Origin of the sequence: Nisaea acidiphila, from assembly GCF_024662015.1 — a bacterium.
Lineage (GTDB): Bacteria > Pseudomonadota > Alphaproteobacteria > Thalassobaculales > Thalassobaculaceae > Nisaea > Nisaea acidiphila.
On the sequence record NZ_CP102480.1, the window covers coordinates 2,837,279 to 2,894,949 of the forward strand.

The following is a 57,671-nucleotide window of genomic DNA, read 5'->3' on the forward strand; positions in this document are numbered from 1 at the left end:
TGGGTGGAGGAGGCCGGCTTTCGACAGGAGGCGCCGCCGAACCTGGTGAGCGCGGGGACGACATGGCTTGCACCGGCGGCAGGCGAAGGCTGGGCTGCTATCGGAGACGCCGCCGCTGCCTTCGATCCTCTTTCCTCGCATGGGATGACGACGGCGCTCTGGTCCGGGATTCGTGGTGCCGAAGCCGCGGCGGGTTCTCTCGGCGGAGACAGCGCAGCGCTTACTGTCTATGCGGAGAAGGTGGCCCAAGGTGTTCAGCAATTCCTCGACAGCCGGGCCGCCGTGTACGGCTCCGAGCGGCGGTTTGACGGCACCGCTTTCTGGAAGCGGCGGTTGGCTCCAGAAATTGTTCCGGAGAAGATCCATGCCTAGAGCCTGAGATTTCTGGACGGATCTGACTTTCGGCCAATCCCCTGCCTGATGTATCGTCCGGCGTCCGGACGCGGACGATGAAAGTCTCGCGGCCAAGGTTCAATGGGGACAGGTATGACGGGTCCGGTTCTGGTGACTGGCGCCGATGGCTTCATCGGCTCGCATCTGGTTGAGACTTTGCTGGAGCAGGGGCGTGAGGTGCGCGCACTCGCGCTCTACAATTCCTTCGGCTCGACCGGATGGCTCGAGACGATCCCCAAGGAATTGCGGGGCGGGCTGGAAATCGTGCTCGGCGATATCCGGGACCGGAGCTGCGTCGTCGGCGCCGCGAAGGGAACCTCCGCCATCCTGCATCTCGCCGCGCTGATCGCGATTCCCTATTCCTATCGGGCGCCCGAAAGCTACATAGACACGAACGTGACCGGCACGCTCAACGTGCTGGAGGCGGCGCGTCTCTGGGAGACGGAGCGCGTCGTCTGCACCTCGACCAGCGAGATCTACGGCACCGCCCAGTTCGTGCCGATCACCGAGGAACATCCGGTCAACCCGCAGAGCCCCTACGCCGCATCCAAGGCGGCGGCGGACCATCTCGCGCTATCCTACGAAAAAAGCTTCAGCATGCCGGTGGCCGTGCTCCGGCCGTTCAATACCTACGGTCCACGACAATCGGCTCGCGCCGTGATTCCGACGATCATCACCCAGCTCGCCCGCGGGGCGAAGGAGATCCGTCTCGGTGCCACCTCGCCGACCAGGGATTTCACCTTCGTGCGCGATACCGCGAACGGTTTCGTCGCGGCGATGGGGGCGGATGCGGCGATCGGGCGGGTGACCAATATCGGCAGCGGTTTCGAGATCTCTGTCGGCGAGACCGCGGCGGCGATCGGCCGGGTCATGGGCCGCAACGTCGAGATCGTCTCCGACGAGGTGCGCATGCGGCCCGACGCGAGCGAGGTGGAGCGGCTCTTCGCCGGTGTATCGGCGGCGGAGGATATTCTCGGCTGGGCGCCGGAACATGGCGGCCGCGAGGGCTTCGATAGGGGCCTTGAGAAGACGATTGAGTGGTTCACCGATCCGGGGAACCTTGCGCGCTATCCCGAGGGATACCAGGTCTGATGACAGCGGTTCTGAAAAACAGCGGGTACGATCAGGCGGCGCTCGTCGCCGCGGTGAAATCCGTCCTGCCGGAAACCCGGCCGCTTCCCTTGCACGAGCCGGAATTCATCGGCCGTGAGCAGGAATATGTAAAGGACTGCATCGAGACCGGCTGGGTTTCCTCCGTCGGTGCCTATGTCGATAAGTTCGAAGAACTCGTCGCGGAGAAATCCGGCACCCGGTTCGCGGTCGCCTGCATGAACGGCACCGCCGCTCTGCATATTGCGCTGGTCGTGGCCGGGGTCGGACGCGACGACGAGGTGCTGGTGCAGGACCTGACCTTCGTCGCCTCGGCCAATGCGGTCCATCACGCGGGTGCGATCCCGCATTTCGTCGATAGCGAGCGAGAAACTCTCGGCCTCGATCCGGACGCACTCGACGCACATCTTTCGGAGGTCGCGGAGCTGCGGGACGGCGGCGCGTTTAATCGGGCGACCGGCCGCAGGATCGCGGCAGTCGTACCGATGCACGTCTTTGGCCATCCGGTGCGCATGGAACGGCTCGCGGAAGTTGCCGCACGCTGGAACATTCCCGTGGTCGAGGACGCTGCAGAGAGCCTCGGCTCGACCCGGAACGGCCGACTCATGGGAAGCTACGGGATGCTGGCCTCGGTCAGCTTCAACGGAAACAAGACCATCACAACGGGTGGTGGCGGCGCGGTGGTCACTGACGACGAATCCCTGGCAAGGCGGTTGAAGCATCTGACCACGACGGCAAAACTTCCGCATCGATGGGCCTTCGACCACGACGAGATCGCCTATAACTACCGGCTGCCGAACCTCAATGCCGCTCTCGGCTGTGCCCAGATGGAAATGCTCGACCGGTTTCTTGCCGAAAAGCGCGCGCTTGCCGCTCTGTACCGGGACGCGGTCGCAGACATCCCCGAAGTGGAGTTCTTCGACGAGCCGGAGGGCTGCGAAAGCAATTTCTGGCTGAACGCGGTGCTGGTGCCGGACCGCGCGGCGCGGGATGCGCTCCTGGAAACGCTGAACGCGGACGGCATACAGGCCCGCCCATGCTGGACACTGATGCACGAACTTCCCTTCAACCGGGACTGTCCGCGCGCGCGGCTTGATGTGACCGGGGAGCTTGTCGACCGGATCGTCAATCTGCCGAGCAGTGCGAAACTCGGTCGGCGGAGCTGACGGGGTGAAGGAACAGCTGATAGCGGGCGTTACCGGTAGCAGAGCCGATTTCGGCATTCAGCGTCCGGTTCTGGAAGCGATCCGGGCGGAGCCTGATTTCGCCCTCGACCTCTATGTGACCGGGATGCATCTCTCGTCACGCTTCGGTAGCACTGTGACCGAGGTGGAGGAGGCCGGTTTCGAGATTGCCGGACGGATCGATTGCGAAGTAACCGGTGGCAATCATCTGGACATTGCGCTTTCAACAAGTGCTGCCATGGCCGGCTTCGCCGAAGTCTGGACGGGGCGACGCCCTGATCTGGTTCTGTTGCTCGGCGACCGGTTCGAGACCTTTGCGGCGGCGTCCGCGGCCTATCTGTTGAACATTCCAATCGCGCATATCGCCGGCGGCGACGTGACCTCGGGCTCGTTGGATGACGGGCTGCGTCATGCCATTTCAAAATTCTCGAATATCCATTTCGCGACGAACGAGCTGGCGCGTGAGCGCCTGATTCGGATGGGTGAAGAGCCTGCTTCCGTCTTCACAACGGGCACCCCCGCGCTCGACGCGATCCTGTCTCTGGATCTGTTGAGCCGGGCGGAGGTGGAGCATAGGGTAGGTGCTCCTGTCGGCGGCCGGTTAATCGTCATCACATTTCATCCGGCAACGGCCGACAAGGGAACTCCGGGCGCTCAGTTTAGAGAACTCCTCGCTGCTTTGGACGAGTTGCCGGACGATTGCGTCGTACTGATAACCTATGCGAACGCCGACTCGGGCGGCGCTGAATTGAACCTTTTACTCGAGGCGGCAGCCAAGAACTCCGGCCGAATCATCGCCAGGGAGTCTCTCGGCCAGCTGCTCTATCTCTCTGTCCTGCGGCAGGCCGCGATGGTCGTCGGCAACTCTTCCAGCGGGCTCTACGAGGCACCGTCGTTCGCGATCCCGACGGTCAATATCGGCAGCCGGCAGGATGGGAGGCTTCGGGCGTCCTCGGTGATTGATTGCCCTCCCGAAAAGGACGCCATTCTTGAGGCCATGAGCCGTGGCTTCGAATTGGATTGCAGGGGAACCGTGAATCCCTACGGCGACGGCCGCGCTACCGCGCGGATTGTCGACGCCCTGAGATCCGCCGCGCCATTCTCCGGGCTTGGAATGAAACGCTTCTATGATGCCTGAGCCCGGTTTCGGAATCGGTTCATGACTCAGATCGCCTATCTGACTGTCTCGAATCTCACCAAACCCGTCGGCGGCATCATGGTTCAGGCTGCCCACGTCGCAGCACTGGCAAGGGAAGGTTATGACGCAAAGCTCTGTACGACCTTTTCCGGCGATAGGCCTGACTGGATCGATCCGAATGCGCCGCTCGTGAATTCCAACCGGGCCGCGGTCGGGCCCGGTGACGTGCTGGTTCTCCACGACTCCGTTCCGAGGACGATGTTCGACCGGTTCATGTCAATGCCGCTGCGGCGGGTTTTTTTCTGTCAGAACCACTATTTCATCGATCAGACCCTGAGTCCGGAAGAACGCCTTGCAGACTTCCCGATCGATGCCTTCATCTGCGCTTCAGAGCCGATAGCGGCCTATCTGCGCGATTTCCACGGTGTAGCGGATCCGGTGGTAATCCGTCCGGGGATCATGCAGCCGCAGGTAGAGTCGGTGGAAAAGAGACTGCGGGTCTGTTTTATGCCCCGTAAGCGGCTGATCGAGTCGGGAGCGGTCATTCACCGCCTCCGCAATCTTCATCCCGAGCTTGCGGATGTGGCATTCGTCAGCATTCACGGCCAGCATCCGGCGAAAGTCGCCGAAGTGATGGCGGAGTGCGCTGTCTTCCTGTCATTGAGCGTGAATGAGGGGTTGGGGTTGCCGCCGCTTGAAGCCATGCAGTCCGGATGCCTTGTCGTCGGGTATCATGGCGGAGGAGGTCTGGATTATGCGACGGAAGAAAGCGGACTTTGGTATGACAGCGCGACACCCGACGATCTTGTCGCACTTCTTGCAGATGCGCTGAAACGACTAAAGGAACAGCCGAAGGCATTTGATCGGATGTTGGAGGCAGGAAAACGAACTGCTGAGGGTTACCGTCTCGACGCTATGGAGAGGGAACTCCTCCGGTTCTGGGAGAACTTCCTGTGACCGCTTCTGAAATTTGCTTTCTTCTCGCCAAACGCGAGACAGAGCGCGTGGAGAAGAGGTGTTTTTTTGAAGCGCAATCCCGCTTACTCAATGAAGCGGGTGTTCCTGCACGAGTTTTGCCGTCGACGGCCGAGCTGTCTCCGGCTGAATCGGATGGGCGGATTCTCGTGGCCGATCTTGCGAGTCGGGATCGGATTTCCGCAGCCGGCGAGTCGGCGAAAATGGCACCGATTGTTTGGAATCCCTATGCGTTGTTCGAACGGCAGATCGCCTGGATCAGGGACGAGCCGCGAGTTGTCGCACTCCTCGCGACGGGCATTCGCGAAGCGGAGATTTTCAGACGGTTTCCGATCGGCAAACCAGTTTTCCCGCTCCGGATTGGCATGGACTATGCGGATATAGCTCATCGCGAGGCCAGGCCTTTGAACGACGGCTCGGTCGTGATCGGATATCTCGGTCATAAGAATGCTCCGCTCGACTTCATGCGTGGAATGCTGGCCCGGCGTCGGACGCTCTCCCGGCGGATCGAGTGGGTGCCGTTGGATTTCGAGGACCGCGACGCTTGGGTGAGAGACTTGCCGCGCTGCGATCTCTTGCTCGCGATGAGACCGCTTTCCGGCTCGGCACTGCCGCTTTTGGAAGCGATGGCCGCGGGTGTTCCGATTTGCGCCGATCATGGCGGCGCGCTTTCCGGAGGCGCGTCGCCATCTAACGGCACCTGGCTGGAGAGCGCGACACTCGAAATCAATGCGAAGATAGCGGGCGAGTTTCTTGAGCGGCTCTGTTCCGACGGGTCTGCCATGGCGCGGATATGCGCGGATGCCGCTCTTTTCGCGGGTCAGTCGAGCGCTTCGGCGACATTTCTCGAAAATCAGAAAACCTGGCGGGCATTGTTGTCCCTGGGAGCGCCATCCTAATCCTTGAGAAGGCTGGCGGCCTTTTCCGCGGCGCTGTCCCAGCTGAAATTCTGGATTACGTGCCTCGATCCGCGCAACCCGCGGGCGGCGGCATCGCTACGGGTCTCGTATACCTCCCGCATCAATGCGATCAGGTGATCCCGATCCGGTTCCGCCCATTGCCCATACTCCTCGGATGCGGACTCGAAATAGGGCTGGCGGATATCTGTCATAGTGAAATCGATCCGATAGGCATCAGGGCCCAGAAACTCGGTTGGCCCACTGTAACCGGTTGCTATGACGGGGAGGCCGCAGGCCATCGCCTCGATCAGCGGCAGTCCCCATCCCTCAGCCCGGAAAGGAGCAACAAACGCGTCGCAGGCGCGATAAACTCCAGCGAGCAGGGTGTGCGTGCTGACAGGCGGGATGAAGGCGAGCTTTTCCGGGTGGCGCAGATTCAGCTCGCGCAGGATTCGCCCGATGTCGAATTCGGGATCGTGATGATTGTCGCATGCGAGAATGAGGAAGGCATCGTCCTGTCTCGAGAACGCCTTGTCGAAGCACTCGATGAGAAGTCGCGTTCCTTTCCGATCCTCGTAACGGCCGATATTGAGGAACCTGAAACCGCGGAACCCGTTCAAGGCGTCGGACGGCGGGATCTGCGGGTTGAATGTCTGCGGGTCGACGCCTTCCGGAACGACCTGGATTCGATTTGCCGGAAAGCCGTTCTGAAGCAGGACGGAGCGGCCCCACTCGGTCGGAATCCATATCTCGTCCGCTATTGCGAGAGGGGCGTGCCAGTCGTCGGGAACACGCGTGGATTCCCATACTGTATAGGCTATCCGGCGGCCGGGGGCGCCTTCCAACACCTGCATATGGCTGCCGTAGAGCAGTGCGATCGTCGCCCGTGGGGTAAGCGACGGAACGTTTCGGAGGATAGTCCGGTCGGCGCACCATGGACCCTCGAGCCCGAGCATCGGCGATGCGACAACCGGGATGCGGCGCGACAGGTAGTCAAAAAAATTTCTGGTATGCGTATTGTAACCGAAGCGGCCCTCGAACCAGCCGATGGCGTGTACCGGTGCGTCAGGCGAAGCCGGATCAGACGCCATACTTCTGAAGCCCCTGCAGGAGACGGCCGATCTGTTTGTCCCATGTGAAGGACTGCATGTGGCGTGCGCCTGCCTCTGCGATCTCACCAGCGCGTTCGCCGTTCGCATAAACGAATTCCAGATGCGCCAGGATCTCTCCGATCGAGGATTCTCCCCAACCGGTCGTGTCGTGCCAATTTCCTGGGATATGCACCTGGCGTTGCTCCATCAGCGGGAGGCAAGCACTTTCCGCGACGATATCCAAGTGCCCGGTATTGGCCGAAAGAATGGTGGGAACTCCACAGGCCATCGTTTCCATGGCAACCAAATTGGTGCCGCCTTCGCATCGATTTGGGAAGAGGGCGACATCTGCTTCGCGAATCAGCAAAGGCATCTGTTCGTGCGGAAAATGGTTGAACGCGACGACTTGCCGTTCATTGAGACCAAAGGCGGCGAACCATGGCGGCAAATCGACTCGCTTGTCGGGTCCGGGAGGTAGCGGAGCCGCAATATACGGTGAGTGATCGAACAGCTTGTAGCCGAGCGTGTCGCCCCAACGATTGCCCCAGACGCAGAGAAGCAGGACATCGTCATGCCTCCTCGCGAATTCCGAAACGGCGCGCAGGACGATGTCCTGCCCCTTTCTGAATTCCATCTTCCCGCCAGAGAAGATGACAAAGCGTCCGGGAAAGAGACCGCGCGTGGATGCAGGGTGGAAACGGGACGGGTCTACTCCTTGAAAGCAGACCTCGACGTTCCGTACACCGTGTTCGCGCAGCAGATTCCCGTTCCAAGTAGAGCCGGCTGTTACGCTGTTGAAGCGATTGTAAATCTCTCGTTCCCGATCCTTCAAACCCGCGCATTCGAAAAACGTAAGCGCATGGTTCGATTCCCCGACGATGCCGTTTGATCGTTCCGAGAATGCGGACACCGCGCCTTCACCGCGTGCATGCAGAACTGGCAGAGAGATTGGCCGGTTCTCCCGCAGGCAGGTCTCGATGACGTCAGGAGAGTCCTTGAGTAGCTCTATCAGCCCGTTTTTAACCCGCGCTTTTTCGAGCGGATCGTCAGTCCCTCCATCCCAGTCTTCAAGGAGAACTGGACGGTAGTCTGGATGCAGACTCATGTATCGCGCGATTTGATAACCGTAAACGCCCCAGCCGGAATGAGAATTCAGGCTCCAGGCGATGCCGACATTTCGCATAGGTCGATGCATGGAGTGCGTGCTGCGCGTGACTCAGTTCTCCTCGCGGCGGAGGACGAACCTGTAAACCTTGTTTTTGTAATAGCTGACGGCGCTCAGCCTAATGGTATCGGCGCCTTCTTCATGAAACACCGTCAGTGCGCGATTTTCATCCTTGAAATGCACTAACGTGCGGCCTGTATTTGGCAAATATTCTGCGGGCCGGACCGTGTCGTTCATACTTATCGATCCGGGTTCGAACACGACTACAAATTTATCGTTCGGCAGCTGGCCTTCGATATTCAATTCTGCCCGAGCTTCGGGAGTGATGGTTCCAACCCAGCGGCCGTCTATTTCTTCTTCTTCTGAAGTACATGCGGCGAGGCTCGCACAGAGCATCAGCAGAAAGAGCAACTTTTTCATTCGAACAACCTTCGAGGAGCGGCGTGGGAGCGCGACATGCGGCATGCTTTCCCTAACCGGAAATGTCGGATTCCTTAGTTGATGCGGGAGCGGCGTTCAAGCATCGTCTCGACCCCAAGTCGTTCGCTTTCGCGCTCCGCAACCCTAGCATCAAGCTAATTATCAGAATCTTGGACGTAGAGCTGCGACAATTCTTCCGCCAGCGACAATTTCGCGCGTTCTTTCAGCCGCTCCATGGCGGCGCCGATCCGCTCGCTTTGGGCCTTCAATTCCTCCGTCTCCGCTTCATTGATGTTGCGAAGCAGGTCGAGGGTTTCCGGATCGAGGACCGGAAATATACGGTCGCGTCTGATCTCCGTTGGATCGGATTCCGATCGCGTTGTAATCAGGAAGAGTGAGAATTCCCGGCCTCTGGCGACCAAGTGGGACAAGGCTCTCATCCAGTGCATAGAGTCCCGGCAAAAGTTCGACGGATAACTCAAGGCGCCGATTGTGTTCGGCCCGGGGAATTCACGAATTGCATTCGGGTTCAGTTGCGCGAACCGAGCGGCCGGCTCCAGGAATAACAAGTCGGCTTCGATAACCCATTTCGTGGGCATTTTTCCTCGTTCGTCCTTTCGTCTCGGCATGCCTATTTCCGAACTGTCGGCAGGGCCGAAGGCTGTGTTATGTAGCAGTTTATCGATTTTTGGGGGGCGGATATCAATAATGACAGCTGATATGGATGCGGGAAAAGCGAGGGGCGTTGCGGTCGTAACCGGCGGCGGTGGTTTCATCGGCAGCCATATGGTGGACCTTCTACTCGCCGAGAAATACGAGGTTCGGGTCGTTGACAATTTCTCGGGCGGACACCGGACCAATCTTCGCCATCACTCACGCGAGCCCGGTCTCAAGATCTTTGAAGCTGACATTCGCGACATTGAATCGATCCGTCCGGCATTCGACGGGGCGCAGCTCGTTTTTCATTTCGCGGGCATTGGGGACATTGTGCCGTCGATCGAACGGCCGATCGATTATATGGCGACCAATGTTCAAGGCACGGTGCATGTTCTGGAATGCGCGCGTAGCGCAGGCGTGCAGAAGTTCGTCTATGCGGCATCGTCTTCCTGTTACGGTCTCGCGTCGACACCGACTCTGGAAACCCACCTGATCCAGCCCCAATACCCCTACGCTCTCAGTAAGTACCAGGGCGAGGAAGCCGTAATGCACTGGCATCAGGTCTATGGCCTGCCGGCGAATTCCGTTCGGATATTCAATGCCTACGGCACACGCGTTCGCACGACCGGTGCTTACGGTGCCGTATTTGGGGTGTTCCTCCGCCAGAAGCTGGCGGGTAAGCCATTTACTGTTGTTGGCGACGGAAACCAGCGGCGCGATTTTATCTATGCCTCTGACCTTGCGAAGGCGTTTCTGGCAGCAGCGCGCACCGAGAAGAGCGGCGAGATTTACAATGCCGGCGGCGGAAATCCGCAGTCGATTAACCGGCTTGTCGAACTGCTCGGGGGAGAGGTCGTCTATGTCCCGAAACGGCCGGGCGAACCGGACGAGACGTGGGCCGACATAACGAAGATCCAGAGCGAGTTGGGCTGGGCGCCCGAGATTTCCTTTGAGGATGGGGTCGGCCGTATGCTGGCGGATATCGAACACTGGAAAGACGCGCCGCTATGGGATCCGGACTCGATCGCGGATGCCACAAAGACCTGGTTCACCTATCTCAGCGACGACGCTAAAGGCTGACGTCCATAATGTTCCAGCAAAGGATAAAGGCGCCGTGAGGCGCCTTTTCCATGTTAGCCCATACCAAGCCGTTTGATCCGCCGGACGTTGTAGTAGAAGTCGTCCGTCATCGGTTCCGGCAGCTTGTCCGCCTTGAAGGCTTTGACCAGATCCCGCACAGCATCCTCGATCGAATGCTGAGGACGGAAGCCGAGTTTCTCGGCGATCTTGTCCGAATTGATATGGTAGGAGCGGTTATCGTCGCTCGGTGTGGTGACGATCTCGATATCGCCGAGTTCCGGCATTTCTTCTTCGATCACCTTCTTCACGATATTCGCGATGCTCATGATCGACTGGTTCTGATAGCCGGCATTGAAGGTCTCGCCGGCGATTTTCTCGTCCTCGACCTCGAGCAGGAGCTTGTAAAGGTTGCACATGTCCTGAATGTGCAGGTTCGGACGCAGCTGCTCCCCGCCGAAGACCGTGATCTTGCCGTTGTTGATGGCATGGTTGGTCAGGATGTTGACCGAAAGATCGAGGCGCTGGCGCGGGCCGTAGCCGCACACCGTGGCGGGGCGGATGGTGACGCAGACGAAATCGTCGCTTTGGTGCTTGAACAGCAGCGGTTCGCACATGCCTTTGAATTTGTTGTAGAGGGTCAACGGCAGTAGCGGATGATCCTCTTTCACGTCGGGCTGATCGGAAACGCCGTAAACCGAGGAGGAGGAGGCGTAGATGAAACGCTTCACACCGCCTTCCTTGGCTGCGATCACCATCGGCTCGAAAGCGTCGAGATTGATCGTCTCACTCAACGCCTCGTCGAGCTCGAAGCTGGCGTCGTTCGAGATGCAGGCAAGGTTGATTACCGCGTCAACCCCCGTCAGTGCCTTCTTCAGGGCTTCGGTATCACGGATATCGCCTTTTACCGATGTCAGTTTAGGGTGGTCCTTTGGCAGGAAATCGTCGCCGAAGAACTGAATGTCATAGGACACGATCTCATAGCCCAGATCCAGAAGCTGCGGGATCAGAAGGCTACCCACATATCCCGCACCGCCTGTGATCAGGACTTTATCGAAACGCCGCGACAAGGCCTTACTCCCCAATATCGATCGATGTGGAATCGGCTTTCTGGGCCGATTCTCGAACAAACCGTTTTCTAATTAGCGATATCCGTGCCATTTAGCGAGACATTGTCGCTAGGTCTTTGGCGGTGCTTGAATTAACGGATGGGTAGAGGTTGCAATGAATACGGCGAGGGCGAATCGGGCCCGGATCGGGGTTCTGGGATGTGGCCGGGTTTCGGCACGGTACCGGGAAGTTTTTCGAGACGAACTGACCGACATTGCGGATGTTATCGCCGTTACGGATATTGATCCCGGTAAATCGGGTTCCTTTTCCGCCGATGTGGGCGGTAGCCCGACTGTTGCGGATCTGAATGCGCTGATCGAGGCGAAGCCTGATCTCATTTGCATCCTGACCGAGTCAGGCAACCATTTTGAGCATGCCAAGAAAGTGCTCGAAGCGGGTATCAATGTCATTGTCGAGAAGCCGGTCGCGTTGCGTCTGGAGCATGCGGAGGAACTCGCCGATATTGCCCGGACGCGCAGCCTGATCTGTGCCGAAATCAAACAGAACCGTTACAATCCGGCGATGCGCTTTCTTCGGTCTGCCGTCGACGAGGGCCGGTTCGGCAAGATAATCACCGTCGGAGTGCGTGTGCACTGGAGTCGCGATCAGTCCTATTATGACGATCCTTGGCACGGGCGATGGCTGATGGATGGCGGGGTCTTGGCCCAGCAGGCGATCCACCACATCGATGCGATGCGTTGGCTAGGCGGGCCGATCGAGGCTGTCTGCGCGCAGGGACGTGCCGTTGTGAACAGGCTTGAGGCCGAGGACACGGCAACTGCGATCGTGCGGTTCGAGAACGGGGCGATGGGAACCGTGGAAGCGACGACGGCGGCACGCCCACGGGATTTCGAGGCCTCGCTTCATATCGTCGGCGAGAAGGCTCTGGCGAAAGTCGGAGGTCAGGCGATCAATCTCGTTGAAACCTGGGAGCCGGTCGAACCGCAGCCGGGAGACGAGGATGTGATCGCGACCTATTCGCAGGCGGTCCCTACCAGCTACGGGCTCGGCCACGGCCCGTACATTCGAGAGGTCATCGACTGTTGGCGGGCCGGCCGGACGGATGTACCCGTCTCGGTCGAGGAAGGGAGCAAGGCTCTCGCATTCCTTCATGCGCTCTACCGGAGTATGGAGGTAGGGGGCTGGGTCGAATTGAAGGACATGCCTAAATCGGAACGCTTGGGACTTTGAGCTTCAAACGGAGTAGGTCGCGTGAGCGAGCCGCGTCGTCATGACAGCGAGGTGATCGCCGCTCAGGTAACCGGCAAGCTTGTAAACCGAGATCTGTCAGCGACGGACACCGAGACTTACCGCAGATGGAATGCAATTCTGTTTCCGGAGCAGGCGGAGCGCTGGGCCGCGCTCGCGCAAAGCCTGCCCGATTTGGCGGAACTGCTGCTGGTCCGGGCTATCATGTTGTCGCCGGGCGATTTTCGTTTTCACTTTAACCTCTCGAATCGGCTCCTTTCCGCAGGAAGGCAGAAGGAAGCCAGGCAGTGTCTCGATCGGGTGATGCTGCTGTCCCCCTCATTTTCAGCATCCTATGGGAATCGTGCCGCCATTTCGCCAGATGCGTGCCGGCGGCTTCAATTGCAGGGCCGTGCCTGGGTCTGTGGCGGCGGGTTGGAAAACGGTGTCTCTGCTTCGGAGCGGCTGATCGCAGCTGAACGTTATGGTTCGGCGGATGAGATTCTGTCCGATGTTTTAGCCCAATCCCCTCTTTTCTCGTTTGCCTGGCGGCAGAAGGCCATTTTGCAGCACCGTCGCCGCAATCTGCGGGGGGCGAGGCTGGACCATTGCCGTGCGATCATCTCGAATCCGGCGCTGAGCGACAGTTATCTCGCGGCTTATGTTCATTTTTGCGATTGCCGGAGTTTCGAAGCGGCCGGGCGGATGTTGGATTTCGCCGAACGGATCACTCCTGCCGGGCTCGCCATTCAGGTCAATCGCGGCTCGATGCTTGAAGCGATGGGGCGACCGGCTGAGGCGCTTTGGTTCGCCCGTCGTTCAGTGCTGCGGGAGCCGGGAATCGCGGACATCAATTACAATGTCGGGACCGTTTACGGGAGCCTCGGAAAGGTTGACGAGGCCCTGAAATTCCAGGAGCGGGTCTCGATAATTGCGCCGCACATGTTGGGATTGAAAAATAATCTCGCCCAGGCTCTTCTGAAGAGTGGGCAGTATCGACGCGGGTTCGAAGCCTACGAGTATCGCTGGTACGCCGAATCGATGGAGCAACCGAGTATACGTACGCTTCATCCACATCCGTCTTTCGATCTTCCGCTATGGGATGGCGGGCAGACCCAAGGCTCGAACATCCTGCTCTGGGGCGAGCAAGGTCTCGGTGACGAGATTTGGGCGCTCGGATGCTTGGCCATGTTGGAGGGGCGCGCTGAGCGGTTCGATATAGAGATAGACCGTCGACTTGTCCCTCTGGCGCAAAGTGCGTTCCCGCATTTCACGTTTGTCGCCAGGGACGTCGATAGTCCATTTGATTGTACGAAATACGATGCGCAATTGCCTTTGCAGAGCCTTCCACATTGTCTCGGTCGGCCGGATCGTCCGGTTGAGCCGGGATGGGGGAGGCCGAACGCCGAACGCCTTGCTGAAGTTCGCGCAAAAATGACGCGTGAGCGCGATGTTCGGGTAGTTGGCCTGGGATGGCGAAGCGTCAAACCTGTTTCCCGGTGGTCATTCGATCTAACCCTGAAATGTCTCGCGGGATTGGGGGCTCTAGAAGATGTCCTGTTCATGCCCGTACAGTATGGAATGTCGGAGGAAGACTGGGCCTCTGTCTCGGAGATGTTCGGCTCCGAGCGGGTGCTGCGACCCGATTTTGACGTTTGGTACGACATCCCCGCGCTCAACGACGCAGTGGCATCGATGGATGCGGTTGTGACGGCGGCGACCATGCTGGTGCCGCTCACGATATCGGCCGGCACGCCGGCTGTCGCGGTCCTGAACGAGACACAGAGAGACTGGCGCTACCTGCCTGGAAAGAAGGCATCGCCGATGCTGCCGGGCGTGCTGCAGCTCTGGCCGACGGATTGTGGCCGGCAGCAGGATATCGCGGAAGCGCTCAGCACGGTTCTACGATCGAAGCGCAGGTTCCCTATTGTCTGAGCTGTTGCTCATAAGACACGCTCTGAGAACAGATTTTGGCCATATCCGACGCTAACTGAGAGCTGGTTCCGTCTGCCGGTCGATCATGGTCCGATGAATCGACCCCCGTTAGGTGCGGATATGGATCGCTAATATATTGAAATAAATAAAATAAAGCGCCCTCCAGCGCGTGACGGACGACGGAATCTTTGCTCCAGATTCCGTTCCAGGCAGGGGGGCGAATCTCACGCTTGCACATTAGGTGTAACCGCTTGCGTTCATTGGGCAAGCCGTGTAATAAACCTTCCGAGCCGCGCGTTGCGGCTAGCGATAGGACTGGTGTTCGCTTGGTGTGCAGGATTTTTTGGTTGACGAAATCCTTCTGTAGCACCAAAGCTAACCCAGAACGTTTGGTGTAGCTTTGATGCTAACTAGGGGGTTGTAATGGCAACGATAACGGGCACCAGTGGGGCTGATACCATTACCGGTACGGGCAATTCCGATGAGATCACTGCTCTTTCCGGCAGCGATATCGTCAGCGCGCTCGGCGGTGCGGATCTCGTCTATGGTAACCAGGGCAGCGACTCGATCACTGCCGGGTCCGGTGCGGACTCAGTTTATGGCGGTCAGGATGGTGACCAGATCCTCGGCGGCGACGGCGCGGACGTCCTGTACGGTAACCTCGGTAACGACACGATTTCTGCGGACGGCGACAACGACGCGGTCTACGGCGGTCAGGGCAACGACATTATCAGCGCCGGTTCCGGTACCGACACCGTGTTCGGTAACCTCGGCAACGATACGGTCCTCGCGTCCGACGGATCCGACGTTGTCTATGGTGGTTCCGGTAACGATGTGCTCAGCGGCGAAGACGGCGCGGACCTCATCTATGGTAACGGCGAGCGCGATACCATCATCGGTGGCGCTGGTGCCGATACCATTTTCGGTGGTGCGGATGCCGACTCTGTCGATGGCGGCGCGGAAGCCGATCTGATCTATGGTAACAAGGGCTCCGACACGCTGGTCGGTTCGGCCGGCTCCGACACGCTGTACGGCGGCGATGCGGCGGACAGCCTCCTCGGTCAGACCGGTGGCGACCTCCTCTTCGGTGGTGCCGGCAATGACACGGTCACCGGTGGTGGCGACAACGATCTGATCTACGGTAACGCCGGTAACGACGTTCTCGCTGGTTCGGCCGGTGCCGATACGATCTATGCCGGTGCGGACAACGACAGCGTTCTGGGCGGCGAGGGCAATGACCTCGTGTTCGGTAACGCCGGTAACGATACGCTTCTCGGCAACACTGCGGTCGACACGCTCTACGGCGGCGACGGCAATGACAGCATCGATGGCGGAACCGGTTCCGACGTTGTCTTCGGCGACGGCGGTAACGACACCCTCCTCGGTTCTGTCGGTTCCGACACGCTGTTCGGCGGAGACGGCAACGACTCCCTGACCGCGGACGAGAACGACGCTTCTGTGACGCTCTATGGTCAGGGCGGCGATGACACCCTCGTTGGTGGTTCTGCTGCTGACCGGATCTTCGGTGGCGACGGTAACGACTTCATCACCGCCAGCGAATCGACCGACACCATCTCCGGTGGCGGTGGAGCGGACACCATTTACGGTGCGACCGTTGCCAGCGACCTGATCTATGGCGGTGACGGCAACGACCTGCTCTATGCTGATCGTGTGTCCGGAACCTCCTCCACGGAATCGCTGTACGGTGAAGGCGGTAACGACACCTTCGTTATCCAGGGTGCGGAAACCACGTTCGGTAACGCAACTGCCGCTCACATCTTCAACTTCGAATCTGGCACCGACAAGATCCTCCTGAGGGGCTTCGGGTTCACCAGTTCGGGTGCGCCGGGCAGCAATGTCATCACCGGTATCTCGGCCGGTCAGGCTTCGTCGATGAACTACTTCAGCGGTTCCAACGAAGTCACGGTTGTGGTCAACGGCTCTGGTACCAACCAGTATGTTGTGCTGCGGATCACCGGTGTGACCACGCTGGACAACAACGACTTCACCTTCTCGTAAGACTCAAGCTCTTACGAACGTTTTGGGCGGGCCTTTTGGCCCGCCCAATTCATTTTGAGGAACTGTGCGATGACATCATTGAAAACGCACATCGCAATCATTCCTGCCCGGGCAGGGTCCGTCAGGTTTCCCAACAAAAACAGAAGCGAAATCGCCGGCGAAACGCTGCTAGAAATCACCTGCCGCTCGATCAGGGCATCAGGGTATTGCAAACGGATCATTCTGAGTACGGATGACCCCTCCTTGCAGCATCAAGGGGAGCAGCTGGAAATCGAGGTCCACCCGCGACCTGCCGACCTCGCGACATCCGACGCATCCAGCGAAGCGGTTCTCCGCCACGTCATCAAACATGCAAATCTTGAAAACGAGAAAATCGTCCTAACCCAGATCACATCGCCTCTCCGGACCGGCGATGACATCAGGGCCACAATCGAAAAAGCCGCGCATTCGCCGAACGGAAGCGCCGTATCGGTCACGCCGTGGCGCGTGCCGCCATCGCCTCCGTACGGATCGATAGACGACAGCGATATCCTAGGAGAATGCGCCAACGAGGAGTGGCAGAAACATGCCCAGCTCAATGCGCGCGCCTGGGCCGTCAACGGTGCGGTTTATGTCTTCTCCGCAGCAAATTTTCTCAAGACAGACAAAATATATGACCCAACAAGCACTTTGCATGTGATGGAAAACTGGCGTTCCATCGACATAGACTATGTGTCTGATCTCGAAATTATAAAACGCCTGATCCCGGAAAAAAAATAGTTCCCGGGCTGAATCCGACAGCAGAGATCATCCCGGATGCACACTAACCATCGAATGTTCGGTCGTTTGACGGGTCTCAAACCCGAACCCGGACAAGTATTTTTGAATCTCAGGTGCGTCCGGATTCGAAAAATTCCCGATTTGGCATTCCCACAAAATGGCCTTAACCCGGTCACCTTCGAGTAATCGACTTGCCCCCCGCAGGACCTGAAGCTCACGACCTTCAACGTCGATCTTCAAATAACAATCCGCCTCCGGTTCGATTTCGCAGAATGAGCCGATCACGCTATCGAGGGTGACGACCGGTACTTGGATGGAGCCCGCCGACTTTCCCCCGTCCTCATAGGAAACATGGTGGCCCATGCTGGTATTCGCGCGCAGATTCCCCAACCCATTAGCCCCGCCGGCCGCCGCGCGAACGCAGCTAACGACGCCACTAAGGTGGTTGTATTCAATCGCATTTTTCAGAACATCGAAATTATGCGGATGCGGTTCAATGGCCACGCACCTCACACGCTCGACAGATGCGGCGACTTCGAGCGAGTAAAGCCCGAAATGGGCTCCGACATCGATAAACAAACTATCCGGAGTTATCAAGTCGAGGAGGCAGTCACGTTCCCGCCGCTCAAAGCCGGATCCGGAATATTCATCGACAACGAGGAGATTGACCCCGGGATCGCCCAGATCCCGGACCGGAATCGGTATCGCGACCTTAAATCCATCCCGATCTCGCCCATCGTTCCCAATCGGCAGGTAAAAATAATCCTGATCGAAGCGATGGACCGGTAGCCGCACAAAGGGTTCGGATGCCCTTCTATCATCGCCGGTCATCGCCTTGATCCGATTTTCCGCCGCTCGACTTCGACGAGATGCTCGCGAACCGCCGCAATAGGTTCTTCCCAGCTGTCCCGCGCGTCTCTGAACATCAAGCGAATAGAGGGCAGCCAGGGAATGTGCGGCGTTCCCAATTGTTGCCATATGGATCCCGCAGCGGAGCTACGGAATACAAAGGTGGGCTTTCCAATCACACCGCCCATAAAAGCTGTCGATGTAAGCGGTGTTGCCAATGCGTCAACGGCATCGCAAAGGCACATGACTTCGTCAAGATCGTCCTTCAGGTCAACGCCCGGAACAGTAATAAAGTCTATTCCTCTTTCAGCTGCGCAACGTTCAATTCGTTCAATTTCTTCTGAATCGTATACATACTGCAGATTGACGGCCAACGCCCCGTCGGGAATTGAAGCCACCAGTTCCTCAGGCTCCACGTATTGTGCGCGACGTGCACGTGCCAAATGGCTGCTGCGCCACGCAACTCCGACCACCAAGCGCTGGTCGCCACCGAGATCCTGAAAGAATGCCCTCCAGGAACTAACTTTCTCGGAATCGGTGCGCAGCCATCCATACCCCTCGACCACCGGCTCTGTCGCGATGCTCCAGCGTTCGCGAATCAGCTCCCTGAGGTCGGCGGTAAAGTAATAGGGAAGATGCCCGATCGGGACTTTGTACCCCACGTCGGGTGCCAAGAGTCGCTCCCGCGGGGGATTGGTCTTTGGATAAAACTCGATGGAGGGAAAGGAGCGGGCGAAAAGGCCAATCAGTCGATTGTCGCACTCGACAAGTATGTTCCCGGGATACAGACGCTCCATATAATGCAGGAACCAGGAAAACATGAGCTCATCGCCCATTCCCTGTTCCATGTAGATGACAACCTTTTCTTTCGCGGCCAGTTTGTGTCGCTTCCACTCGCGCTGAGGAAACGGCCGCTTTTCCGAAGGAAAGTTTTTCTGTCCCCACCGGCTGAGGTAGTTCTCAAAGCCGTGTTCTATCGCGCCAATTGCGAGCTGGTTAAACGCCAATCCCATCCTCGCCATTACATCGGACGGATCGGACTTGAGAACCTCTTGGGCGACGGCGATTGCCGCAGGCAAATCTCCAGCACCGCGATAAGCCATGGCAAGGTTCGTAAACGCGGAGGTCAGTTTCGGATTGGCTGCCAACGCCCGGCGCGCGGCAGCAATAGCTTCCTTATCGTGCAGCATAATACAATGACTGACCGAGAAGTTGCTGAGCGCCTTTGCGTAGTCGGGCTTTACCAGCAAAGCCCTTTTGAGCATGGGTTCGGCAATTTCAGCTTGTGCCAATATGTTGAAATGCGCACCGACATTGTATTGAATGATATGTGAATCCGGGTATTTATCGGCCGCCGCAACCAGATAGGAGAGATGATCGGCAGTATCTTCGCCGGTCTTCAAGATGATAGCGGCGCTGTTGACACCTTGCGGGTCTGTCCTGGAAGACACCACGGCCGCTTTCGCCCACATCACCATCCAGTCCGCGAGGACGTCGTCTTCCGGCAGATCAGCTTCCTCGGGAAGAATGTAAAAGAAGCTGCGACCGTTACCCGGGTCGATCACTTGCGACATCTTCGCCCATTTGACCGCAGCCGACTTTCCGACCAACTGGCTGACAAGCTGGATAACCAACTCCAGGCAGTCCCCGCCCGATCGCTCTACGAGACCGCACTCAAAAATCAGACGCTCAATATCCGTGGCCTGAACCACGCGGCTGACCCAAAGCAAGAGTTTTCGCGCGCGGAAGGAAGATTTGAAAAGAGTCGACGAGGTATTGGCCAATAGCTGACATATGTCCGCATATTCAACCGTCGAACCGTCCGCCATGGCGAGAGCCTGGTCCAGAACGCTCCGATAACCCTGATCGCTGTCTTTGTCGACCGGTGCCGAACATAGCCACATCAGGGCTGAGAGGGACCGTCGCTCAGAGAGATACGCAACGCCTATCGCCTCATGCACTCCCTGATAGGAGTGCCATCCATCTACGGGCTTTCCCTCCGCAAGCTCAACGATTCTCCCGTGCGCGCCGAGTTTTTGAAAACAGCCGACAGCCCGGTACAGCGCAAGCTTGGCGGCATCGTCTCCGAATGAAATGGAGCACTTGATATAGTTTTCGGCTGCCGAAGACAGTTCTCCGTTCAACTCCTGCGCCATCGCGAGGCGCATTAGGACCGAAGACGTCTCGGAAGTCGCAGCATTTGCCCGCGCGAAGTAGCGGGCCGCGCCGGAAACCTCCTGCTCCCGTATGCTTGCCTGGCCGATTTGGTCCCAATTTGAACTGTCGGCCGGCTCCGCTATCAACGAGGCTCGGAGCGAAGCGTCCGAAACTTCCTCAACTGCCATTTAGAGCATCCTCAGTTCTGCCCGGCCCGGGTGTCACCCGCGCCGATGTCGGTCGAGCGATGAGTTCGTGGAGTTCTCCGGCGACGGTTCTTACTAATTGAGCCCATCCACCCGTCGGCCGGAAAATCCGCAAAGAATTGTACCAGATACCGTCCGACCCTTGCGAAAGCCAACGCCAATCCGGTTGACTCCCGATGAGTAGCCAGGTCGGTTTGCCGATAGCCCCGGCCAGGTGCACAATGCTGGTGTCGACCGACACAACAAGATCAATTTGGTCTAGCATTTCGGCGGTGTCCGAGAAGCTATTGAAGTCGCCTTCCAGCTTCTGGAGATTGTCTGGCGCACGCTCCTTGATGGCTTCGTAGTCCCACGGCATGCAGTAGAACTCCGCACATGGGTTATCGCGCACGAGGTCCGCGAATATCTCGAATGGACAGGATCTTACTGCATCGCGAGAGTTGTGGGGATTTCCGCGCCAGGCAATTAGAATACGAAGGGGCCCGGGGCCCGGCGTGCCAAGCTTCGATGACTCCCGGCGGTCCGGTACTTGGGACGACAGCGGGATATAGCCTTCCCTCAATGGGACACTGTCAGGTTCGGTACCGAGCAGCCCGGGCAAGCTCATTGCCATGACTGCATAGTCGAAGCGTACTTTGCTTCCATGCGTGGCAACCTCGTCGATGAAGGGGACGCGCTCAAGCAGGTCCGTTAGCTCCGACCGCGTGAAATAGATGGTCTTTGCCCCCCGGTCTTTCAGCAGCTTGCAGTAGCGTGCAAAATTGATGTGGTCGCCGAATCCCTGTTCGCCGACCACCATCACGGTCTTGTCGGCAACGGAACGCTTGCCGTCCCACATGTTCTCGGCGCCCGATGTCTTTACCAGACGCTCCCGGTCTTCCCTTAGATCATATAGGGCGAAACCTCTCTCCCAATCCCCAAGCCGAAGCAGGTTGATGCCGAGAGCGAGTTTAAGCGCCCGGTCCTCCGGGGCGATTCGAATAGCTCTTTCGTACCATCGCACGGCATCCTCGAACCGATCGGTCAGGGAGAATAGATTTGCAATGTTGGATGCCGCCGCGTCAAAGGTCGGCGTGACGACCTGAACTATTCGAAACCGTTCCTCTGCTTGAGAGAAGTTTCCCCGCGTTATGTCTATTTTCCCTTTTCCGAAATGCGCTCGAATAGAGCGTGGTTTCCGGGAAAGGGCTTCATCGAACAGGAGTTCGGCAACCTCATCCTGACCGTTCTGCAAGAACGCTTCGGCGGTCGAAAGAACTTTTATCAACGAAAAGTTCGATACCGTTGGGATTACTGAATTTTCTTCGCTCGAAGAGCGTGATTCGGAACCGCGCTTCATATGTGTGAGGCTGGACCTTAAGGTTCCCGCATGGCTTGTTGGAGACTCGCAGTTAGCGGGGTCATCCAGTATTCGAACAGGGTCCTTTCGCCAACGGCAATGAGCGCAGAAAGCCCCATGCCCGCTGTCAGCTGGGCTTCGGGCAGGTTTCGCTCAAGCGAATGAGGGTCAATCTGGACGCGGGCTTCAAAGAACTGTTGTCCGCGATTGTCCGTGATCGCATCAAGCGAGACAGATGTCAGAATACCGTCGATTGGAGGCGTGATTCGAGGATTGAACGCCGAAAGCATGATCTGAACAGGAGATCCGATCAGAAGCGCATCGACGTCTTTCGTCTTGATTTTCACTACGCCGATCAATTCGTCGTGGATAGGGACGATGCTCATCATCACTTCCCCTCCGCCGAGAACGCCGCCCTCAGTGTTCACGCGCATGTCGACAATCTGTCCATCGAGCGGAGACCGGATCTCATTCCGCTCTAGCCTGTCGCGCCAGACATTTTCTTCTTGCTTGAGATCATCGAGACGCAGTGAATTCTGCCGAAGAGAACTCGCCGTCTTGTCGCGGAATTCGCTTTCGATCGACTCTATGCGGATTTGCTGCTCGCCGATTGCGAGGCGGCTCTGCGCAATGGAGCCCTCCAATTGGCCCGCGACACCGTGAAGTTGTTCTTTCGCACGTTCCAGCGCCAGGACGCGGGGCTTCCTCTCCAGCCCCTTGTTGTAGAGCGTTCTTACACCTTCGAGTTCCTCGTCCAGAATTGCTATCTGATTCTCGGTGGCTTTCAGACGCGTAACGGAGCCGTCGATCTGGGAACGCAGTTGTGCAATGCGCTCCTGAATCAGCTTTTGCAGATTCTCGATGGAGTTTTTCTCCGCGTCGAAAACTTTCTGCTCGAGTTCCATGAGCCTGATGACCTCGGGGTCGTCGGCGGCATCTACAAGCCTGAGCGGAAACTCGATCTCATCCTTCTTGTCGCGGACCGCTTCAAGACGGGCGCGCTCTGCAAGAACGGCATAGATCTGGTTCTGCAACCTGGCGTAGTTCGCGTTAGTGACGAGAGGATTCAGCTCGGCGAGTAGTTGTCCCTTCCTCACCGAGTCGCCCTCGCGAACATAGAGCCTTTCAACGATGCCGCCCTCGGAATGCTGCACCACCTGCCGTTCGCTGATGACGCGCAGTTCACCCATCGCTCTTACTGCGCTACCGAGCGGCGCTACGACAGACCAGCCGCCGAAGATCACAAAGAAAAGGACCAGGGTGCTCCACCCGGCCAAACTCGCGCGCTTCCAGGTTGGAGTCGTAAGTTTGTCAACCGAACCGCTGGATGTTGCATCTCGCGCAGCGATGGGGAGCCGCTTTTTCAGCAGGTCATCCGATACGACGGTAAGACTAGTGTCAGACATTTTGTTCTCTAACCTAATTGTCGGCGACCGCTTTCGCACTCTTGTGATCAATGCTTGGCGCCGATGGGACGCCTCCGATCAGAGGCATCACGTCATCCCGGTTTGAGAATTTCTGTACGACGCCTTCCCGCAATACCAAGATCTTGTCGACGATCTGAAGGATATTGGGGCGATGAAGGATCACGACAACTGTTGCTCCCCGCGCCGTAAGGCTCTCGATCGCTGTTTTCAGCGCTTGATCGCCCTCGGTATCGAGGTTCGCGTTGGGTTCGTCGAGAAGGACCAGCTTGGGATCACCCAGCAACGCACGGGCGAGACCGACACGTTGTCTCTGCCCGCCGGAAAGAAGGCTGCCGCCCGGCCCGACAGGGGTGTCGTATCCTTGCTCCATCTTGAGAATCATCCGGTGCAACCCAGCCATTTCGGCAGCCTGGATGACCTGCTCGTTCGTTACGGTTTTGTCGAAACGCGAGATATTGTCGCGTATCGAGCCCTCGAACAGCAGAACCTGTTGCGGCAAATAGCCGACATGCCGTCCACGGTCCTCGCTCGGCCATCTGTAGACGTCGGCTCCGTCAAGCCGGACCACTCCGCTCGTGGGGCTTTCGATTCCGGCGATTAGTCTCGCGAGTGAGGTCTTGCCGGCGGCTGAAGGCCCGATGATCGCCACCGACTCGCCGGGGGCGAGCTCGAATGAAACCCGGGACAGGATGGCTCTGTTCATTCCGCGAACGTGATAGTGCACATTCTCGACCGAGAGCTGACCCTTCGGATCCAGCGGAAAGACGCTGTCTTCCGGTTTGGCGGATACGCCGTTCAGGATCGATGCGAGGAAGCGGTAGCGCTGGACCGCGTCGGCAACCTGTCCCCAGGAACCCACAATCGCTTCAAGCGGCATCAGTGCGCGAGATACGAGGATAACGGACGCCATCATGGCCCCGCGCGACAGACTGCTGGCAGGGTCGACAATCTGAATGGCGGCCACTGTCATCACCGCCATCATGATGCCCATGCGGAACATCTTGATAAAGGCTTGGATAATCCCGGCGATTTGGCTCGCTTCGTTCTGGCTGCGAAGGGAGTATTCGTTGAATGACGCCCAATCCGACATGATCGATTTGCGCATGCCCATGGCTTCGACGATATCGGCATTCTCGACCGCGGCGCGACTGAGCTTGCGTGCCTGATTGGCTGAGGTGGATGCCTTGGCGAGCGATGACTTCGCCATGATTTTGTTGGCGAGAGCCAGCCCGAACAAAATCGCCCCGCCAATGGCCGCGGTCATCCCAATCGCGAAATTCAGCAAGAACAACACGATCATGAAAATCGGGATAAAGGGTAGATCCATCAGCATGAAAACGCTGGGACTGCCGAGGAACTGACGGAGACCCTGCAGGTTTTCAAGCGCATCTCCTCCGCGACGTCCACGAACCAGCGAACCGGTTACGGACCGCTCGAAGAGCTGGGGAGATATCTGAGCGTCGATCCAGGAACTGACATGCGTGAACAGATAGGTTCGCGCGATATCGATCAGGGCCTGAACAAGCAGTGCCGCGAATGCAATCAGGGCCAACATGGTCAGCGTTGCCATGTTTCCGGTACCGAGAACCCGATCGAATAGGGAAAACATGTAAAGCGGCATGGTCAGGATGAGCATATTGACCACGAAACTGAACACACCTGCCGTGACGAAAGCGCCGCGGCAGGCCTCAAATATCCTGCGCAGCGGATCGTCTACGGCTTGATCGGCGCTCGACGGCGATGGGTTACCCGCCATGAAATCTTGCCCGCATTCTTGAAGTTATGAGTTGGAGTATACCAGAAGATGGAATCGCATTGCCTATCGGTTCTAAGCTCAGATTCTTAAGATTCCGTTCGAACCGAACTTGCATCCTTGTGCCGGGGAATTCATAAGCGCCTGCACAGCGAGTATCAATCATATTCCTGTTTCTGCGACGATAAGGCTTGGCATAAATGAAAATCCTGTTTGTTCACCAGAACATGCCCGGGCAATTCAAGCATCTGGCGCCGGCTTTGGCCGCCGATGGACACGAAGTGGTCTTCATCACGAAATCGGGAAAACCGAATTTGCCGGGCGTGCGCAAAGTCGAATACAAGCCGCACCGGGAACCGAAAGAGCCGCCGCATCGTTATTTCGACCGTTTCGAAGACCAGATCCTGCACGGTCAGGCGGTCGTCAAGGTCTGCCTGGCGCTGAAGGAAACTGGGTTCGAACCCGACGTCATCTGCGCCCATACCGGGTGGGGGGAAGCGCTATTTCTCAAGGACGCTTTTCCGGAAGCGAGACTGCTGACTTTTAATGAGTTTTTCTATCGAGGCCGGGGGACAGATACGGATTTCCTGAAGGAAGACCGGCCCGATATTGATCGCGAATGCCGGACGCGAGTCCGCAATGCGCACATGCTCGTTTCGATGGCCGCCGCCGATTGGGGATATGTTCCGACCTATTGGCAATGGTCAACGCATCCAAAGGCGCTACGCGAGAAAATGTCGGTGATTCACGACGGTATCGATACCGATTTCCTCAGTCGTCAGCCGGACGCCTATCTGGATCTGGCCGATGGCCGCCGGCTCACCGCCGATGACGAGGTTGTGACCTATGTTGCCAGAAATCTTGAGCCCTACAGGGGGTTCGACGTGGTTGCTTCGGCCCTGAAGGGAATACAGGCAGCCAGGCCGAACGCTCATATCGTTGTAACGGGTGGTGAGGACGTGAGCTATGGGAGCGGTCCCGGGTATCAGGACAGCTGGAAAGACGCGTTGATCCCCCATCTCGAACTTGACGCTTCGCGCCTGCATTTCATGGGGCGGCTTCCATATGAAGAGTTCGGCCGCATGTTGTCGATCTCAAGGGCGCATATCTATCTTACCTATCCGTTCGTGCTTTCCTGGTCGATGCTCGAGGCGATGTCCAGGGAATGTCTGGTCGTTGCAAGCGATACACCCCCGGTCCGGGAGGTCATTCACAACGGGAAAAACGGTCTCCTCGTGCCCTACAGCGACTCGGCGAAACTGGTTTCCACAGTCGCCGAAGCATTGGCGAAGGGAAAGGATATGGACAGGGTCCGCAAAGCGGCGCGGCAAACCGTTATCGATCGCTACGATCTGAAGACCGTTTGCCTTCCGCAGCTTCTGGATATTGTGGCGAAGCTTGGACGCCGGGAGATGCCGGAGCCGACGACACAGATCCCGGCCGAGGTCGTGGCGTCGATGGGATGGCCTTCGACGGACGCAAGCAAGCTGTCACTATGGTCCGAAATGCGGGTATGACCGGTTCGGCGGACGCTGTATCGGGCGCTCGAGAGCGCCTAAAATCAATTGCCGCGGCGGCCTTCGGCACTGGCGACTTCGTTTCCGCCGGCAGATCTCTTCAAGCATACTGCGTGTTATTCCCGGGCGATGCGGGCGGATATGGCAATCTGTTGGCTATCGAACGACGGACGGGACAAAATCTCGGTCGCATGGAGCGGCTGGCATTTCAGGCTCTTCTGATTGCGCCGGATGTCGATACGCCGATTATTTCATTGCTGACAGGGTTTGCTGACCGCCGGGTTCCGGTTTCGCCGGCGTTTCGAGCTCGACTGGCGGCGCGCCCCCGCTTCGGAAAGCTCGCTCTGGCCGTGGCGATCTGCCACTTCATGGCGGGGCAGGCGGACGACGCTCTCCTCGAACTTCGCCGCAGTCTCGTATTGAATCCGCAGCAAGTTGCTCTGCTTCGCCAAGCCGGTGGTTTTTTGCAGAACCTCGGGGATCCAAAGGCCGCCGACTATTTCTCGTGGACATTGTGTGCGGCCCTCGAGCCTGATGAGGACTATCGCGAAGCGCTCAGCGGCCTCGCGGCCGAACGCCACGAAGACGGTGCGATTCTTCGCTCGATCGGATTCTACCGGTCGGCTCTTCAGCTGGATCGGGGCAATGCCTCGGTTCGCGCCAATCTGGCAGCCGCGCTCGTCGAGGTCGGAGAGGCCTCGGCGGCGGAGGATGAACTGAAGAAGTTGCTCATATCCGAGCCGGAAAATCGTGAAGGCCTTTGGCTTTCGTCCTGTCTCCGCATCGGCCGGGGAGACAGGAGCGGAGGATACCGGTCGCACCATGTACGCTGGAGCGATCCGTATGAGGGCTCGCGCGCAATGCGTTTCGAGGGAACCGCGCTATGGCTTGGTCACCCGCTGGAAGGCAAGCGGATATTGGCCTGGGGCGATTTCGGGATCGGAGATGAAGTGCTCTTTGCCCCACTGGCGTCGTGGCTTGCGGCGCAAGGGGCCTCGGTCGTTCTCGAAGTCGACCCGCGCCTTGTCGCGTTCGCAAAAAGGAGTTTCCCGGCGGTCGCGGTTGTCGCTCGTCAGGATGAGGTCATTGCCCCCGGCCAGTTCGATTTTCATGTTCCGACGGCGCTGATCGTGCGTTTTTATCATCGGCACTCCGCGCCGGAGCCGCTCGATCCGTGGCGGGCGGATACGAAAAGGGTGCGCGCGCTCCGTTCCGAACTCGGTGAACGCTTTTCCGGGCCGTTGATAGGACTGGCCTGGGGGGGCGGCGGGAAAAGGACCTCATGGTCCAAGACAACAGAATTGGCGGAATGGTCCTCTTTGCTGGGATTGGAGGAAGCCAACTTCGTGAGCTTGCAGTATGTGAGCTCAGATGGGAGCGAACCACCTGAGCTGCTCTCCAGAGTGCGGGACGCACCGGTCGAGAATCTGCGCGAGGACTTGGACGGCCTTGCCGCGCTCATCGCCGCGCTTGATTGCGTTGTGTCGATTTCCGGAGTGAACGCACATTTCGCCGGGGCCCTGCACCGGCCCGGCTTCATACTCCTTCCGAAGCAGCCGCTGTGGTTCTGGGGGCGAAGCGGAGACCGCTCGCCCTGGTATCCGAGTTTGCGGATCTACCGCAACATTGGCGCTGGGTGGCAAGAGCCAATCGCCGCTTTGACCGGAGATGTCAGGCGCTTTCTTTCGCTCTAACCATGTCCGCTTCGGCGGACCAGAGGTCGCCATAATCGACATCCTGCCATTCATCGAACCACGGGCCGCCGCGCGTGTAATGAATTGCCGCCGGCGGGTTTCCGTCGGCAGGCTTGTCGTACCAGCCTTCGAGCCAGTTCCAAGTGTGATCGACGCCGCCGATCAGCGAGTCGTCGAGCCATTGGAAACGATGCAGAAAGGCGCCGGACTCCCGGTTGACAATATCGGGTGTCAGAGCGGCGTTCGCCGGATGTCCGCAATTTAGGAGCATCATGCTCGACCAGTTCTTGCGCGGATAGACGGTCTGAACCTTGCCATCCATCTTCGTGCGCTCCGTCGGCCGGTAGTCGTGCTGGACGCAGATCAGAGCCTTGTCGTCGGTCGCGGCCGCGAAAAGGTCGGCGACGTCGCGGGTCCAGAGGAAGTCGCAGTCGCAAAACAGGGCCCAACCTTCATATCCCGCCAGATGAGGCACCAGGAAACGGGTATAGGTGAACTCGGTCGACGCCAGCGGATCGATATCCCGTGAATAAAGTCCCTGCGCCCGGAGCTCGTCCTGCTTGAGCGGCTCGATCGCCAGCGGTCCATGGCTGGTCCGCTCAAGGGAGTGGACGCAGACATCGTAGGCAATGGGTTCCCGGCTGTCCCAGCCGATGAAAATCCGAAGCGGGGAAGGGGAAGGTCCGGCAGCGTTCACGGCGCGTTCCTATTCGAATCGATTGTGAATGCGTCTCGTTACCATAAAGCCCGCGGGAAGAAAAATGAGCAGCGATGTCGCATGTCTGTCTTGGCTTTGCGCGCGGCACTCCATCCTATATAAACGCATCGCTTCGCTAGCGGCCGCGTGCCGCAGAATTATTCTCAGCGCCGGCGGTTCGACGTGTCTTCCATTCCTGTTTGCGCCATACACTATCACCCCGACGCGTACCGGGCGGACCGTGTGGGTGTCAAAGGGCGGCATTCTGCGGGAGCGGGATTCCTGACGAGCTATTTCCGGCACGGTCGCTGTGAACGCTTCGTCGCGATGACCCCGAATGAGCGGCACGGGGCCGAATTCGTCGAGTTGGCTGGGGCGCTGGATCCCCGAAACCGCGAGGTCCGGCATCTGCGGACCCTGCTCTCGCAACCCGGTGCCGCCGAGTGTCTTCTCGTGTCGGGTCCCAATCTGGAAGAGTTTGTTTGGGATCGCCGCGCACGAGACCAGCGGGCCTACAGCGTCTGCGGTGTGACGCATACGCTCTCGTCGGATCGGGTGATCGCCGCGCTCTGTAATGCGCCGCTTCTTCCCATACAGCCGTGGGACGCTTTGATCTGCACCTCCCGTGTCGCCCGCGATGTGGTTCAGCGTTCGATAGCCCAGTATGGCGACTACCTTGAGCGGCGCCTCGGCGTCGCGCCGAGCGTTCAGATGCAGTTGCCGATCATTCCCCTCGGTGTGGACGGTGCTCGCTACGCTGCCGATCCGGAAGCGCGCGCACGGTTGCGCAACCGCATCGGCGCGTCGGACGGAGACCTGGTCGTCCTGTTTCTTGGCCGCTTTACCTTCCATGCAAAGGCGCACCCAGTGCCGATGTATCTGGCGGCGGAGAAAGCGGCGGAGCGGTTGCCGGACCGGAAGGTTCATCTCGTCATGGCGGGCCAGGCGCCAAACGAAACCATCATGCAATCCTACCGGGAAACGGCAGAGCTCTTCACCGATGCGGCCGCGGTCCATTTCGTCGACGGTCGAGACGACGCGCTAATTCATGAAACCTGGCAGGGTTCTGACGTTTTCCTCTCGCTCTCGGACAATATTCAGGAAACCTTCGGCCTGACGCCGATCGAAGCGATGGCAGCGGGGCTTCCCGCAGTTGTTAGCGATTGGGACGGCTACAAGGACACTGTTATCGAGGGTGAAACCGGGTTCCGCATCCCGACGACCGCGCCGGCAGCGGGTGATGGTTTCGAGCTTGCTCTCATGTACCAGACCGGCCGGGACAATTACGACCGGTTCGTCGGACGGGCATGCATGTCGTCTGGCTGTGACCCGGATGCAGCGGCAGATGCCCTGGTGAAATTGGCGGAAGATCCTGACTTGCGCTGTCGAATGGGGATGGCTGGGCGCAAACGCGCGGCTGAGGTCTACGATTGGTCCGTCATCGTGCGTGCGTACGAAGATCTCTGGCTCGAGTTGCGAGAACTCCGCCGGACGGCGGAAGAAGTGACGCCACGCCGTCCTGGGGAGGCGGCCAGCCCGTTCTACCCTGACCCGTTCGATATTTTCAGTTGCCATCCCACTTCGGTTCTCGGACCCGCTACAATTATCAAGGCAGTTCCGGGGGCGGCGGAGACAGCGGCTGATTTTCTTCTCAGGCATAATTTCGTGTCATTCGGCGCGGACTTCATGCTCACCGGCGACGAGCTTGCGACACTCTTGGCAGAGCTCGAGCGTCGTGGATCTTTGAAGCTTTCCGAACTTGAGGAAAAACTGGCTCCGGCGGTGGTTCACCGCCTCCGGCGCACTCTCGGGTGGCTTCTCAAATTCGGCCAGATCAAGTTAGGCGAAAATGAAACCGATTGACCTGCCAACGCGTGCGCGCATGCACCAGCAAGGCAAAGCTGTCCTCAAATTGATTGAGGAAGGCAAGGCTGCCGAAGCGGAAAAAGCGATTGCCGAGGTCCGAAAGGACGTCGGGCTGACTTGCCTCTTCACGGGGCTTGGCGCGCGGGTCGAACTGCTCAAGGGCAACAAGGAAGCGGCCCGCGAGCAGCTCAAGGCGGCCCTGAGTATGTCGGCCGCCGGCGACGTAATGTTCAATAGGCTGGCGTTAGGGCTGGCGAAGGATCTGGGCGAGGATGCTCTCTTAGAAAGCGCCTTCGATGTCGCTCTCCGCAATACGCCGAGCGATAGCCAGATCCGCTATGCTGCGGGAGGCTACTTTTACCGACGCGGTGACGTCGGTGCCGCGACCCGCCACTACGAGGCGGCGGTAAATCTCAAGCCGCGTTTCGTTCAGGGCATGCGGGACCTCGCGCTGGTCTACTGGGAAGAGGGTGAACGCGAGCGGGCAATCCGCGTGCTCAAGCGCGGGAAGGAGTTCGATAGCGACATCAAGACCAAGGCACTTGAAGTCGGAAACGCACGCTATGGCCTGAGGAATCTCGAAGGGGCGGTGATGGCCTACGAAATGGTCATCGCTTTCGAACCGGAATACTCGGCGTGCTACTCAAACCTCGGATCGGTGTTCCGCCAACTCCATGAGTACGGGAAGAGCCGGAAAGCTCTGAAAAAGGCTGCGATTACCGAACCGGAAAACTCCGGCGCCTATTACAATTTGGGTAATCTGGAGAAGGAAGCTGCGTGCCTTGACGAGTCGATTAAGGCGTTCCGTCGGGCCATTTTTCTGAAGCCGGATTCCGCGCAATTCCATTGGAACTGCGCGCTTGCCCTGTTGGCTGACGGCGCGCTCGGAGAGGGGTTCCGGGAATACGAATGGCGTTGGAAGACTTCGACATTCCCGACAAAGAAACGCGATTTCAAACAACCGGAATGGGACGGGACTCCGCTTGAAGGGCGAACCTTGCTGGTGATCGCGGAGCAGGGGATCGGAGACGCGCTCCAGTTCCTGCGTTTTCTGCCGGACGCGGTACGGAAGGCGCAATCAGGCAAGAAAAAGGGAAAGATCATTCTGGAAGCGCATGAAGAGGTCCTCGACCTCTATGCGGAGTATGCGGACATCGTCGATCTTGCGCCGAGGAAACCAGGCGTCGAGCCGGAATTCGACTTGCACGTCGCGCAATTGTCGCTGCCGCTGCTTCTGGGAACGGAGACCGTCGACGATCTGCCGAAAGCGCCTTATATCAATTCGATCGGTCCTGAACGCTTCCCGGTCCCGGATCTTGACCCGAAAAAGTTGAATGTAGGGGTTGTCTGGGGCGGAAACCCGGCTTTTCCGGGCGATGACATCCGATCTTCCAGGATCGAGCATTACGGGCCGTTTTTCGAGCTTGAGGGCGTGCAGTGCTACAGCCTGCAAAAAGGGCCGCGAGAGAACGATCTGGCCAACGCACCGCCGTCGCTTGTCCGATTGAGCCCGGATATCAAGAGTTTCGCCGATACCGTGTCGATCGTCCGCCAGCTCGATGTGACGGTGACGACCTGCACTTCGGTAGCGCATCTTGTCGGGGGCATGGGATGTCCCGTCTTCGTGCTGCTGTCGCACAATCCGGACTGGCGCTGGCTGCAACATCGCGACGATAGCCCCTGGTATCCGAGTGCCCGGTTGTTCCGTCAGTCGGTTCCGGGTGACTGGGCCGGTGTGGTCGCCCGGGCGAGTGAGGCGCTGGTGAAGCTCCGCGAGGAAAAGACCGACAAATGAAGAGGGTATTGCTTGCCTGGGAGCTCGGCGACGGCCTCGGGCATGTAAGTCGGCTTCTGCCGATTGCATCGGCGCTTAAGGAGCACGGTGTCGAATGCGCTTTTGCGGTTCGCAACCTGATCGTTACGCATCCTTTGATCGCTCGCGCCGGCTTCCCGGTGTTTCACGCGCCGTGGGTCCAGCCTTACGCGCCTCCGGCCGTCCGGGACAAGCCGATCTCATCGATTGGCGACGTGCTGGCAACGGTCGGGTATTCCGAACCCGACAAGCTCATGGCGCTGGCGGATGGCTGGGCGGCCATTCTGGACACGTTCGAGCCGGACCTCGTAATTACGGACTATTCTCCAACCGCGGCCCTTGCCGCTTTCGGAGAGCGGCCGTTCGTTGCGATTGGTGATTGGTTCACGCTGCCGCCGGGGAACTGGACGGAATTTCGCACCTTCAAGCAAAGCCCGAACCGGGTCGATCCGTCAGAGTTGATGGATACCGTCCGGGAGGTGCAGAAGCGCCGAGGCAAACCGGTCCCGGACCGGCTGCCCGCTCTTATGCAGGGCGTGCGGAATTTTGTCGTGACGATCCCGGAACTCGACCCCTACCACGAGTTTCGCGAGAATACGGAAACATCCCCGTTGCGCCCTCTTCCGGCAGCGTTGTCGGTGGAGCCGACTCAGGATTATTTCGTCTATCTGTCAAATTCTTATCCGGGGACCGCGAAAGTCCTTGAGGTCTTGGCCACGAAGCCATGGACCGGCGAAATTTTTCTCAGAGACGCGAGCGATGCGGTACGCGCGCACTGGCGGGAGCGCGGTCTCACTGTGCATGAGACGCCACAGCCGATGGACCAGGTGGTGGGGCGTTCGCGGATTATCGTGCACCACGGCGGCCTCGGGACGCTTGAGCAGGTCCTCGCTATGGGACGCCCGCAATTCATCGTGCCGCGCCATTTCGAGCAGATGCGGAACGGCACGTTCGCCGGTAAGCGTGGCGTCGCGACTTTGGTGCGCTCCGGGAATAATTTCCAGACCGAGCATGTAGAGAAGGCGATGGGGGTCGTGTTCGACGATCCGGGCTTCGCCGAGCGCGCCCGGGAGGTTGCGAGCGAACTTGAGCGGCGCGGTCCGTTTAATCTGCTTGCCCGGATTACGGACTATATCTTATCGACTTTGAACCAGAACTAAACATACCAACGCGATCAATTTGAGGGAGCGGAACATGGCCGTCGAGAACAAGTTTCCAGGCAAGGATCTGAGCGAGGACGATATCGCGCAGAAAATTCCTCTGGTCGCGAAAAAATCACCAGATCACAAAACGGTTTTCACCTGCGGTGGCATCGAAATCGGCGGCCCGCTGGTTCCGGTCATGGCCGGCCCGAATACCGTCGAAACCGAAGACCTGATAGTGGAAAGCGCGAAAGCGATCAAAGCATCCGGCGGTCATTTCCTGCGTGGCGGCGCCTTCAAACCGCTTAGCTTTCCCTATCGCAGTCCAAAATTCTTCGAGCCGCGGGAAGACGGGTTGAAGTGGCTTTCTGTCGCAAAACAGGAGACCGGTCTGCCGATCGTTACCGAGGTGATGGAGATCTCAAAGATCGATGTTGTCGCTCAGCATTCCGACATGCTGCAGATCGGCACCCGCAACATGCAGAATTATCCGCTTCTGACCGAGGTCGGAAAGGCGGGTATGCCGGTGATGCTGAAGCGCGGCTATGGATCGTCCTTGCGGGACTGGCTGATGGCTGCGGAATATATCGCTCTGGAGCATGACCGCCTCGGAATGGAACCGCAGATCGTATTGTGCGAACGCGGTATCGTCGCCCCCCACACACACCGGTCGACCTCGCGTTTCATGCTCGACCTGCAGGTCGTGCCGGCTGCGCAGGAAGTCACGCATTTGCCGGTCATGACCGATCCTTCGCACGCTACTTTCTGGCAGCCATGGGTGAAGCCGATGATGTTGGCCTCACTTGCCGCCGGAGCCGATGCCTTGATGCTGGAGGTTCACCCGGATCCGCGCAACGCTGCTGTCGATCCGCTGCAGGCGAGCTCGTTCGAGGAGTTCGATGACATGATGCGCGCGATGCGGCCCGTTGCCTCGGCGATCGGGCGAACGCTGGATGCCGGAAGCAACGTATAAGTTACACTCGGCCGGGGTCAGAGAGCGGACGTGTTCGCCGGTTTCTCTCTGGCGCCGGCGATTTCGGCCGTGATCATCCGCTCCATCTCTTCCTCTTCCTCTTCGAGTTGGGTTTCGGACGTCGAACTGTTGATGCGTTTAATGATCAGGGTCACTACGATCCAGAATAACGCAGCAATTCCGGCGAACATTCCGGCGATCATTCCCGCAGCTTCGAGGAAAGCGAGATGCATTTTCGTTTGCCATGGCTGAATTGGGACCACCCGACGATGGTTATCGGATCTATGGGGATTTAAGCGTGGGATGTCAAAGAATTTGAAAATTCTCGCCTGCTGTCACCGACTTGATTACTCGGGCGCCCCGTTGCTGCTGTTCCGATTGATGAAGGCTTTGGCTTCGCGCCACGATATCACCATCCTTGGGCCGGATGTTTCGGATGAAGAGACGGTTCTGGAAAAGGATTACGCGGCGCTCGGCATCCCGGTTGTAAAGTCTGCCTACCTCTCGAAATTCGATCTTCTTGTCGGCAATACACTGCTTTCCAACAGTCATGTGGTCAATGCCGCCGGGAAGGTGCCGACCGTTTTCTGGGTTCACGAACCGGCCGACGGCCTGTCGGGGATCAAGAGGGGACGCATCGATCCGACGGCATTCAAGCTCGCTGACCAGGTCGTGTTCCCCACGGCTTGGCAGGCGAACACGCTCTACGGGCCATATGTGCAGGGGCGCGAAGTCGAAATCGTGCCTTACGGCATCGAGCCGAGGGCGGTTCCGCGGAGCAAGCCATACTCCCTTCCCGAGGGGACTCATGCGTTGCTGCAACTTGGGTGGCTGGCCTCACGTAAGGGGCAGGATTTGACGGTGGCTGCGCTCGAACGCCTGGAGGATCCGTCGATCCATGTGTTTCTTGCGGGCGCTGATAGTGTGCGGCCGAAATTTGCGGAACGGCTGAAAGCGAAAGTGGAAGGGTCGCCGCTGCTTGCGCAGCAAGTCCATTTTCTCGGGCCATTGGCGCCGGATGTGGTCGATGCGTATCTCGCGCATGTCGACGCATTGCTGTTTCCAACCAATGACGACCTTATCAGCGTCTCGATCCTAGAGGCGATGGCCCGCAAGACCTGCGTCATCTCGAGCGACTTCGGCCCCATCCCTGAAACCGTCATCGACGGTGAAACCGGGCTGCTTTTTCCTGTGCGCGGAGTTGATGCATATGCCGAATGCATTCGGCGTGTCGTCGCGGATCCAGATCTGAAAGAGCGGCTGGCACTTGGCGGATACGAGATATACCGGCGGAAACACTCCTTCGAGGACCACGTTGCCGCGATGGAGCAGGTGTTTCTGAAGGCCGCGTCGGCCTGATACGGCGCCACTATCTGCAATTCCTGGAAGGATATGCGGCCCAGCCGCCACGGCAGGCTTGACTCGGATTATATCTGCACATAAAAACATAAAGACATCTTTATATGATTGTGCGGTTAAGTCATGGAAACATTGCTGCAGGGCCTCAGAGCCGTCTCCGAGCCGACCCGTCTGCGCATCCTGAATCTCTGCGCACATGCCGAGCTCTCCGTCACCGAGCTGGTCCAGGTTCTGGGCCAGAGCCAGCCGCGGGTCTCCCGTCACCTCAAGCTGATGGTGGATGCCGGTCTTCTGAACAGGCATCAGGAAGGCAGCCGCGCCTTCTACCGTCTTGCGGAGAACAGCGACGTCTCCGATCTCGCCCGCATCCTTGTCGACCTCACCCCCGACGATGACGACGTCATCGCGGTCGACCTGGAACGCCTCGAAGAAATCAAGGTGCAGCGGGCGCAGGTGGCCGAGGAGTATTTCCGTCGCAACGCACAGAACTGGGAAGACCTGCGCGGGCAGCATATCGACGACGAGGAGGTCGATGCCCGGCTGAAACGCCGGATCACAAGTGCGCCCGTTCGCGATCTGCTCGATATCGGCACCGGCACGGGACGTGTGCTGCGTCTGGTGGGGGAAGAGGTGCGCTCCGCCGTCGGATTGGACAATTCCCGCGAGATGCTGGCCATTGCGCGCAGCTATCTCGATCAGGACACGCTGCGGAACTGCCAGGTCCGGCACGGCGACATGTACCGCCTGCCTTTCCCGGCCCACCGGTTCGATGCCGTGACCGCGAACATGCTCATGCACTATGCGGACAATCCCGGCGAGATGGTGCGGGAGGCGGCGCGGGTCCTGCGTCCGGGCGGCCGGCTGGTGCTGGTCGATTTCGCCTCACATGATCTCACCGAGCTTCGCGAACTCCACGCCCATCGCTGGCTCGGCTTCTCGGATGCCGACATCGAGCGTCTCTTCAATAAGGCGGGCCTCGAACTCCAGAATGTCGAGCGGATCGATGGCGGCGCGCTCACCGTATGTATCTGGACCGGCCGGAGCCGGATCGAAGTCGCCAATGACCTGGTTGCGGAGGCACTCTGATGACCGAAGATCTTTCCGTCAGTTTCGAGTTCTTCCCGCCGACCAGTGAGGCAGCGGAAGCGCGACTTTGGAACACGGTCGAGAAGTTGGCGCCGCTGCGCCCGGCCTTCGCCTCCGTTACTTACGGAGCCGGGGGCACGACCCGCGAGCGCACACTGAAAATCGTGAAGACACTGAAGCGGGACGGCCGCATGGAGCCGGCGGCGCACCTGACCTGCGTCGGGGCCGAGAAGGCCGAGATCGACGCCATCGCGCGCGACTGGCTGGATGAGGGGATCACCCGTCTGGTCGCGCTGCGCGGCGATCCGCCCAAAGGTTCCGGCCATTACACACCGCATCCGGGCGGTTACGAGAACGCGGCTGCGCTGGTGGCCGGCCTTCGCGAGATCGGGGATTTCGACATCTCCGTCGCCGCCTATCCCGAGGCGCATCCGGATTCGCCGTCGGAGGCTGCCGACATTGCCAATCTGAAGGCTAAGATCGATAACGGTGCGGCACGGGCGATCACCCAGTACTTCTTCGATGCGGATCTCTTCCTGCGCTTCCGCGACAAGGTCGTTGCGGCGGGAATCGATGTGCCGATCGTGCCGGGGATCATGCCGATCACCAATTTCGGCAAGCTGGTGAATTTCAGCAAGGCGTGCGGCGCGACGGTTCCGAACTGGCTGCATGAGCGCTTCGAAGGGCTGGACGAGGATCCCGAGACGCGTGAGCTGGTCGCTGCCAGCACGGCCGCCGATCTCTGCCATCAGCTGATGCTGGAGGGCGTGAACGACTTCCATTTCTATACGCTGAACGTTCCGTCGCTCACCTATGCCACCTGCCACCTGCTCGGCATTCGCCCGGACGTCTCGGAGGCGGCATGATCGGAAGCGGAGAGAGGGTTCCGCACGCGGCCCCCGCTCCAGCGGGCCAGCTCGCCCGTTGGGTCGGTCAGAACGGTTGCGTCGAAGCCTTGAATATTGAGCGTCCGAAGCTGGTCATGAAGGTGCACCGGCGCTTCGTGAAAGCGGGCGCGGAGATCATCTTCACCAATTCCGGCAATGCCGCACCGCAGCTTCTGCGCAATTTCCGCATGTTTGACGAAGCCTTCGCTGTCAGTTTTCTTGGCGCCGAGCTCGCCCGCACAGTGGCGAACGAGGCGACACACCGGGTCCATGTCATCGGCGACGTTCGTCTGCCGTCGCGGGTCCCGGTGACCGGCTTCATGACGGAAGAGGAGCTCGGCTCTGCTGCCCGCTGTCTGGTTTCGGCGCAGGTCGCCGGCGGTGCCGACGCGGTCTTGATGGACGTTCCTGCCCGGCCGAACCAGCTTGTCGCGGCGCTCAACGGCGCGCGCTGGGGGATGACGGAGGCGCGGCGGAAGGTCCCGCTGATGCTCCTGATGCGCCCGGCGGTGCTGCCTGGCCGGGTCGATCCCGGCAGATTGCATGACGAGCTTGCCGAAGCGGCAACGGTTGCCGCGACGGCCGGGATTGCGGCGCTCGGCGTCAATCCGGGGGACATTCCGGAAACAACGCCGGAGCTGCTGGAGCATGTCCTGCCCTATTGGGGAGGTTCCATCGCGCTCAGCCCTGCTGCCGACGCGGCAACCGTTCGGACCCTTTGCGAGGACCCGATGCTGGGCGGACGGCTCGCCTTTCTGCCTTCTTCCTCGCCGCGCGATCTCCGGCGCGTCATCAAGACGAACCTCGGAACCGCGGCGGCAGTCATTCAACGGAGAAACCGGACATGACCCGCGATCAGCGCAAAGCGGCGTTCGACCTTCTGGCGGGCGAGCGCATCCTCGTGATGGATGGCGCGATGGGAACCATGATCCAGGGCTACGGCCTGGACGAGGCGGGCTATCGCGGCGAGCGGCTGAAGGATCACAGCCACGATCTGCGCGGCAACAACGATATCCTCAACCTGACCCGTCCCGATATCGTCGAGGAGATCCACCGCGCCTATTTCGAGGCCGGGGCGGATATCGTCGAAACCAATACCTTCAGTGCCACCTCGATCGCGCAGGCGGATTACGAGGCGGAGCATCTGGTCACGGAAATCAATGTCGAGGGCGCGCGTCTTGCAAGGCTCGCGGCGGACAAGGTTCAGGAAGAGAACCCGGGGCGCATCTGTTTCGTTGCCGGCGCGCTCGGCCCGACCAACAGGACCGCGTCGATTTCACCGGACGTGAACGATCCGGCCTTCCGCAACGTCACCTTCGATACGCTGGTCGCGTCGTACAAAGAGGCGGCACGCGGTCTCGTCGAGGGCGGCGCCGACCTGCTGCTGGTCGAAACCATCTTCGACACGCTGAACGCAAAGGCGGCGCTCTTCGCTATCGACGAGCTGGAGGAGGAGACCGGCGTGCATTTGCCGTTGATGATTTCCGGCACCATCACCGATCTTTCGGGCCGGACCCTCTCCGGTCAGACGCCGGAGGCCTTCTGGAACTCCGTCAGGCACGCCAGACCGGTCAGCGTCGGGCTCAATTGCGCGCTTGGGGCGAAACAGTTGCGGGGCTTCCTCGCCGAGCTTTCCCGTGTTGCCGAAACAAGGGTCAGCGCCTATCCGAATGCCGGCCTGCCGAACGCGTTCGGCGGCTATGACGAGACTCCGGAGGAGACGGCGGCCGAGATCGGCGCCTGGGCCCGCGACGGGCTGGTCAATGTCGTCGGCGGCTGCTGCGGCACCACGCCCGACCATATCCGCGCCATCGCCGAGGCGGTGAAGGATGTGCTGCCGCGCAAGGTCCCGGAACCACCGCGCCGGATGCGGCTGTCCGGCCTCGAGCCGTTTGAGGTGCCGGCATGAGCAACACGAGCGACAGCACCGCCCGCTTCGTCAATATCGGTGAGCGGACCAACGTCACCGGTTCCGCCCGCTTCAAACGGCTGATCCTTGAAGGCGACTACGAGACCGCGCTCGAGGTCGCGCGCCAGCAGGTCGAGAACGGCGCCCAGATCATCGACATCAACATGGACGAGGCGATGCTGGATTCGAAGGAGGCGATGGTCCGCTTCCTCAATCTGATCGCTTCCGAGCCGGATATCAGCAAGGTCCCGGTGATGATCGACAGCTCCAAGTGGGAGGTGATCGAGGCCGGGCTGAAATGCGTCCAGGGCAAGTCGGTGGTGAATTCCATCAGCTTGAAGGAAGGCGAGGAGCCATTTCTGAAGCAGGCCCGGCTGGTGAAGCGCTACGGCGCCGCCGTCGTGGTCATGGCGTTCGACGAGGTGGGCCAGGCCGACACGGCGGAGCGTAAGTTCGAGATCTGCAAGCGCTCTTACGAACTGCTGGTCGACAAGGTCGGGTTCCCGCCCGAGGACATCATTTTCGATCCGAACATTTTTGCCGTCGCGACCGGGATCGAGGAGCATAACAATTACGGTCGCGATTTCATCGAGGCGACGGCGCGGATCCGCAAGGAACTGCCGGGCGCCCATGTCTCCGGCGGGCTATCAAATCTTTCCTTCTCATTCCGTGGCAATAACACGGTCCGCGAGGCGATCCATTCGGTCTTCCTCTATCACGCCATCAAGGTCGGCATGGATATGGCGATCGTGAATGCAGGCGCGCTGCCGGTCTACGAGGATATTCCGGAGGAGCTGCGCGAGAGGGCCGAGGACGTCGTGCTGAACCGGCGCGAGGACGCGACGGAGCGCCTGCTGGAGATCGCCGAGAGCTTCCGCGGCCAGGCGAAGGAAAAGGAAGCGGATCTTTCCTGGCGCGAGCAGGATGTCGCCGCCCGGCTCTCCCACGCCCTGGTGCATGGGATCGCCGATTACGTCGAGGACGATGTCGAGGAGGCCCGCCAGGCGATGGGCCGGCCGCTCGACGTGATCGAGGGTCCGCTGATGGACGGCATGAATGTCGTCGGCGACCTCTTCGGCGCGGGCAAGATGTTCCTGCCCCAAGTCGTGAAAAGCGCCCGGGTGATGAAGAAGGCCGTCGCCGTGCTGCTGCCCTACATGGAGGATGAAAAGGACGGCGGCTCCAGCTCGAACGGCAAGATCCTGCTCGCGACCGTGAAGGGTGACGTCCATGACATCGGCAAGAACATCGTCGGCGTCGTCCTCCAGTGCAACAATTACGAGGTCATCGATCTCGGCGTCATGGTGCCGTCCGCGAAGATCCTCGAGGTTGCGAAAGCGGAAAAGGTGGACGCGATCGGCCTCTCCGGCCTGATCACGCCGAGCCTGGAGGAGATGTGCTACGTCGCCTCCGAGATGAAGCGCGAGGGCATGGGGCTGCCGCTGCTGATCGGCGGCGCGACCACAAGCAAGGTGCACACCGCGGTGAAGATCTCGCCGAACTATGACGGGCCGGTGGTCTACGTGACCGACGCCTCGCGTGCGGTCGGCGTCACTGGTAATCTCTTCTCGGCAAGCAACAGCCAGAACTTCTCCGCCGAGGTGGCGAACGAGTACGAGAAGATCCGGGCCCACCACGCCCGCGGCAGCAGCGGCGCCAAGCGGCTGACGATCGAGGAGGCGCGCGAGAACCAGGAGGCGATCGACTGGAACGCCTATTCGCCGCCGAAGCCGACTTTCCTCGGCACGAAGGTGTTCGACCATTACGATCTCGCGGAGCTGGCCGACCGGATCGATTGGAAGCCGTTCTTCCAGGCCTGGGAGCTGCACGGGCGCTTCCCCGAGATCCTCGACGACCCGAAAGTCGGGGAGGCGGCGCGGCCGCTCTACGAGGACGGCATGCGCATGCTGGAGAGCATGATCGCCGACAAATGGGTCCGCGCCCGCGCCGTGATAGGTTTCTGGCCGGCGGCTTCGGTCGGAGACGACATCGCACTTTTCACCGACGAGAGCCGGAACGAAAGGCTCAGCATGCTCCACACGCTCCGTCAGCAGCGCGTCCATAGCCGCGCTGACAGGGCGAACCTCGCGCTGGCGGACTTCGTCGCGCCGCTGGAGACGGGCGTGCCCGACTATGTCGGCGGCTTCGCGGTGACGGCGGGTACCGAGATCGACGAGCGGGCGAAACAACTTGAGGCCAAGCACGACGATTACGACTCGATCCTGATGAAGGTGATCGGCGACCGCCTCGCCGAAGCTTTCGCCGAGTGCATGCACGAGCGGGTGCGCAAGGAGTTCTGGGGTTACGCGCCGGACGAGCATCACAGCAACGAGGAACTCATTGCCGAGGAGTATCGCGGCATCCGGCCGGCACCGGGATATCCGGCCTGCCCGGACCACTCGGAAAAGCCGGAATTGTTCCGCCTGCTCGATGCCGAGGCGGCGGCGGGCATCTCGCTGACCGAAAGCTTCGCCATGTGGCCTGCTTCCTCCGTTTCGGGGTTCTATTTTGCTCATCCCGACGCGCGCTATTTCGGTCTCGGGCGTATCGGCCGCGACCAGGTCGCCGACTATGCGCGACGTAAAGGTGTGTCGGTCGAACAGGTGGAACGGTGGCTCGCGTCCAATCTCGACTACGACCCCAAAGCAGAGGCTGCCTGAGCTCTGTCTTCCGCCGGGCATACGAGACGCGGTAGGCTCCTGCCGCGTCTGTATGTGTTCTGGAGGCCTGCGTGCAGGAAACACCGAGGGACAGGCTTCTCCGCGAGGAGCTGGCCGATCCGGAAAAGCTGAAAGGGCATATTGCCCGGTTGCTCGGACTGCTGACGGACCGCCTCGACCCGTCGCAGAAATGTCTCGTCTATGTTCTTGCGCAACCGAGCCGCATCGGTCATCTCGTGCTCGAGCCCTGGATGCTGCGGACCCTGTTCGGAGCGCAATATGAGCGGATCGTCATCGTCACAGGTCCGGCAGACGAGGCGGCCAACGGCGCGTTTTTCGACTATCTTCAGTCCGAATTCAAGATCATCGAGACCGACGATATCGTCCTGACCACACTCGGTTTCGTCGAGGGCGGGTCCTTCTCCATCGGCAATTTCGACTTTCTGCTCTGGACGCCGCAGACCCTCTTTCTCACCTTCACCAAAGCACTCGCCAACGGAGCGCCGCACCGGTTCTTCGCGCCAGGCGACGCATGGCTGCGGCCGGGGCGGCAATTACGCTCCGAGGCCCTCGCCCATCCGGAGCAGCCCTATGTGCTGCTTCATGTTCGTGACGATACCTATGAGCCCGAGATGGGCTATCACGCCTTCCGCTGCAATCCGGTTCAGAACTACCGGGATGCCGTGCTTCACCTGCTGGAGAGCGATCTTTCCGTTATCCGGATCGGCGATCCGACCGGCCCCAGTCTCGACATTGCGCATCCGGATTATCTCGAGCTGTCGCACCGGCCGTCTTATGACCGCTCTGCAGATTTCGCCCTCGCGGCGGAAGCGCGTTTCGGGATCGTCACGCAATCCGGTCCCTGGGCCTTTTTGCAGGCGCTCGGCCGGCCGATCCTTTTGACGAACGGCTATCCGGAACCCTATTGGGCGTTCGAGGAGCGCGAAATCGGTCTTTTCAAACATGTCCTTAAGGCCGACGGAACCGCGCTGACCTATCGGGAGATTTGCGCGCTCGAATTCGGAACGCGAGCGCTGACGAATAACAGGCTCGCGGAGCACGGCCTGACGGCAGAGAGCAATTCCGGCGCGGAGGTTCTTGGCGCGGTCCGGGAAATGCTTGAGTTTCTGGCGACGGATGTCGAACCGGACTGGAGCGCGCAGGCCCGGTTGCACGCGATCACGGCCTCTTTCGACAACAGCGTGACTGGAGCAGCGGCCGAACGCAGGGCTACGCCACGGTTGCAGCGCCGGTTGTCGCGCAGCTTTCTGAAAGCGAATCCCGATTTTCTCGATTGAGTCCGGACGGCGGTTCAGAATCCGATCGGCTCGGGAGTGTAGTGATAGGTCCGGAAGCGCGCCGTCTCGACATAGCCCAGTTTGCGGTAGAGCGAGAGCGCCCCGATATTCGTGGCCTGGGTGGCGATCAAAGACTTCTTTGCAATGGCGCTGTAGTGGGCGAAGGCGGCTCGTAGAAGGTCCGCGCCGATGCCTTGTCCTTGCTGAGTCTCGGAGACCGCAATCAGATCGACCGTCATAACGTCTTCTTCGAGAAGGCAGCCATTGAAGCCGACAACCTCGCCGTCCCGCTCTTTGATGAAGGTTCGGTCGGTGCGGCCGCTGACCTCGTTTCGGGCCCAAGCGGCCTTGACCCGCGCCGAAGCGCTCGCAGAGACCATCGGGTCCGTGCGGTACCGGTCGGTCACGAACGCGTTTGCGGCAATTTCAGCACAGGCATCCGCATCGGCCGGCACCGAGGGTCTGATGCTATTGCTCTCGAACTCCCGGTCTTGCTGGAGCAGCGTCCGCTCGAGCTGAACCAGTGTCTCGATCTCGCGAAATCCGGATCGCTGGTCGGGGCTTGGCCAGTCGGCCGGCAATCTTATTGATGCGAGAATGGCGTCTTGGGGAACCGCATCGGTAAGTCTGTTCAGAAACTCCGCGCATTTGATGGAAATGCGATAGACCGGGCCGCCCAGAATTTCCGAATCAAATGGTTGATGGCTGCAAATAGCCATGGACGTTCTAACCGTAAGTTCTTGATTGTCTCTAATTAATTCTCGTCGCGTCAGGCATTTGTATCCTAATTGGCAGTACGAATCCAATTCGCTTCGCGCCGGAAGCTTGCGGGGCACTTTCCGATTCCGACATTACAATCTTGGTCTCGGGCACCTACCTATGCCATATAGCAAGCGGGAGAGTTCCAGAAGTCGTGCGGGAAGGCCGGGCCGTCAGTTTCGCCCGGTTAAAGATTGGAACTTGTCAGCGGTGACGTTCAAACTTTTAGTCAAAATCGCAGTCAGCCTCGGCCTGATTGGATCTCTTTTCTACCAGGTTGATTTTTCGCGTCTGGTCTCAGCTGCGTTGTCTCCGTCGCTGCCGTTGCTCGCACTGGTCGTTGGCATCGTCATTTTGCAGTTCTGTGTGGGGGCCTGCCGTTGGTTCCTTCTGATCCGAGGAACGGGCGTTCCGCTCTCGCCTTGGCAGACCTTCCGGATTCTGCTCGCCGGCATGTTCTTCAATCAGGCATTGCCCGGCTCCTTGAGCGCGGACACGGTGCGCATCTGGCTAGTCAGCCGACACGGACTGCCATTGTCCCGCGCGGCGAGCACGGTGCTGCTGGATCGCACCGCCGGTCTCGTCTCCATTCTGACGCTCCTCGTCGTGACGAGCGTAACCGTCGCGAAAGTCGCGCCCGACCCCAATCTAAGCACGGTCGCGATCCTTGTTGTCGGCGGCGCGCTGGTCCTGCTGGCGATGGGACTTTCAAGCGCGGACTGGATCGCCGACATGATCGAGGATCACCGTTTCGGACGGCCTTTCGCGGCAATGTTGCGGGACTCCCGCATGCTCTGGCGCGCCGGATATCAGTCGGCGGTCGTAATCGGGCTCAGCTACCTGCTGCACATCATCAGTGCTCTCGGCCTCTGGGTCGTGTTTCGCTCGATCTCCGTCGAAGTCGACTTCCTCATGGTGCTGGGTGCGTTGCCGCTCGTGATCCTTGGAACGCTATTGCCGATCTCCGTCGGTGGCTGGGGCGTACGCGAGGGGTTGATGGTCGGGATATTCGTGATGACCGGCATGCCCGCCGAGCATGCGCTAGCGGCTTCCATTCTCTGGGGGATCTCGGTGATCGTCGCGGCCAGTCTCGGGGGGCTGCTCTGGGTCCTTAGCCGTCCGCGCAAGGAGCGGATCGGAAACGTCATTCCGACGGCCGGGGAATAAACCGTCAGCGGCCGTAGAATTCCCGAACTACCCCAATCAGATAATCGATCTGCTCCGCCGTGAGATGCTGGTCGGCGGGGAAGCTGATGATTGTCTCGGCATGACGGTCGGTGACCGGGAAGGCGCCGTCCTCGTAGCCGAGGTGGCGGAGCGCGTCCTGTTTGTAGAGCGCGATCGGGTAATGCACCTTGGCGTCGATGCCGTTGGCCTGACAATGTGAGAGCAGCTCGTCCCGGCGTTCGGCGAAGACCACGTAATTCAGATAGACTGAACGCTCGCTCTCGCCCTTGACAGCCCGGCGGACGGGAAGAGTGATTTCCGGGACATCCGCGAAGCCGGCATCGTAGCGCGCGGCATTTCGGATGCGCGCCGCGACGATATCACCGACTTTGGCGACGATCCATTTGCCGACCACGGCCTGCACGGAATCGAGCCGCGTGTTGTAGCCGAGGATCTCCATCTCGTCCCGGTTGCGCAAACCGTGATTGCGCAGCAGACGGCACATCCGGTCCATCTCCGGATCGTCGGTGACGATGACGCCGGCGTCGCCCCAGACATTGATGATCTTGAGCGGATGCATGGAAAAGCCGCCGGCGATGCCCCAGGTTCCGGCCGGGCGGCCGGCTTCCTTGGCGAGTAGGCTCTGGCAGGCATCCTCGACGACCTTGAGGCCGTGCTTCTCCGCGATCCCGGTGATCCGGGTCATGTTCGCCATGTCGCCGGTCAGATGCACCGGCATGATGGCTTTTGTCCGCGGTGTGATCGCCGCCTCGATAAGATCCGGATCGATCCCGAAGGTATCGTCGCAATCGACGAAGACGATCCGGGCCCCGGTCTCGGCGATCGCGCCGGCGGTCGCGTAGAAGGTGTTGGCGGCGGTGATGACTTCGTCGCCTGGGCCGATGCCGAGCGCTTTCAGCGGAATCTTCAGCGCGTCGGTGCCGGAGCCGACGCCTATGGCGTATTTGCTGCCGACGGCGGCAGCGAACATCTCTTCGAACTCGCCGACCACCGTACCGAGGGTGAAATCCGTCGAGCGGACGAGCGCCTTCAATTCGTCGAACACATCGTCCACATCCGCGAATTGCTGCTCGAGCGGCGAATAGCGGACTTTCATTGCCGGGTGTCCGCCCTCGGCGGCCATCAGAACGGGCCCTTGAAGAAGGGATCGGGCACGTCGATCGGAACATCGCCGCGGTCCGCGAGGATCTTCTGCTCGACTGCCGCGATCTCGGCCTCGCCGATCCCCATCATTTCTCCGGCCGTCCGGGCGATCCGGGCCGCGTCCGGATAGAAGCCTTTGACCAGGCCGCGGGAACTCGGCGTCGGATGGTCCGGCAGGCCGAGCCGCACCGGGGCGGCCTCAAGCAAATCGAAGCTGCGCGAGGTGACTTCGGAGGAAATCTCGGCGCCGATGCCGAACATGCGGAATCCGGTATCGACGGTGAGCAGCCGTCCGGTCCGGGCGACGCTCTCGACGATCGGATCGAGATTGAGCGGGCGGATGACCCGGAGATCGAGGATTTCGACGGGATAACCGGCCTCGGCTAGCCGGTCCGCCGCGCGGACCGCCTCCAGCGTCATGTAGGACGTCGCGACGATGGTGAGGCCGTCTCCCTTGCGGACGGTCCTGGGGCCGTCCAGCGGACGGTGCACATAGCCTTCGGTAACCGCGCTCGTGGTGTAATGCGACCAGCGGTGCTCCAGCACGACCACCGGATTGTCGTCCTCGACTGCCGCCGTCACCATGCCTTTCGCATCCTCTGCGAAGGCCGGCATGATGACTTTTAGACCTGGCACATGGGCGAAGATCGCTTCCAGGCTCTGCGAATGCTCCGGACCCTGGCCCCAGCCGCGGCCGACGATCATGCGCAGCACCAGCGGGACCTTGTGACGGCCGTTGCTCACATAATGCGATTTCGCGGCATTGTTCAGGATCTGCTCAAGTGCGAGCAGGGCGAACTCGACGCGCTGCAGGCTGACCACCGGACGCTTACCGGCCATGGCGGCGCCGATGGCGATGCCGATCAGGCCGTTCTCGGCGATCGGCATTTCTATCATCCGCTCCATGCCGATATGTGTGCCGATATCCTTCAGGGTACCGAAAAGGGCGGCCGGATCCTGGACGCCTTCACCGAAGAAGATTACCGACGGGTCGCGCCGCGCAGCCTCAAGCAGACCATCGCGGATCGCGGTGCCCATATTGATGACCGGCGCGTCGGGCGCGCTTTGTGGCTCAGGCATAGACATGGGCACGGGCCTCGCTCGGTTCGGGCAGAGGGGACTGAGTGGCGAAGGCGAAGGCGGCGTCGACTTCCGCCTGCACGTCCTTCTCCAGCGTGGCGAATTCGGCGGCCGTAAGCCGGCCCTGCTCCTCCAGCACCTTGCGGTAGCGCTCGAGCGGATCCTGGGCGTGCCAGACCTGAAATTCCTCTTCGGTCCGGTAGCCGATATGATTGTCGTAGTTCGGCCCGCAATGTTCCCGCCAGCGATAAGTGTCGAGCAGCAGGAAGGTCGGCGATCCGGTGCGGGCGGTCTCGACGGCCCAGAGGGCGGCGTCGCGCACTGCGTCAAGATCATTGCCGTCGACATGACGGCTCTCGATGCCGTGGGCCGCCGGAATGTCCGTTAGCGGACGGTCCGGCTGGCGGTCGGCGAGGTTGGTATAGACCGAGTAGAGATTGTTCTCGCAGACGAAGACGACCGGGAGCCCGCGCAGACGGGCGAAGTTGGCCGACTCGTGGAACACACCCTCCTCAAGGCAGGCATCGCCAATGAAGGAGATCGTGACCTTGCCATTGCCGTCGAACTTGTCGGAGAGCGCGGTGCCGGTGGCGAGTGGAATGGAACTGGCGACGATCGGAATGCTGGCCATCATGCCGGCATCCGGGTCCATCAGATGCATCGAACCGCCACGTCCGCCGATGCAGCCGTCCCGTCTGCCGTAGATCTCCGCCATCATGGCGTGCAGGTTGCCGCCCTTGGCGAGATAATGCGCATGGGAACGGTGGCTGCTGAACAGCCGGTCGTCGGGTCGCAGAGCGTCGCAGACCCCGACGGCGGCCGCCTCCTGTCCGATGGAAAGGTGGACAGGACAGCGCATCTCCTGCTCGGAATAGCGCTCTGCAATGGTTTCCTCAACCAGACGGATGCGCAGGATTTGTCTCAGGCAGCGCAGCCGGTAATCGTTCTCGACGCCTGCCGCGTTCCGCGTGCTCTCGGCCATATTTTCCGCTGCTCCCGGCTCAGACGAAATTGATATGCATGGGAGTTTCGCCTTTCATTTCGGGAAGGTCGAAGTCGCCTTTCTGGTAGCCGTCGAGAAATTCGTTCACCTTATGCTGCAGGCAGAGACTGCCGCACATTTTCTGGGCGTTGAAATCCGGGCTGGCGAGGTAGTTCATGACTTCCCAGTAACGGTCGCTATTGAAGATGTCGCGGAACCGTTCCTCGGTGATGTTACCGATATGGAACTTCTTGTAGCGTTCGTTGAACAGCATGCCGCACGGCGCCACCAGGCCGGAGCCGGACATCTGCAGCATGAAGGGGGCACCGTAGCAACGCTGGTAGCTGCGCGTTCCCTCGGTGTCGATCTTCGACCATTTGACGGTTACCTGGTAGGTGTCGTCCGAAAGCGCCTCGGCCGCGTGCAGGGTCTCGTAAAGGCTTGCGTAGCCGCCGTAGTCGACGCCGAGCGAGCCGTCCTCGTCGTCGCTACAGTGCTTGATCACAAGATAGTCCGGCCGAAGCTCCTTGCCGAGCCGAGCGAGCGGGAGAATCTGATCGTTATATTCAGGCATCAGCACCATCTGCATGCCGATCGTCACGTCGAGATTCTGTTCGCGCTTGATTTCTCCCATGGCCTTGATGTTCTCGCAGACCCGGTCGAACCAGTGTTCCTTCACGCCCATGATCTCGGCATAGCGCTGGCGTTCGCCCGCGGAGATATTCACCCGGAGATAGGTCAGGGAAGGCAGAACCTCTTCCAGTTTTCGCCGGTTCAACACGAAACCGTTGGTGCCGACCGCCATTGAGAGGCCGAGCTCGTGGCCGTATTTGCAGGCATCGACAAACACCGGAGAGATCGTGCTCTCTCCGTCCGACACGAGGCTGATCCCTTTCACACCGATCTCGGCGCAGTCTTCGAGGAATTCGAAGATCGCCTTCTTGTCGATGACCTTCCGCTCGTTCTCCTGCAGCATTGCGTAGCAGAAATGGCAGGCGAAATTACAGGCACGGGTCAGCGACATATCGATCGTGATCGGTGCGATCCGCTCACCCCGTTCCCATGCATCGATACGGTCCTTGTGCCAGGCGATCTTGGTGCCATCGAGGATCAGTTCGACGTGTTCTGTCATTCCGGTCATTGCAACGTTCCTTGGACTGCTGTCCGGGTTTCTAAAGTCGCCTGATGCGGTTCGCGTCCTTCACCACCTCGGTGAACAGTTCGATCCGCTCTCCGGTCCTGTCGCGAAGCCAGCGTTCGAGATCCATCAGCATGCCGGGTTTGTCCCATACCGGTACCTCATCCGAAAATACCAGAAACAGCCGATCATATTGGTCGATTTCGACCAGTTCGAAAGCATCGGCGGCAATTTTGTGTGCCGTCTTGAAGCTGTCGATATACGGAAGGACATAGTCCCGCTTGCCGTTCTTGTCCAAGTTCTTCCAGGCAGCGCTGAACGGCCGGTCGAAGAAATTGGTGTCTTTATGCCGCCCGAACCGGCTTTCCGCTTCCCGGCGGAGCGCGGCGACGAGCTTCAGCGGAATTGCAAAACATGCCCCGGCATTGCGCGGCGTGAGAATACCCTGCACGGGCGGGGTCACTTCGGGATCCCGCAGTCGCTGCAATGCGTAAATCAGTCCGTGTTCGACAATCTCTCGGACGGGCGCGCCCGCGGCATATTCACATAATACGTCGAGGATCGCGTTCTCGGGCGCACCTTCGGGCGCGTCGAACCACGCCTCGCAAATGCTCTCGGAACCGTCCTCAAATGCGAGACAGAGGCTGAACCCGGCTTCCTCCAGCGCAATGTCGGCGGCATCCGCCGCAACGCTCCGCCCCTTATGTCTCAGGGACTGAAGATGCTCGGAGATCTTCTCCGCAAAGGCCGCCGGCACGTCGGAGGGGTTGCTCACAGCCGCCTCAGACATTGATCTTGCTGACATGGACAAGGCAATGCTCCCCCTGATCGACAATCTTGGTTTCCGAGATCGGTTGCAGGGCATCGGCAAGAGAGTTCCGCATACCGGCAGGCAGATTTGCCGAGGATATCCTGAGCGTGAAGCCTTCGGTGCCAAAAGCACCGGCGGCCTCAACCATATTGAGGATGCTGGCAACCGGATCCTCGTCCGGAACCCACATTTCCAGGAAATCGAGGTCGACGCCGTGACTGCGCAATTGGTTGAGCAGCCTGTCCTCATAGGATGCGACGAGTTGTTCGTAGTTGATTGCCTGCTCGCTCATTCTCTCTCCCCCGGTATCAAACGGCACTCGCCAGAAAACGATTCACGACATCCGCGACGCGACGCACGTCAGCTTCGGTCATGTTCTGGTGAACCGGCAGGGTGAGGATCCGCTGGGATTGTCTTTCGGTCACAGGGAAATCACCCGCCTTGTGGCCGAGATACTCGGCGGCCGGCTGAAGGTGGATCGGTACCGGGTAGTGGATCGCCGTGCCGATACCTTGCTCTCCCAAATGGGCCTGAAGGGCATCGCGCCCGTCGACCTGGATAACGAAGGTGTGGAACGTATTGAACTCGATATCCCGGCAAGGCGGCATGAAAGCCAGTTTAGGATCGAGAAGTTCGCGATACAGCGCCGCATTGCGCCGGCGATTCTCGATCACGGTATCCATGCTGCCGAGACGGAAGTGCAAAATCGCCGCCTGGATGGCATCCAGACGCGAGACCGATCCGAACCGCGTAACGGTGTTGCGGTCGACGAGGCCATGGTTGCGGTAAAGACGCGCATACTCCGCCACATCGTCCCGGTCTGTCGTCAGAAATCCGGCATCGCCACACGCATTCAGGTTCTTGAGCGGGTGCGCAGAAAAACAACCGACATCGCCAAGCGCGCCGCTCGGAACGCCGTCATAAAGCGAGCCGATCGACTGGGCGGCATCCTCGATGATTGCGAGGCCGTGACGTTGCGCAATTTCGCGGATCGGGCCCATATCGGCGATCCGCCCTGTCAAATGGACCGGCATGATCGCCTTGGTCTTCGGGGTGATCTTTTTCTCGATCTCCGCCGGATCGATATTCTGGTCGGGAAGCACGTCGGCGAATACCGGGGTCGCACCGACATGTGCAATCACCGCAGTTGACGCGACGAACGAGTTCGGCGGCGTGATGACCTCGTCGCCGTGGCCAATTCCGAGAGCCGCCAGAGCGAGAATCAGGGCATCCGTTCCGGAGTTCAGCGTGACCACGTGCTTGGTGCCGCAACGCTTCGCCAACGCCGCTTCCAGTTTCTCGTTCCAGGGGCCGCCGACATACATGCCGCTCTTGAGGATATCCTCGATGATCGGCATGAGTTCGTCGCGCTCCTGCGCGAACTGAGCCCCGATATCCACATAGGAGATGGGGGCGGGGCTATTGCTCGTATCCGGCATATCTTTCCTGCTCATACCAAATGACCCGGCCCCGGATCGTTCGGGACCGGAATTGGGTTATTATTTCAATAGCGCGGTCAAAGCCTTGACCACGCTTACCTTGTCCACCGAATTGCGGTGACCGACGATGCCGACCTTGATCGCTCCGGCTATGTTTCCGATCAACCCGATTGTAGCAATATCCGTTCCAACTTTCGCCAGCGGCGCTGTGATGGAGAAAAAGGCGTCGCCTGCGCCCATCGTGTCGACGACCCGACGGGTGAATGCCGGAATCTGCGAAACCGGTTTCCCGGCATCGTAGGCAACGCAGCCGTGACGGCCGTGGGTGAGGATCATGCGATTGCAGTCGATCCGCCTCGGAAGCACATCCTGAGCAATTATCGCGAGGTCGCTGAAGCGATCTCCGACGGCAAGCCTGGCTTCGGGAGCATCGATGCAGATGTAGTCCGCACGCGGATATTTCGTAATGAGATTGTAGCCCCGGTTGGCGCTGTTCGTCTGAGCATTGACGGCCAGAAACGGGGAGACCTTGCAGATCAGGTCGACCGTGTTGCCGCTGATCAGTCCATGCCCGAAGTCCGCCGCCATGACGAGATCGTATTGTGGAGCCAGTTCCGAGATCTTCCGATGCAGATCGTCCCTGCTCTCCGGAGGCAGCGGCGAATCTTCTATGAACTGCACTTCGAACAGTTTTCGGACATAGGAATTGTCAACGAAACGCACTTTCCGGGTCGTGGGCGCGTTGGGGCGATAGACCGGAATGATGTTTATGTTCTCGTGCGACTGCGTCTTGATAAAGTTTTCGCGTGAGTCGTTCTGGCCGAGGCAGGTGATGATATCGACCTGCTTGCAAAAGCTCGCGACGTGGTTCGCTGCGGCGATTACGCCGCCGGCAAAGAGTTCCATGTCCTCATGTCGTGTCGACATGATGTTCTCTTTGGACGGCTGCCCGGACGGCGAAACATACTGATACTCATCGAGGATCGTGTCGCCGATCACAAGGATCCGCATGTCCTTGATGCTTTCGACCAGGGTCAGAAGTTGCTCAAGTCCGACGGTTTGCCGGATCCGGTCGAGATAGTCCTTAACTTCGGGTTCGAAAACGTCGACATGCCGGTTTATCAGCTCGCTGGAACTGAAAGTGATGTCGTCCGTAAAAACGATACGGCCACCATGCCGCTCGACGGCATTGCGCTCATCCACGATCTTGCCGGTGACATCCTGATCGGCGTCGACGTAATCCGAGCCTTTAATATATGCATCGGGCTTGATCGCATCGATCACCTCTTCGGCCGAAACGGCGTGATTGATTCCGACCCAGTCGACATATTCGAGCGCAGCCAGCATTTCGGCGCGCAGCTGATCGGTGAATACCGGCCGTCCGGGACCCTTGTGCACGTGTTCGTCGGCAGTGACTGTCACGAAGAGCACGTCGCCTTCGCGGCGGGCATGTTCCAGATGCCGGACATGTCCCATATGGAGAAGATCGAACGTCCCGTGCGCGTGCGCGATCTTCTTGCCTTCATGATGAAGACGACCGGCGATATCCGAAAGTTCGGATATGCCTTTTATCTTTTCTCGCGCACTTGGTTTCATAAATTATTCCCGGAAGACACGCTCGTAGAATGAGCCGATCATTTGGGTATCAAATGATCCGGATGAATACCAGAGGTATGGGAGTGTTTGTCCGCGGGGCAAGCGCTGCTCGCCCTTTCAGGCGTTTCATGACTCATTCTGCCTAGGCGGTCGCGCGTTCACGTTCCAAGTAGGCCCGGATGATTCGCGCTGCGAGTACGCCATTGGTGGGTCCGCCGTGAGTTGCGTCGAGGAAATCCTCGGGATCGCCGCCGAACGGAGTGACGTCCCGCAAATCTATAACTGTGGCAGTGCCGGCGAAGAGCTCGTTTATAATTCCCGAAAGTCTGTTGATCTCAAGGATGACGTCTCTGTTGGAACGAGTCTGTTTGAACAATTGCGGATGGTACGGAGGAATGACGAACAGGATCCTGCGGCATCTGCCGTTCACCTTGTTCCGGAACTGTTCGAACCTTACGCGGACGTGTTCGTCGCCGATCTTCCTGGAACCGCTCAGACGGTTGAAATACGCGGAGATCCCGGATTTCAACTCATGCTCCGAATATTGATATTTGGCAATCTGTGCGCCGTTCCTGATGAAATGAGAATCCCCGTTCTGTTGCAGGACTTCTTTCATATCGTCATCTACTGCCCCGAACCTGATGAGGTTAAGGCGCCGTTGTCTGATATTTTCCTCGCGTCGTTTCAGAAAATCATAATCGATGGCGCCTAAATACTGGGAAAGATGCTTGCTGAGCTCCGGAACATCGGCCGCGGCGGCACAAGGGACATCCAGGAAGCCGGCGATGCGATCGATGTCCAGCCCGATAACGAGGGTATCGATCGGCTGTGTAATCGTATCAAGAAAGAATCCGACCGCGGCGAAGTAGTCCGGAAGCGAAGCACCGCCAAGGTAAAAATTGAAAAACTTGTTGTCGCCGTGATCCAGGTCCTGTGCGCTTAAAACCTTGAAATTGCTTGAGGACAGAGTGAACGAACGGTAGATGTCTGGCGTCTTTTGAAGTAGTCGGACTTTATCTTTGGCCATTTCGGTGCCGTCCGAAACAACAAGACTTTCCGCAAAGTCTCCAGCCTCGATACGTTCGGCGAGTTGACGAATTGACGAGATGGACTCGAATTTGTCAAAGCCGACCTCAAGCGGCGACGGAACAGACTTTCCGATCCGTTCTTCGAGGAAGAGGATCAAGTCGACGATTGCCAGTGAATCGAGCAATCCCGAAGACAGCATCGATCCGCCTTCGATCTGTTCGTTTGTAATCTTTAGGCGATTTCTCAGAAATGCGGCGATCGCGGCGTCGAGAGGCAGCGAGGTATCTACGGTCACGTCGCCGTCAGTTTCCCTCATTTCGAAGAAGATCTTCCGCGCGCTTTTTCGCGAAATTTTTCCGGACGAGGATTTTTTCAATGCCATGTGCGGCAGTGTTTCGACGACCGCCGGGATAAAGTTGAAGCGGCTCAGGATTTTGTTCTTAACTCGCTTTACAAGATCGGCGATCTCGTCCGGGGCTGAGAGATGGGTTTCCAAGAGGATCACGATGTCGGACGTTGCCGGATCGCTAAGAGAGACACCGATGGCGGCGCCCCTACCCGGGATGACGCCTTCCAGATCCCAGAGCGCTTCTTCGATCGTGACGGGATCGTAGTTCGCGCCGTAGGCGATGATCATATCGTCCTTACGCCCCGTCACGAATAGATGGCCGTCTCGGATGACGCCAAGGTCACCGGTGGCAAAGAAACCATCAACGAGGTCATCGCTCATTGAACGGCGCATTTTGTAATAGCCGGACATCAGCGACGGGGACCGGACCTGAATGCTGCCGAAGTGACCGTCTTCCAGGGCCTTGTCGTCATTTCCGACAACTCGGAACTCGGTGTCCGCGATCGGGACGCCGGAGCTGACAAAGACCGCGTCGCCGTCACTTACCGGCTCGCCGATCGAGAAGGAACCCGGGTCCAGATGGGTTCTTTGTTGCGGGACATCGGGCCTAGTGGTGGTCATGGCGAAGGTCGTTTCGGCCATCGCGTAGCAGGAATGGAGTTGCCTTTCGCTTATCCCGCAATTTGCGAAGGCATCGATGAAAGCCTGCTGGGCAGCATGAGTTACAGGCTCCGAGCAATTTGTGATCATGCGAAGGGACGACAGATCGAACGTCCCGTGCAATGCCGGCTTGTACCATCTCGCCATATACGAATAAGCGAAATTGGGGAGCCATATGTGTGTGGCTTTGCTTTCCTCAATCCTTCGCAGGAACCATTCAGGATGCGCAAGCCAGTCAAACGGTGACATGTGCGTTGTTGGAACAGCCGTTAGCAACGGTGTCCAGAAGCAGCAGATCAGCCCCATATCGTGATACAGCGGCAGCCAGCTGCAGATGCTGCTGGCCTCATCCAACCCGATAGCGGCCGAGTACCTGGAAACCTGCTCCAGCAGTGCCGTTTCGGAGATTTCTACGCCTTTTTTAAGTCCGGTTGTTCCGGAGCTGTACTGAATGAGGATGGGGGCGTCACCGTGGCGTTCCTGGAAGCCTATCGGGGTCTTGCTGCCCGCGCTGACGACGGCTGACGCGCTGAGCGTGTTCAGGTTGAAGCGAGAGACGTAAGGATTTGTGCCTTCGTCGACGATTGTCAGCGACGGTTGCAGTTCGGCGACAAGTTTCGAGATCATCTCCGCATAATCTTCATGGGAGATCTTGGGGTTTGGAGGTGTCAACACGACCGGTACCCCCCCGGCGTGGATAACGCCGAGAATGGACAAGAACAGCGCGGTTTGGTGCGACATGCAGATCAGGACATGGTCACCGATCCCGATGCCTCGCTCCTTCATGACAGTCGCGGCGCGCGCGGCCCCGAGAGTGAACCCCCGGTAATCGAAGGGATGCGGAATGTTCTTGCTGTCGATGATATTGAAGAACGGTTGAGTGCCGCGCGCACCAAAATTGGCCTGGATCTGTGCCCGGACTGTTTCTTCGATTCTCATACTATCAATTCGGCTATCGGAAGGGGAGGCCCGCTCCGGAAAGGGTCAGGCGATAACCAACCGGTTCATGTATCCGATCTGATCGTCGGAATAGGCTCCCGGATAGCGCTTCTGCATTTCCTCAATGAAACCCGGAACTTCCACTGGAGTCACCGGGTCCTTGATCGTCGGAAGCATCGTGTAGAGCGCCTGGAACAAGAGCCGCTTCTTGCCGGAAGGGACCAATCCCTTGTGAATAGAGCCTGTATTTCCAAGCAATGCGGATCCGGCTTTACCGGTCTTGGTCACGATCCGGTCAGATCCGAAGAGCTCTTCTATTTCGGCATCAGTCTTGCGCTGTTTCGCAAGTATCTCGTTGTAGTGCTTGAGCTTTTCTTGGTCGCCTTGCGCTTTTTCCGCAGCGAACCGGTAATTCTGTCCGTAGTCGCCGGTATTGCGGACATAAACATGAGGCCCGCTCTCGTCGTCTACGTCCGTCAAATAGATGAAGAGTTTGCAGAAGCGGTAGCAATGACGGTCAATATGGAACAATTGTGCATGCTCGGCTTCCTCGCGGCCTGGATAGGACCACCACATAGAAAGGCCCATCACTGTCGGCATAACCCCGAGATAGCGCGCCGCAACTCCGATCACGCGCGGGTGGTTCGCGAGATATATCAGGTGCGGAGCGTGAACGATATCCTCACGCCTATAATTGGCGACGCTGACTTGCGGTGGCGCCTCCTCCGGGAGGAAGTCCGGCAGGGACTTGTCCCAAGCGTAATGGGTTTTCTTGTCCTTGAGGTAGTCGAAGACCTCGTCGCGGA

48 protein-coding genes (2 of these 48 running past the window's edge) are annotated in these 57,671 nt (G+C 59.3%); 25 read left to right on the forward strand and 23 right to left on the reverse strand.

The window, feature by feature from the left end:
* From goxB to NUH88_RS13245, 6 genes are all read left to right on the forward strand, one after another.
* Positions 1-372, forward strand: partial view of a glycine oxidase maturase GoxB gene (goxB, locus tag NUH88_RS13220; protein WP_257766880.1) — the 3' portion only. It extends 780 nt beyond the left edge of the window; only the last 372 of its 1,152 coding nucleotides appear in the window; the start codon falls outside the window, past its left edge; the stop codon is at positions 370-372.
* 114 nt (positions 373-486) lie between these two features.
* On the forward strand, positions 487-1,485 hold the full coding sequence (locus tag NUH88_RS13225) for a GDP-mannose 4,6-dehydratase (protein WP_257766881.1): 999 nt from the start codon (positions 487-489) through the stop codon (positions 1,483-1,485).
* Complete coding sequence (locus NUH88_RS13230) at positions 1,485-2,669, forward strand: LegC family aminotransferase (RefSeq protein WP_257766882.1); 1,185 nt, start codon at positions 1,485-1,487, stop codon at positions 2,667-2,669. Before NUH88_RS13225 ends, NUH88_RS13230 begins: the two co-directional genes overlap by 1 nt.
* Positions 2,670-2,673: 4 nt before the next feature.
* Positions 2,674-3,825 (forward strand): UDP-N-acetylglucosamine 2-epimerase, encoded by a 1,152-nt coding sequence (gene neuC / locus NUH88_RS13235; protein ID WP_257766883.1) that lies wholly within the window; start codon positions 2,674-2,676, stop codon positions 3,823-3,825.
* Between the two features lie 21 nt (positions 3,826-3,846).
* On the forward strand, positions 3,847-4,782 hold the full coding sequence (locus NUH88_RS13240) for a glycosyltransferase family 4 protein (RefSeq protein WP_257766884.1): 936 nt from the start codon (positions 3,847-3,849) through the stop codon (positions 4,780-4,782).
* A gap of 221 nt (positions 4,783-5,003) precedes the next feature.
* The gene (locus tag NUH88_RS13245; protein WP_257766885.1) at positions 5,004-5,699 is read left to right on the forward strand and encodes a glycosyltransferase family protein; all 696 of its coding nucleotides are present in this window, start codon (positions 5,004-5,006) and stop codon (positions 5,697-5,699) included.
* Here NUH88_RS13245 and NUH88_RS13250 read toward each other — a convergent pair.
* The 4 genes from NUH88_RS13250 to NUH88_RS13265 all read right to left on the reverse strand — a co-directional run bounded on the left by NUH88_RS13250 (position 5,696) and on the right by NUH88_RS13265 (position 9,004).
* Positions 5,696-6,790 carry a glycosyltransferase gene (locus tag NUH88_RS13250; RefSeq protein ID WP_257766886.1) on the reverse strand — a complete coding sequence of 365 codons (1,095 nt, stop codon included), beginning with the start codon at positions 6,788-6,790 and terminating at the stop codon, positions 5,696-5,698. The two genes, NUH88_RS13245 and NUH88_RS13250, sit on opposite strands and share 4 nt — an antisense overlap.
* Positions 6,780-7,973, reverse strand: coding sequence for a glycosyltransferase family 4 protein (locus tag NUH88_RS13255; protein ID WP_257766887.1), 1,194 nt, complete (start codon positions 7,971-7,973; stop codon positions 6,780-6,782). Before NUH88_RS13255 ends, NUH88_RS13250 begins: the two co-directional genes overlap by 11 nt.
* 33 nt (positions 7,974-8,006) lie before the next feature.
* The gene (locus tag NUH88_RS13260; RefSeq protein WP_257766888.1) at positions 8,007-8,375 is read right to left on the reverse strand and encodes a hypothetical protein; all 369 of its coding nucleotides are present in this window, start codon (positions 8,373-8,375) and stop codon (positions 8,007-8,009) included.
* A gap of 155 nt (positions 8,376-8,530) precedes the next feature.
* Positions 8,531-9,004: a hypothetical protein gene (locus tag NUH88_RS13265; protein ID WP_257766889.1), complete on the reverse strand. Its 474-nt coding sequence runs from the start codon at positions 9,002-9,004 to the stop codon at positions 8,531-8,533.
* Between NUH88_RS13265 and NUH88_RS13270 the strand changes: the two genes are divergently transcribed.
* Positions 9,003-10,112, forward strand: a complete 1,110-nt coding sequence (locus NUH88_RS13270) for an NAD-dependent epimerase/dehydratase family protein (protein WP_257766890.1) — start codon at positions 9,003-9,005, stop codon at positions 10,110-10,112. The two genes, NUH88_RS13265 and NUH88_RS13270, sit on opposite strands and share 2 nt — an antisense overlap.
* A gap of 53 nt (positions 10,113-10,165) precedes the next feature.
* Here the strand turns inward: NUH88_RS13270 and NUH88_RS13275 are convergent, their stop codons facing one another.
* Positions 10,166-11,179 (reverse strand): NAD-dependent epimerase/dehydratase family protein, encoded by a 1,014-nt coding sequence (locus tag NUH88_RS13275; RefSeq protein WP_257766891.1) that lies wholly within the window; start codon positions 11,177-11,179, stop codon positions 10,166-10,168.
* Positions 11,180-11,333: 154 nt separating this feature from the next.
* On the opposite strand from NUH88_RS13275, the gene NUH88_RS13280 reads away from it, so the two are divergent.
* From NUH88_RS13280 to NUH88_RS13295, 4 genes are all read left to right on the forward strand, one after another.
* Complete coding sequence (locus NUH88_RS13280; protein WP_257766892.1) at positions 11,334-12,410, forward strand: Gfo/Idh/MocA family protein; 1,077 nt, start codon at positions 11,334-11,336, stop codon at positions 12,408-12,410.
* 21 nt (positions 12,411-12,431) lie between these two features.
* Entirely contained in the window at positions 12,432-14,342 is a 1,911-nt protein-coding gene (locus NUH88_RS13285) for a tetratricopeptide repeat protein (protein ID WP_257766893.1), read from the forward strand.
* 423 nt (positions 14,343-14,765) lie between these two features.
* Positions 14,766-16,361: a calcium-binding protein gene (locus NUH88_RS13290; protein ID WP_257766894.1), complete on the forward strand. Its 1,596-nt coding sequence runs from the start codon at positions 14,766-14,768 to the stop codon at positions 16,359-16,361.
* Between the two features lie 69 nt (positions 16,362-16,430).
* Positions 16,431-17,120, forward strand: coding sequence for an acylneuraminate cytidylyltransferase family protein (locus tag NUH88_RS13295; RefSeq protein WP_257766895.1), 690 nt, complete (start codon positions 16,431-16,433; stop codon positions 17,118-17,120).
* A 27-nt stretch (positions 17,121-17,147) separates the two neighbouring features.
* On the opposite strand, the gene NUH88_RS13300 is transcribed toward NUH88_RS13295, so the two are convergent.
* From NUH88_RS13300 to NUH88_RS13320, 5 genes are read right to left on the reverse strand one after another with little or no spacing between them, the layout of a single operon-like run.
* Entirely contained in the window at positions 17,148-17,951 is an 804-nt protein-coding gene (locus NUH88_RS13300; protein WP_257766896.1) for an FkbM family methyltransferase, read from the reverse strand.
* Positions 17,948-20,314, reverse strand: a complete 2,367-nt coding sequence (locus NUH88_RS13305) for a tetratricopeptide repeat protein (RefSeq protein WP_257766897.1) — start codon at positions 20,312-20,314, stop codon at positions 17,948-17,950. The genes NUH88_RS13300 and NUH88_RS13305 overlap by 4 nt, the downstream gene beginning before the upstream one ends.
* Positions 20,304-21,671: a tetratricopeptide repeat-containing glycosyltransferase family protein gene (locus tag NUH88_RS13310; protein ID WP_257766898.1), complete on the reverse strand. Its 1,368-nt coding sequence runs from the start codon at positions 21,669-21,671 to the stop codon at positions 20,304-20,306. Before NUH88_RS13310 ends, NUH88_RS13305 begins: the two co-directional genes overlap by 11 nt.
* A 17-nt stretch (positions 21,672-21,688) precedes the next feature.
* Positions 21,689-23,077: an HlyD family type I secretion periplasmic adaptor subunit gene (locus tag NUH88_RS13315; RefSeq protein WP_257766899.1), complete on the reverse strand. Its 1,389-nt coding sequence runs from the start codon at positions 23,075-23,077 to the stop codon at positions 21,689-21,691.
* A 13-nt stretch (positions 23,078-23,090) separates the two neighbouring features.
* The gene (locus NUH88_RS13320) at positions 23,091-24,854 is read right to left on the reverse strand and encodes a type I secretion system permease/ATPase (protein WP_257766900.1); all 1,764 of its coding nucleotides are present in this window, start codon (positions 24,852-24,854) and stop codon (positions 23,091-23,093) included.
* Positions 24,855-25,051: 197 nt separating this feature from the next.
* Between NUH88_RS13320 and NUH88_RS13325 the strand changes: the two genes are divergently transcribed.
* Positions 25,052-26,368 (forward strand): glycosyltransferase family 4 protein, encoded by a 1,317-nt coding sequence (locus NUH88_RS13325; protein ID WP_257766901.1) that lies wholly within the window; start codon positions 25,052-25,054, stop codon positions 26,366-26,368.
* Positions 26,365-28,062, forward strand: coding sequence for a tetratricopeptide repeat-containing glycosyltransferase family protein (locus tag NUH88_RS13330; protein WP_257766902.1), 1,698 nt, complete (start codon positions 26,365-26,367; stop codon positions 28,060-28,062). Before NUH88_RS13325 ends, NUH88_RS13330 begins: the two co-directional genes overlap by 4 nt.
* On the opposite strand, the gene NUH88_RS13335 is transcribed toward NUH88_RS13330, so the two are convergent.
* Positions 28,040-28,759 (reverse strand): hypothetical protein, encoded by a 720-nt coding sequence (locus tag NUH88_RS13335; RefSeq protein WP_257766903.1) that lies wholly within the window; start codon positions 28,757-28,759, stop codon positions 28,040-28,042. The two genes, NUH88_RS13330 and NUH88_RS13335, sit on opposite strands and share 23 nt — an antisense overlap.
* Positions 28,760-28,906: 147 nt before the next feature.
* Between NUH88_RS13335 and NUH88_RS13340 the strand changes: the two genes are divergently transcribed.
* From NUH88_RS13340 to NUH88_RS13355, 4 genes are read left to right on the forward strand one after another with little or no spacing between them, the layout of a single operon-like run.
* The gene (locus NUH88_RS13340; protein WP_257766904.1) at positions 28,907-30,622 is read left to right on the forward strand and encodes a glycosyltransferase family 4 protein; all 1,716 of its coding nucleotides are present in this window, start codon (positions 28,907-28,909) and stop codon (positions 30,620-30,622) included.
* Positions 30,609-32,420: a tetratricopeptide repeat protein gene (locus NUH88_RS13345; protein ID WP_257766905.1), complete on the forward strand. Its 1,812-nt coding sequence runs from the start codon at positions 30,609-30,611 to the stop codon at positions 32,418-32,420. Before NUH88_RS13340 ends, NUH88_RS13345 begins: the two co-directional genes overlap by 14 nt.
* Positions 32,417-33,598 carry a nucleotide disphospho-sugar-binding domain-containing protein gene (locus NUH88_RS13350; protein ID WP_257766906.1) on the forward strand — a complete coding sequence of 394 codons (1,182 nt, stop codon included), beginning with the start codon at positions 32,417-32,419 and terminating at the stop codon, positions 33,596-33,598. Before NUH88_RS13345 ends, NUH88_RS13350 begins: the two co-directional genes overlap by 4 nt.
* 34 nt (positions 33,599-33,632) lie before the next feature.
* Positions 33,633-34,553, forward strand: a complete 921-nt coding sequence (locus NUH88_RS13355; protein WP_257766907.1) for a hypothetical protein — start codon at positions 33,633-33,635, stop codon at positions 34,551-34,553.
* A gap of 17 nt (positions 34,554-34,570) precedes the next feature.
* Here the strand turns inward: NUH88_RS13355 and NUH88_RS13360 are convergent, their stop codons facing one another.
* Entirely contained in the window at positions 34,571-34,786 is a 216-nt protein-coding gene (locus NUH88_RS13360) for a hypothetical protein (protein ID WP_257766908.1), read from the reverse strand.
* A 70-nt stretch (positions 34,787-34,856) separates the two neighbouring features.
* On the opposite strand from NUH88_RS13360, the gene NUH88_RS13365 reads away from it, so the two are divergent.
* From NUH88_RS13365 to NUH88_RS13395, 7 genes are all read left to right on the forward strand, one after another.
* Positions 34,857-35,912 carry a glycosyltransferase family 4 protein gene (locus NUH88_RS13365; protein ID WP_257766909.1) on the forward strand — a complete coding sequence of 352 codons (1,056 nt, stop codon included), beginning with the start codon at positions 34,857-34,859 and terminating at the stop codon, positions 35,910-35,912.
* Positions 35,913-36,035: 123 nt separating this feature from the next.
* The gene (locus NUH88_RS13370; RefSeq protein ID WP_257766910.1) at positions 36,036-36,998 is read left to right on the forward strand and encodes an ArsR/SmtB family transcription factor; all 963 of its coding nucleotides are present in this window, start codon (positions 36,036-36,038) and stop codon (positions 36,996-36,998) included.
* Entirely contained in the window at positions 36,998-37,864 is an 867-nt protein-coding gene (gene metF, locus NUH88_RS13375) for a methylenetetrahydrofolate reductase [NAD(P)H] (RefSeq protein WP_257766911.1), read from the forward strand. Before NUH88_RS13370 ends, metF begins: the two co-directional genes overlap by 1 nt.
* Positions 37,861-38,733 carry a homocysteine S-methyltransferase family protein gene (locus NUH88_RS13380; protein WP_257766912.1) on the forward strand — a complete coding sequence of 291 codons (873 nt, stop codon included), beginning with the start codon at positions 37,861-37,863 and terminating at the stop codon, positions 38,731-38,733. The genes metF and NUH88_RS13380 overlap by 4 nt, the downstream gene beginning before the upstream one ends.
* Complete coding sequence (locus tag NUH88_RS22340) at positions 38,730-39,794, forward strand: homocysteine S-methyltransferase family protein (RefSeq protein WP_257766913.1); 1,065 nt, start codon at positions 38,730-38,732, stop codon at positions 39,792-39,794. Before NUH88_RS13380 ends, NUH88_RS22340 begins: the two co-directional genes overlap by 4 nt.
* Positions 39,791-42,454 (forward strand): methionine synthase, encoded by a 2,664-nt coding sequence (gene metH / locus NUH88_RS13390; protein ID WP_257766914.1) that lies wholly within the window; start codon positions 39,791-39,793, stop codon positions 42,452-42,454. The genes NUH88_RS22340 and metH overlap by 4 nt, the downstream gene beginning before the upstream one ends.
* A gap of 71 nt (positions 42,455-42,525) precedes the next feature.
* The gene (locus tag NUH88_RS13395; protein WP_257766915.1) at positions 42,526-43,752 is read left to right on the forward strand and encodes a TIGR04372 family glycosyltransferase; all 1,227 of its coding nucleotides are present in this window, start codon (positions 42,526-42,528) and stop codon (positions 43,750-43,752) included.
* 14 nt (positions 43,753-43,766) lie between these two features.
* Here the strand turns inward: NUH88_RS13395 and NUH88_RS13400 are convergent, their stop codons facing one another.
* The gene (locus tag NUH88_RS13400; protein WP_257766916.1) at positions 43,767-44,471 is read right to left on the reverse strand and encodes a GNAT family N-acetyltransferase; all 705 of its coding nucleotides are present in this window, start codon (positions 44,469-44,471) and stop codon (positions 43,767-43,769) included.
* A 250-nt stretch (positions 44,472-44,721) separates the two neighbouring features.
* Between NUH88_RS13400 and NUH88_RS13405 the strand changes: the two genes are divergently transcribed.
* A complete protein-coding gene (locus tag NUH88_RS13405; protein WP_257766917.1) occupies positions 44,722-45,678 on the forward strand; it encodes a lysylphosphatidylglycerol synthase transmembrane domain-containing protein in 957 nt (318 codons plus the stop codon).
* Between the two features lie 4 nt (positions 45,679-45,682).
* Here the strand turns inward: NUH88_RS13405 and NUH88_RS13410 are convergent, their stop codons facing one another.
* From NUH88_RS13410 to NUH88_RS13455, 10 genes are all read right to left on the reverse strand, one after another.
* Positions 45,683-46,795: a DegT/DnrJ/EryC1/StrS family aminotransferase gene (locus tag NUH88_RS13410; protein WP_257766918.1), complete on the reverse strand. Its 1,113-nt coding sequence runs from the start codon at positions 46,793-46,795 to the stop codon at positions 45,683-45,685.
* 26 nt (positions 46,796-46,821) lie between these two features.
* Entirely contained in the window at positions 46,822-47,928 is a 1,107-nt protein-coding gene (locus NUH88_RS13415) for an alpha-ketoacid dehydrogenase subunit beta (protein ID WP_257766919.1), read from the reverse strand.
* On the reverse strand, positions 47,915-48,904 hold the full coding sequence (locus NUH88_RS13420) for a thiamine pyrophosphate-dependent dehydrogenase E1 component subunit alpha (protein WP_257766920.1): 990 nt from the start codon (positions 48,902-48,904) through the stop codon (positions 47,915-47,917). Before NUH88_RS13420 ends, NUH88_RS13415 begins: the two co-directional genes overlap by 14 nt.
* A 19-nt stretch (positions 48,905-48,923) precedes the next feature.
* Positions 48,924-50,045: a radical SAM protein gene (locus NUH88_RS13425; protein ID WP_257766921.1), complete on the reverse strand. Its 1,122-nt coding sequence runs from the start codon at positions 50,043-50,045 to the stop codon at positions 48,924-48,926.
* A 31-nt stretch (positions 50,046-50,076) separates the two neighbouring features.
* A complete protein-coding gene (locus tag NUH88_RS13430; protein ID WP_257766922.1) occupies positions 50,077-50,817 on the reverse strand; it encodes a hypothetical protein in 741 nt (246 codons plus the stop codon).
* Between the two features lie 7 nt (positions 50,818-50,824).
* Entirely contained in the window at positions 50,825-51,145 is a 321-nt protein-coding gene (locus tag NUH88_RS13435; RefSeq protein WP_257766923.1) for a hypothetical protein, read from the reverse strand.
* A gap of 16 nt (positions 51,146-51,161) precedes the next feature.
* Positions 51,162-52,307 (reverse strand): DegT/DnrJ/EryC1/StrS family aminotransferase, encoded by a 1,146-nt coding sequence (locus NUH88_RS13440; RefSeq protein ID WP_257766924.1) that lies wholly within the window; start codon positions 52,305-52,307, stop codon positions 51,162-51,164.
* 45 nt (positions 52,308-52,352) lie between these two features.
* Positions 52,353-53,888 carry a PfkB family carbohydrate kinase gene (locus tag NUH88_RS13445; RefSeq protein ID WP_257766925.1) on the reverse strand — a complete coding sequence of 512 codons (1,536 nt, stop codon included), beginning with the start codon at positions 53,886-53,888 and terminating at the stop codon, positions 52,353-52,355.
* Positions 53,889-54,030: 142 nt separating this feature from the next.
* Entirely contained in the window at positions 54,031-56,865 is a 2,835-nt protein-coding gene (locus NUH88_RS13450) for a non-ribosomal peptide synthetase (protein ID WP_257766926.1), read from the reverse strand.
* 45 nt (positions 56,866-56,910) lie between these two features.
* Positions 56,911-57,671: the 3' portion of a hypothetical protein gene (locus NUH88_RS13455; protein WP_257766927.1), read on the reverse strand. Its footprint extends 259 nt past the window's final position; only the last 761 of its 1,020 coding nucleotides appear in the window; the start codon falls outside the window, past its right edge; it ends in the stop codon at positions 56,911-56,913.

What these genes read in the sequence shown, in the direction of transcription:
- NUH88_RS13225 (WP_257766881.1), top strand. Translation starts at nt 487, where the DNA reads ATGACGGGTCCGGTTCTGGTGACTGGCGCCGATGGCTTCATCGGCTCG.
- NUH88_RS13230 (WP_257766882.1), top strand. Translation starts at nt 1,485, where the DNA reads ATGACAGCGGTTCTGAAAAACAGCGGGTACGATCAGGCGGCGCTCGTC.
- NUH88_RS13240 (WP_257766884.1), top strand. Translation starts at nt 3,847, where the DNA reads ATGACTCAGATCGCCTATCTGACTGTCTCGAATCTCACCAAACCCGTC.
- NUH88_RS13245 (WP_257766885.1), top strand. Translation starts at nt 5,004, where the DNA reads ATGGCACCGATTGTTTGGAATCCCTATGCGTTGTTCGAACGGCAGATC.
- NUH88_RS13250 (WP_257766886.1), bottom strand. Translation starts at nt 6,790, where the DNA reads ATGGCGTCTGATCCGGCTTCGCCTGACGCACCGGTACACGCCATCGGC.
- NUH88_RS13255 (WP_257766887.1), bottom strand. Translation starts at nt 7,973, where the DNA reads ATGCGAAATGTCGGCATCGCCTGGAGCCTGAATTCTCATTCCGGCTGG.
- NUH88_RS13260 (WP_257766888.1), bottom strand. Translation starts at nt 8,375, where the DNA reads ATGAAAAAGTTGCTCTTTCTGCTGATGCTCTGTGCGAGCCTCGCCGCA.
- NUH88_RS13270 (WP_257766890.1), top strand. Translation starts at nt 9,003, where the DNA reads ATGCCTATTTCCGAACTGTCGGCAGGGCCGAAGGCTGTGTTATGTAGC.
- NUH88_RS13265 (WP_257766889.1), bottom strand. Translation starts at nt 9,004, where the DNA reads ATGCCGAGACGAAAGGACGAACGAGGAAAAATGCCCACGAAATGGGTT.
- NUH88_RS13280 (WP_257766892.1), top strand. Translation starts at nt 11,334, where the DNA reads ATGAATACGGCGAGGGCGAATCGGGCCCGGATCGGGGTTCTGGGATGT.
- NUH88_RS13290 (WP_257766894.1), top strand. Translation starts at nt 14,766, where the DNA reads ATGGCAACGATAACGGGCACCAGTGGGGCTGATACCATTACCGGTACG.
- NUH88_RS13295 (WP_257766895.1), top strand. Translation starts at nt 16,431, where the DNA reads ATGACATCATTGAAAACGCACATCGCAATCATTCCTGCCCGGGCAGGG.
- NUH88_RS13300 (WP_257766896.1), bottom strand. Translation starts at nt 17,951, where the DNA reads ATGACCGGCGATGATAGAAGGGCATCCGAACCCTTTGTGCGGCTACCG.
- NUH88_RS13305 (WP_257766897.1), bottom strand. Translation starts at nt 20,314, where the DNA reads ATGGCAGTTGAGGAAGTTTCGGACGCTTCGCTCCGAGCCTCGTTGATA.
- NUH88_RS13310 (WP_257766898.1), bottom strand. Translation starts at nt 21,671, where the DNA reads ATGAAGCGCGGTTCCGAATCACGCTCTTCGAGCGAAGAAAATTCAGTA.
- NUH88_RS13315 (WP_257766899.1), bottom strand. Translation starts at nt 23,077, where the DNA reads ATGTCTGACACTAGTCTTACCGTCGTATCGGATGACCTGCTGAAAAAG.
- NUH88_RS13320 (WP_257766900.1), bottom strand. Translation starts at nt 24,854, where the DNA reads ATGGCGGGTAACCCATCGCCGTCGAGCGCCGATCAAGCCGTAGACGAT.
- NUH88_RS13325 (WP_257766901.1), top strand. Translation starts at nt 25,052, where the DNA reads ATGAAAATCCTGTTTGTTCACCAGAACATGCCCGGGCAATTCAAGCAT.
- NUH88_RS13330 (WP_257766902.1), top strand. Translation starts at nt 26,365, where the DNA reads ATGACCGGTTCGGCGGACGCTGTATCGGGCGCTCGAGAGCGCCTAAAA.
- NUH88_RS13345 (WP_257766905.1), top strand. Translation starts at nt 30,609, where the DNA reads ATGAAACCGATTGACCTGCCAACGCGTGCGCGCATGCACCAGCAAGGC.
- NUH88_RS13350 (WP_257766906.1), top strand. Translation starts at nt 32,417, where the DNA reads ATGAAGAGGGTATTGCTTGCCTGGGAGCTCGGCGACGGCCTCGGGCAT.
- NUH88_RS13355 (WP_257766907.1), top strand. Translation starts at nt 33,633, where the DNA reads ATGGCCGTCGAGAACAAGTTTCCAGGCAAGGATCTGAGCGAGGACGAT.
- NUH88_RS13360 (WP_257766908.1), bottom strand. Translation starts at nt 34,786, where the DNA reads ATGCATCTCGCTTTCCTCGAAGCTGCGGGAATGATCGCCGGAATGTTC.
- NUH88_RS13365 (WP_257766909.1), top strand. Translation starts at nt 34,857, where the DNA reads ATGTCAAAGAATTTGAAAATTCTCGCCTGCTGTCACCGACTTGATTAC.
- NUH88_RS13370 (WP_257766910.1), top strand. Translation starts at nt 36,036, where the DNA reads ATGGAAACATTGCTGCAGGGCCTCAGAGCCGTCTCCGAGCCGACCCGT.
- metF (WP_257766911.1), top strand. Translation starts at nt 36,998, where the DNA reads ATGACCGAAGATCTTTCCGTCAGTTTCGAGTTCTTCCCGCCGACCAGT.
- NUH88_RS13380 (WP_257766912.1), top strand. Translation starts at nt 37,861, where the DNA reads ATGATCGGAAGCGGAGAGAGGGTTCCGCACGCGGCCCCCGCTCCAGCG.
- NUH88_RS22340 (WP_257766913.1), top strand. Translation starts at nt 38,730, where the DNA reads ATGACCCGCGATCAGCGCAAAGCGGCGTTCGACCTTCTGGCGGGCGAG.
- metH (WP_257766914.1), top strand. Translation starts at nt 39,791, where the DNA reads ATGAGCAACACGAGCGACAGCACCGCCCGCTTCGTCAATATCGGTGAG.
- NUH88_RS13400 (WP_257766916.1), bottom strand. Translation starts at nt 44,471, where the DNA reads ATGGCTATTTGCAGCCATCAACCATTTGATTCGGAAATTCTGGGCGGC.
- NUH88_RS13410 (WP_257766918.1), bottom strand. Translation starts at nt 46,795, where the DNA reads ATGAAAGTCCGCTATTCGCCGCTCGAGCAGCAATTCGCGGATGTGGAC.
- NUH88_RS13415 (WP_257766919.1), bottom strand. Translation starts at nt 47,928, where the DNA reads ATGTCTATGCCTGAGCCACAAAGCGCGCCCGACGCGCCGGTCATCAAT.
- NUH88_RS13420 (WP_257766920.1), bottom strand. Translation starts at nt 48,904, where the DNA reads ATGGCCGAGAGCACGCGGAACGCGGCAGGCGTCGAGAACGATTACCGG.
- NUH88_RS13425 (WP_257766921.1), bottom strand. Translation starts at nt 50,045, where the DNA reads ATGACCGGAATGACAGAACACGTCGAACTGATCCTCGATGGCACCAAG.
- NUH88_RS13435 (WP_257766923.1), bottom strand. Translation starts at nt 51,145, where the DNA reads ATGAGCGAGCAGGCAATCAACTACGAACAACTCGTCGCATCCTATGAG.
- NUH88_RS13440 (WP_257766924.1), bottom strand. Translation starts at nt 52,307, where the DNA reads ATGAGCAGGAAAGATATGCCGGATACGAGCAATAGCCCCGCCCCCATC.
- NUH88_RS13445 (WP_257766925.1), bottom strand. Translation starts at nt 53,888, where the DNA reads ATGAAACCAAGTGCGCGAGAAAAGATAAAAGGCATATCCGAACTTTCG.
- NUH88_RS13450 (WP_257766926.1), bottom strand. Translation starts at nt 56,865, where the DNA reads ATGAGAATCGAAGAAACAGTCCGGGCACAGATCCAGGCCAATTTTGGT.